Source organism: Amedibacillus dolichus DSM 3991 (genome assembly GCF_000154285.1).
In the GTDB taxonomy this organism is placed as follows: domain Bacteria; phylum Bacillota_I; class Bacilli_A; order Erysipelotrichales; family Erysipelotrichaceae; genus Amedibacillus; species Amedibacillus dolichus.
In genome coordinates this window covers 1-57,671 of record NZ_DS483476.1, presented here as the reverse complement: position 1 = coordinate 57,671, position 57,671 = coordinate 1, and the positions used below count along the sequence as shown (strand labels likewise).

Sequence of the window (57,671 nt, the reverse complement as noted above, 5' to 3'; positions counted from 1 at the left end):
AACATTAAATTTCTTTTAAGATACAACAGCTATGTAGACAGCGATTTATCCCTTTCCAATTACTACCATTATTATAAGCTGTTTAAAGGAAAAAAAATAAAGCTGACATATTTTTATGTAAATCAAATTCAACTAGACGATCTCACCCTTCCCATGGAGGCAACATTTCAACCGTTAAAGCATAAGTAACATTTCTCTTTTGGGTAAAAGAAAAGCTTAATGGAAAATCCACTAAGCAATTTCATTACATGGATAAAACAATACTTGTAACATAAGAAGCTAAAATCAACACACTGCACAATAACACAATGCCACGTTTCTTTTTAAAATAGATAACTCCCAAGGTTGCCAGCATAGAGAATACACCGAAGCCTAACAGATTTAAAACCTGTGGCTCATTGATATAAATACCACCCTTGGTAAACAACACATCGGCAAAGCATAAAATAATGAAATTAAAGAGATTGCTGCCGACGATATTTCCCCAAGAAGCATTGAAGTTACCGATTCGTACCAAATTGATAGAGGCACTTAATTCCGGCAAGCTAGTAGCTACCCCTAAGAAAATCGCTCCGGCTACCGTAGCTCCAAGCTGTAGCTCATCGGCAATCTTATCCGTTACGGTCGTAAGCAGAATACTAACCGCAACAAGTGCTACACTATATGCTAAAAAACGTAATACGATCTGCTTTACAGACAATGCGATATACACATCATTCTCATCACTTTGCAAAGAATCATCATTGCCCATAAACTTCACATTGATCGCATAGACCACCAAAATAAGAATTGACATCAAATTCACCTTAAGGAAGCCAAAGCCGACTTCGATGGGAAACATAATTGCCGCAAATACCAATCCATACATGACGATACCATACCAAAGCGTTGAAGCATGAGATTTGGAAAGGGGTGCCGATACATAGCGCTTGCTTGTAAACAACAACAGACCGGCAATAACACATAGATTAAAAATGTTGCTGCCAAGTACATTTCCCTGTACAAGATTTGGCTGATTCAAAGCTAATACCGCCGTTAAGGACGTAAACAGCTCCGGCAGGGAAGTAACCGCAGCCAGCATGACACCACCGATAAAGGCCCCGGATAAATTTGTCTTTTTATCAAGACAATCAACATAATAGGACAGACGTACGGAAAAGAAAACTACCATTGCTGCCAATACTATGTATTCTAAATACAACATAACATCATTCCTTTTCTTTAACAAACCCCATAATCATAACGATTTCTCTTATTGCTGTCAATATCCAAGGACTTAACAACCGCAACAAAACGTTCCATGGCTTCCATCAAAAAGGCTCTTGGACAAGCTACATTGATACGCTCAAAGCCACTTCCTGCTATTCCAAACAAATAGCCCTCATCAAGAATCAGACCGGCTTGAAGCATTGCCTTCTCCAATCTTTCTTGATCCTTACAATAGCCACGTACATCTACCCATAACAAATACGTTCCCTCACAGGGAGAAACAATCGCCTTAGGAAGCTGTTTCTTCAAATAGGAGGTTACCTCAACAATCGTCGTATCTAAATACGCATTGAGCTGATTCAGCCATTCCTCACCTTGAGTATAGGCTGCCATCGTAGCACTTAAAGCAAAGCTATTTGGTCCGCTTAAGGATAAGCGTTGCAATACATACTTTTTCCAGCGTTGTTGATATTCTTTGTTTGAAATAATGATATTGCTGTTTTGTAAACCCGCCAAATTAAAGCTTTTACTAGGTGCCGTACATGTAATGATCTGATCACACATATCCGCTCCCAACTTAGCAAGTGGAAGCTGTCGATGATGATGGCGAATCAAATCCCCATGAATTTCATCGGAAATGATCCATTTTTGATGCTTCTTGATGAGCTTTAAAACCATGCTTAGCTCTTCCTGTTTCCAAACCCGACCTACCGGATTATGTGGAGAACATAAAATCATACCCTTCACATCATCTCTTCCTAACAAATGATCCAATTCCTCAAAATTCATCGTATAATAGCCGTTTTCATTTTGTAAGGGATTCTCCACAACCTTTCGTTTCGTTGCTTCGATCTTCTTACGAAACGGATAATAGACCGGTGTTTGAATGACAATACCATCACCCTCGACACTTAAAATTTCAATTAAATAGGCAATTGCCGGTACCACTCCGCCAGCATAGAAAATATCGCTAGGATTGATTTTCCAATCAAAGCGACGTGCAAACCAATCGCAAACCACTTGACGATATTGTGCATCAAAGCCGGTGTTATAACCATAAATTTGCTGCTCCACACGCTTTTTCAAAGCCTCGACAATCGCATCACAGCATGCAAAATCCATATCCGCAACCCACAGTGGATATTGTGTATCCACTGTGCTTTCAAAGCTTTGATCCCATTTGATACATTGTGTATTTTTGCGGTTGATAGGCGTATCGAAATCGTATATTTTCATAGGACCCACCTACTTTGCCATCTTTTCAAATGCGTCCTTCGCCGCCATTTGCTCTGCTCGTTTCTTAGAATTACCGACCCCCTTGCCCATGATGATATCCTCTAGTTTAACAATTACCTCAAAAATCGGAGCATTGCTTGGTCCACTCGTACTCACCAATTCATAATGTACATTTTTTCGTGTATCGGCTTGGATATATTCCTGTAATTTGGTCTTATAATCTATGACACTCTCACTTTTCGGCTGTGTAATAGCCGGTGTCAGCACACTCTCTAAAATGATATCCACAGCCTCCATTCCCTGATCAAGATAAATGGCTCCCAATACAGCTTCAAACATATCCGCCAAAAGAGAATCCCGATTACGTCCACCGGTTTTCTCCTCTCCAACACCAAGCAGCAAATACTTTCCCCAGCCAAGTGTACGATTGTATGCAGCCAAAGCTTCCTCGCAAACTAACTGAGCACGTAAAGTCGTCATTTGTCCCTCACTCAAAGCAGGGGTTAAATGAAATAGTTTTCTTGTAGACCAAAGCTGTAACACCGCATCACCCATAAATTCCAAACGCTCATTATCATGCTTACTGGCTTTATGTTCATTGACATAAGATGAATGTGTCAATGCCTCTACCATACGCTCCTTATTCTCAATTTGTATTCCTCTTTGTTTCAGCCATTCAAATATTGTATCCATAAAAAAGCTCCTTTCCGCTAATCCAGCCTTGTCGCTGTTTTCAATTCTTGTATATATGCTCGTATTGGTGCATATTCCTCACATTCGATATTCTTTAAAATAGCACAGGCATCTTCTCTGGCAACCTCTAAAATATTAGCATCTTGTATCACATCTCCTAAGATAAAGCCAGGTACACCACTTTGTCTGGTTCCTAAAATATCTCCCGGACCGCGCAATTCCAAATCAATGCGCGCAAGCTCAAACCCATCATTTGTCTTTTCACATGCCTGCAAGCGCTTCTTGCTTTCCATATCTTTCGTATCACTTAATAGATAACAATAGCCCGCTTTATCTCCTCTGCCCACACGTCCACGAAGCTGATGAATCTGCGATAGGCCGAAGCGATGCGCATCGTAAATAATCATGATATTGGCATTTTTCACATCAACTCCAACCTCAATAACCGTTGTTGTTACTAAGATCTGAAGCGTTCCTGCAACAAATTCGCGCATGACCTGATCCTTTTCCTGTGCACTCATACGCCCATGCAAAAGACCAATACGATATTTTCTTCCTATTGAGGCCTGCATTCCCTTATAAATATCCATTACATTACGCATTTTATAATCTTCATTATTTTCAATTGCCGGACAAACCACATAACACTGATTACCTTCATCAATATACATCAATACTTCCTCTAAAATAGGAGCCATGGACTTGGAAGCAACCAGCTTGGTCGTAATCGGCATTCTCCCCTTAGGCAGCTGATGAATGCTTGAAACCTCCATATCTCCATACAAAGATAAAGCAAGCGTTCTTGGAATCGGAGTAGCACTCATCAAAAGAAAATCTACCTTATCTCCCTTTGCCAGTAGTCTTCTTCGCTGTTCTACTCCAAAGCGATGCTGCTCATCGGCAACAACCATTCCCAAATCATAAAAATCCACCTGCTCTTGAAACAATGTATGCGTACCTACCAAAAGATCAATTTCATTCGTTTTCAAACGCTCCAATATGCTTGCCTTATCCTGTGCAGGCAAACTGCCATACAAACCCTCCACTACAATATCCATATCCTTAAACATCGCACGTAGATTATCCGTATGCTGCTTTGCCAAAATCTCGGTTGGTGCCATCAAAGCTGCCTGCTTATGAGCTAAGATACACGCATACATACCAAACGCTGCCACAACCGTTTTTCCACAGCCGACATCGCCCTGCAACAAACGATACATGATCTTCTCACTTGCCAAGTCGTCCATGATTTCCTCAATGACCTTTTCCTGATCCTCGCTTAGCTCAAAGGCAAGCGTATGCTTCAAGCGCATGACCTCTTCACGTTCAAACTGCTTTCCCTGCCCTTTAACAAGCTTGCTTTCTTGATCCTTGATACAGCGCATCGCAAGCTGAAACTTTAAAAATTCTTCATATTTCAAATGCCGCAAACTTTGCTTCAAACTGTTTTCATCATAGGGGTGATGGATATAAAGCAATGCCTGAGAGCGTTCTATCAAACGATATTTTTGGCGTAGGGAAGGAGGAATAAAATCCGTTATTGCTTCCTTCATCAAAGCATACGCTTTGTCGATGTATTTTTCCAATTCTTTTTGTGTAATACCTTCCTTTAAATTATACACAGGGTGAATACCCAACTGCTCCTGAAGAGGCTTTTGGTTATATTGCATAGCGGTGATACGACAAGAACCGTCATAGCGTCCAATCAATGTAATCCTTTTTTCCAACGGGAAAGGCACTTACCCACGGCCGATTGAAAACAGATACCTGAAGCTCCTCATCTTGATATACAACCTTGAAATTTGTAACGCTTTGCTTCCCCTTAAAAACGAATCACACGGGCCTTTGTTACAATCGTAGCTTCGATTACAATTTTCATATCCTTCTGCCATTGCTCACGTGGTACGACAGTAAGCGTTTCATAGCGAAAGGGATAGTAGGTCAAAAGATCCTCCACACAATGGACATTCATCGTATGCAAGACTGCCTGCTTCTTTTCCGATATACGTAAGCGTGAAAGTTCCATAATCTATCCCTACTTTCCGTAAATATTATTATACCACACTATGATAAACGATAGAAACGTAAGCGATAGCTGCAATGCCGACAAAGCTCTTCTTCGATATGGAAACGCTGAAACCCATCAACGATTGCTTTGGCACGAGGAGAAGATAAGATTTCTTCCATATCGCTTTCAAAAAGATTTCCGAGTACACATTCTCCCTTACTATCCAAGCAACATGGAACAACATCACCATTGCTTAAAACCGCACACATATCCTTCATTCCCAAGCATCTGCCTTTATCATTTACAAAAGGTTGTGCTAAGCTCGGCCAGCTAAAAACTTCTTCAAAATGCAGCGAAATATGCTCTGCCAAAGGAATCCGCTGCAATCTTTTTGCTTCCTCTTGCAATGTTTTATCATAATGTAGCAATACCTGCTTCAACACCTGCAAATTCGAAGAATCCATTCCCTGCTTTCCTAAGCTCCAAAGACGATAGTTAATATACACATTCTGTACAGCCAACTTCTCACAGACTTGAAAAACATCTTGCAGATAATGCGTTTGGCGATGCTGAGGAAAGCTATGTAAGGAAACATTCAGCTGACGAATCGAATGCCTTGTTAAGATTTCCGCTTTTTCCTTTAATAAAGTTCCATTGGTCGTAAGATTCACATAGAGCCCATATTGCTCACACACACTTAAAAAAGCATCTAGCAAAGGGTGGGATAAGGGTTCTCCTAAAACATGCAAATAAACATAACGAGTATAGCCGGCAATCTGCTGAATTACATGGGTAAACTGCTCCATGCTCATAGCCTGCGGTGTCCTTTGATTTTGAATACAAAAGGAGCATTGCAGATTACAGGTATTGGTTATTTCTACATAGACTCGTTTAAAACGCATACAATCACCTTGTATATCTTACCATATCCGTTCCTGCTTGGATAGAAAAAATCACATGATGCAAGCACCATGTGATTCCTAGGTCTAGTTTTCTTTCGGCAAAATAAGATTTAAAACAACACCAACCAATGCAGACAAAGCAGTTCCGCTTAAGGTCATGAAATTTCCAATCGGTAAAATAGCACCGCCAAGTCCGATTACCAACATTGCACTGGCAATAACCAAATTACGCTGCTTACCGAAATCAATATGATTATCTACCAAGACACGCAATCCATTGCTGGCAATAACGCCATACAGCAGAATACTCATACCACCCAATACACAGGTTGGGATAGTAGAAATAAAGGCAGAAATCTTTCCGATACAGGATAGCGCAATCGCAAAGCAGGCTGCACCAGTAGTAACATATACACTGGCAATCTTTGTCATACCGATAACTCCGGTATTTTCCCCATAGGTCGTATTGGCAGGTCCGCCCATGAAGGCAGAAACCGCCGTTGCGATACCATCACCCATTAACGTACGATCAAGTCCCGGATCCTTCAAAAAATTCTTTCCGCATATTTTTCCAAGTACGGTGTGATCTCCGATATGCTCGGCAATCGTAACGAAGGCAACCGGTAAAATCGCCCATGTCTCCGGACCGAAGTACAAATCATAGGTTGCAAAATTACCAAGCTTAAATGGCAAGATAAATTCCGGCAGGGAGAACCATTTTGCTTCCATGACCGGAGTGAAATCTACCAATCCAAAGCAAATAGATACCACATAGCCGCAAAGAATAGCAATCAAGAAAGGAATGATCTTGAAGAAACCCTTCGCTTTGGTGGAAATAAAGGCAGCAATCAAAAAGGTAATGACCGCAACTGCCATGGCACGCAAATCGCCGCCTTCCACAAATCCCGCATTGCTAACGGCATTTGCTGCTAATCCAAGTCCGATAACCGCAATCATCGGTCCGATGACAATCGGAGGAAGCAGTTTATCGATCCACCCCTTACCGATAAATTTCACAAGAATGGCTACGATCACATAAATAAGACCAATCAGCATCAATCCTGTCTGGGCTGCCGAAATATCACCACCCATAGCTTCTACGGCAATCAAGACCGCACCGATATAAGCAAATGAGCTACCTAAATATACAGGCACTTTGCGTTTGGTAATAAAGGTATAGATCAAGGTACCGATACCACTGGCAAATAAAGCTACCGATACCGGAAAGCCGGTCATTGTCGGTACAAGAATCGTTGCCCCAAACATCGCAAATACATGCTGAAAGGACAGAAACAGCCACTGCAGCGGCTTTGGTCGCTCGGAAATACCGATGATCATTTGATTGTTCTCAGGCTGTGAAAATTCAGCTTCATCGAGAACCAATTCCATATCATCGGCACGTTCATCAACTATTTTTTTCATATTTTTCTCCTAACCGTACGCTAAAAACAGAGCATTTCCCCATTTTCAGCAATACCGTTAGTATTTTACACGAAACGACTTTAAAATTCAATGTTCTTTCGCAATCCATTTGCTCATTTCATTGATGACGATTACACTGATGGATAGTCCCAGAACAAGCAGCCAATCAATAAGGCTCAAGGAAACCGTCTTTAACAGCACTTGCAGAAACGGTAATTCACAAACCGCAACCTGCAATAAAATACCGAAAACCAGTGTAAAAACAAGCCATTTATTACGCAAAACGCCTACCTCCCATAACGAATGTGTACGTGAGCGTAAATTTAAGGCATGAAACAGCTGAGCAATGGATAACACCATAAATGCCATGCTTTGTGCCTTTTGTGCACTATCATTTAATCCATAGCGAAAAGCAACCAAGGTAATTGTTCCGATATACAAGCCATTTAAAATAACAAATGCCATACCTCCATGAGCAAACAGACTTTCCTTACGACTGCGTGGTGCCTCCTTCATCAAAAAGGGATCGACAACATCTATCCCTAAAGATAAAGCCGGAAAAGCATCGGTAACCAGATTGACCCATAGAATTTGAATTGCCGATAGGGTTGATACCACATGCGGCATACATACAATCGCCAAAAACAATGCCATGATTTCTCCTAAATTACAGCTCAACAAATACAATACCGCCTTTTGAATATTCAAATAAATGCTTCTTCCCTGCTCAACCGCACGTACAATGGTCGCAAAATTATCATCGGTTAAAATCATATCACTTGCCTGCTTACACACATCAGTCCCCTGCTTTCCCATCGCAATACCGATATCTGCCTGCTTTAAGCTCGGTGCATCGTTCACTCCATCACCGGACATGGCTACAACCTCCATATTTCGCTTATACGCCTTAACAATACGCACCTTATGTTCCGGTGTAACACGAGCAAAGACATGATATTGCTTCACCACATCAGCAAGCTTATCATCGCTAAGAAGCTCCAACTGCTTACCACTCATCACTTCTCCCTCATGCTTAGCAATTCCTAAGCTTTTCGCAATCGCAAGAGCGGTTAATGGGTGATCTCCGGTAATCATGGCTACTTGAATATGGGCTTCATGACAAATGCGAATCGCCTCATACGCTTCCTTACGCGGCGGGTCGATCAAGCCGACAAAGCCTAGAAAGGTCATATTGCTTTCGATTCCACTATCCAAGGCACTGTGCAAATGCTTTCGTGCAACTCCAAGCACGCGCTGAGCATCGCTGCTGATTTTACGGCTTGCTTCCAAAATACGTTTATATTCATAATCGCTCATACGCTGCAACTTACCATCAATTTCCACACTTGTGCACATTTCCAAAACCTTTTCCATTGCGCCTTTGGTATAAGCAATAAAGTGATGATCGATTTGATGAATTGTTGTCATGCACTTACGCTTGGAATCAAAGCTTATTTCATTTAAGCGCAAATAGCTTAACTCCGCTTCCTCCTTATGCACACCCTGTTCCTCACAAAATTGCAGCAAGGCTGCTTCCGTAGGTTCACCGAATATTTCATTGTTTTGCAGCTTTGCATTGTTACAAAGCGCTAAGCCTAACAGCATCTCCTTGGTGGTAGTCTTCATTTTTCCATTCGCATAACTACTAACAACACGCATTTTGTTTTGGGTCAGAGTTCCGGTTTTATCCGAACAAATCACACTGACACTGCCTAATGTCTCCACTGCATGAAGCCTACGCACGATGGCATGCTGCTTGCTCATAGCCTGAACACCAAGTGCCAATACGATTGTTACAACCGCCGGTAAGCCTTCCGGTATCGCTGCCACAGCTAAAGAAATAGATACTAATAACATATCCAATAAATCACGCTCTTGGAATAAGGAAATCACAAACATTGCGATACAAATACCGACACAAAGCAATCCTAACAGTTTGGATAGCTGCGCCAATCGCTGCTGCAGCGGTGTCATATCCTCCTTTGTTTCATCAAGCATACGAGCGATTCTTCCCACTTCACTTTGCATACCCGTGGCTACTACGATTCCACGTGCTTTTCCGTATGTAACAAACGTAGACATAAATACCATATTGCGCTGATCTCCAAGCCCCTGCACTTCATTATATACCTGTGTTGCATCTTTCAACACTGCCTCACTCTCACCGGTCAAGGTACTTTCCTCTACCTTAAGATTACTTGCACTAAGCAATCGCATATCTGCCGGTATATAACGTCCTGCCTCCAACTCCACCACATCACCGATAACCAATTCCTCCGAAGGAATTTCTCTTAAATATCCTTCACGAATGACATAAGCTTTCGGCTCTGATAGTTTTTTTAAAGTTTCAATCGCCTTCTCCGCCTTGTATTCCTGAAAAACACCGATAATCGCATTCAGCAGGATTACGCTCACTATGATTCCGGCATCTACATACTCCTTCAGCAATATCGAAATACCGGTACCAAACATCAAAATCATTACCATCGGGTCTTTTAGCTGTGCAAAAAACATCGCTATTACGGTAATATTTTCTTTTTTCTGCAAGGTGTTTTTCCCATATTCCCTTTGTCTTTGTACAACTTTTTCCTGCGTTAAACCCTTATCCATATCACTATCTAAATTTGCAACAACCTGCATGATCGTTTCTCGATACGGCATATCCACTCCACCTTTCCACTTCATTTTATGAATATGCAATATCAATATGACTGTTTCGACAAAATCCGTCGGTTTACGAAAAAAAGCGAACGATACCTTTTGATACCATTCGCTTTATTTCTCAACTTTAATGCAGCCACTGCTTATGCTTTCCAATAGCAAGCTGTTCATCAAGCATTTCCAGCATCTGCTTCATAACATCAATATCCGACTGTGTATGATGAATAAACATCTCTAAATAAATTCGTTTACAACACATCGTTTCCGTATCATATTCTACAAATGAACCACTATACGTCTGCATTGGCGCAAAGCCCTCTAAGGATAAAAAAGTAGAATGCAGATTTCCACGTACTCCTTCCATGTCAAAAAGGGCAGGGCTTGTCAGAATGATGCCTTCATCGTATTGACGGATATATTCCTGCATCACCGCATTTTCTTGTTTTGCGGCACTGATAAGAATTGGTCCGTTGCCATGAAGCAATTTATAATTTTCAAACCGGTGCAAGATCTCTCTTGCAAAATCTGTGGTTTGAAAGAACGAGTCATCAATATAATATACCTTCATATCTTAACGACGGGCAAAGAAAGAAGGAATAACTTCCTGTTCTTCATCGTCAGCAGTATCTTCAACAGTATTTACCGTTTGCTTAGGAGCGGTAAAAGACGTAGCTTTCGCTGCAGCCGGCTGTTCCTCTTGCGTATCTTCAAAACCGGTTGCAATTACCGTAACAATGATGGAATCTCCTAGCTTTTCGTTAATCGCCACACCGAAGATTGCATCTACTTCATTACCGGCAGCCTCACGAATCAATCCCATAGCATCTTCTGCATCAAATAAAGTAATAGATTCTCCACCGGTAATATTTACGATTGCATTGCGAGCACCTTGAATCTGTGCCTCCAATAACGGTGATTGGATTGCTTTTTCAGCAGCAGCACGCGCCTTGTCCTCACCCTCGGCCATACCGATACCAATCAATGCGGCACCACGATTTTGCATAATGCTGCGTACATCGGCAAAGTCCAAGTTAATAAGCGCAGGCACTGCGATCAAATCGGTAATCGTCTGTACCCCTTGACGAAGAACATTGTCTGCGGCTTGGAAAGCTTCGGAAATCGGACGGCGACCGATAACCTCGATCAGATTATTATTGGAAACAATAATAAGAGAATCTACATATTGCTTCAATTCCACTAAACCAGCTTCCGCTGCTCTTTTACGCTTAGGACCTTCAAAGGTAAACGGCTTTGTAACAATACCAACCGTTAGTGCTCCTTCTTCTTTAGCGATCTTTGCAAAAACAGGTGCTGCTCCGGTACCTGTCCCACCACCTAAACCGGTTGTAACAAATACCATATCACTGCCTTTGATTGCCTCACGAATTTCCTGCTCGCTTTCCTGTGCGGCACGTTTTCCCATTTCCGGATCCCCACCGGCACCCAAGCCTTTAGTAATTTCACGACCCAGTACCAGTTTATTTTCCACCGGTGAAATATTTAAAATCTGCAAATCGGTATTGGCAACATAAAACTCAACACCCTTAACACCTTCGCTCACCATGCGGTTTACAGCATTACAGCCACCGCCGCCAACACCGAAAACCTTAATATTCGCTACTTGGTTAAAACTTAAATCATTCATTCTTATTTCCTCGCTCTCTTCTTATTTATCATTTAGCAATATACTTTTCAATCGTTTTGTAAACCCGCCTTCATCAACGGTATTTTTACGCGGTGAAATATGCAATGCCTCATTCACCTCATCGCTTTCACAGCTTGTACGCTCATCATGGCGAATAGCTTGCTGCTCCTTCCAACAATAAAACAAACCTAAACAAGCAACATAGGCAGGATTTCTTGCCCCGATGGTTTGCGGTACATACATCTGCGCCGGTGCATTGAAAGCAGAAAGCACTTGTGAAAGGGAAGCAATCTCACAGCCTTCTCCGCTGATCAAATAGCGAACATCTCCGTTTTCAACAATACTCTCACAAGCCTCATTCACCGTTTTTATCCAAGCTAGGATACTTGGCATAACACGCTTACAAACCGCTTTTTCCGTCAGCTGTTTTTGCTCGTTTCCAACCGACCAAATATAAATCACATTATCCTTTGCCCTTGCTTCATCAAATGTGCAAGTATTTTGCAAAAGTCGATAGCTGATCTTCGCAGATAACCCACATTCCTCATGAAAAGGTTTTAGCCATTCTCCATAGCCTTGATGTAAGATTTCACTGTTTACCAATTTTCCATGAGAGAACAATGACAAGGTCGTATCCTGTCGTGCGAGATTTACCAAAATGACATATTTATCCACTGTTTGTTCAAACACCGCCGCTTCATTGGCAATCGCATACGAATCCAAACAAACATCTAGAATTTCCAAACCGGCTTTTTCAATACAACGAGCATAGGAATAAACAATTTCTTTATCGGCATAAAGCAAATCCACGCTCATCGTCAAAAGCTCACTCACCTCATCAAGCGGCATTTTTCGTGATGTGATGCCTCCTGTTATGTATTTGATACAACCGACATTCACCAATTCCAAATCATCACTCGGTTTATAAGCGATTGCCTGATTTAAACCACCTTGAATATCGCTTAAACGAATGCGCTTGCTGCTTGCCTGCGGAACTACCTGCACACGCTTGGTATGACGTTCGACATGCATGCTCGGCAATGCCAACAATACACGATGTAATGGAAAGCCCAATACTTCTTCCACTTTATGAACTGCTTTGCGAATAGCCGCTACAACTGCTTGCTCATCTACGATAAGCTTATGCTCAATACCTTGCAGCTCACATCGTTCAACACGCAATATATGAAATCGCGTTTCATAGAATTCACCGGCAACCAAACGTACTTCATGATCACCGATTTCTATGGACGCGTATATTTCCTTTTGTTCATTCATAAGGCTATAACCCCCTTATCCATATTTTCGTACAATTTCACTGCATATATCATACCATAAATAATTGCGTTTAAAAACATTTTCATCATTTTTATCTATATTTTTCCATGCTTTTTCATTTCTCTCTTTCCGCATCGTTTTCAACTCTTACACACCACCCTATAAAGAGTGCCTCATTCTTATCAAAAGGACTTTAACAATATGAAAAAAAGATGCTTAATCGCATCTTTCAATCAACATTATTTGCAAGTCATGCCACTTTCTTCCATGCCCTCTACAAATGCTTCAAGATTCATTTCATCAGTTGCTTCCGCACCTAATGCCTTAGCCAACAAATCAACATCAAAGGTTGCATGCAGTTCATATCCATTATCTGTAAATTCGTTTTTTACGAAAGTTACGCCGTCGCTTTCATCAATTCCCATAGAGGTTAAAATAGTAGTTTTCATTTGATCGGTAAGCTCTTGTTTTTGCTCATCGCTAACTTCCTTAAAGGCATCTGCCGATACTCCTAAATCCTCAAAATTAATATTGGTTTTCATGTGGATAACATCAACCTTTGATTTTTCATCTGCCGCTTCGCCGACAACATCGACAACAATTCCTTCACCGGCACTTAGCTGACATGTTTTCGTAACTTTTTCCGGAGCTTTTTCTCCTCCTCCGCCGCCACAGCCGGTAAGCACTAATGCAAGCGCTAAACAACTTAGTAGTTTTTTCATAATTTCCTCCTGATCACTTAGTGATTCTGTATAGCTATAATTTAACAAAATTACATGGTATTTGCAATACACAATGCAAAAATAACCGAATTATGGAAAAATCGGTCGTCTTTTGCCGATAAATCCTCATCTTTCTTTAAAATTTTATTCAATTTTCTTCATTTTCTATCAACATTTCAGCTGAAATATGATACAATCATCTTGCACATCTACGAATGTATAAAAAATGGAGTTTTTCAGCTTGCATTTTTTTGTAAGAAATGCTATACTATTTTAGCAAATCGTGTTTTAAACGAATGTGTATTGTACGGAAGGAGGAAACGATATGTCAAAGGTCTGTGCAATTACAGGTAAAGGTCCATTATCTGGAAACAAACGCTCTCACTCTATGCGTGCTACTCGCCGTAACTGGAACGTAAATTTACAGAAAGTTAAAGTTATCGTTGATGGGAAACCTCAAACGATCCGTATCAGTGCTCGTGCGTTGAAAACATTAAAAAATAAGAACGCTATCTAAGAGAGTAAACGAAACCCTGTCGATGACAGGGTTTTATTTTTATAAGTCGAAGATGCTGTTTCCGATAAATTCCGCTAAAATTGAATGACGTGGAATCGCAGCCTCATCACCATCTGCAAAATATTCCAATAGCTTACTTAAACGATTCGCTTCTAAATAAGCAGCGCTCTCTTTGGGGATTGCTTCTAAAAGCGGAATAACAAGCTTTTTCAAAATTGACAGTTCATAGATCATAGAGGAATTGAAAAAGACATCGGCTTCTTCTTGATATGGATAAATGTACGTATCTTCACCATCTCGTACGCTTTTCCAAGAGGCAATCGTTTCTTCGGCACTCCAACCTCGAAATTGATAATCTCTGGCAATTCTGCGAATCAGACGATAATCACTTGTTGGAATACGATTATGATCATCTAAATTTAAATGCGTAAACGCATTGATATAAATTTTAAAAATAGCGGTTGGTGGCAAATGCTCACTCGTTTTCGGATTTAAGCCATGAATCCCTTCAATGATCAAAATATCATCACGCTTTAATCGAATCCCCTTTGTATGCCACGTTCGTACTCCTTTTTGAAAATCATAGCGTGGAAGCACAACCTCTTCTCCCTTTAATAAAGCGTTAATGCTATGTTGGAAAAGTATTAGATCCACCGCCTCTAAAGCTTCAAAATTGTAAGAGCCATCAGCGTTTTTCGGTGTATCAGTGCGATTCACATAAAAATCGTCCATGGAAATTGCAACCGGCTGCTTTCCCAATAATTGCAAATGAATGGACAAACGCTTGGAGAAGGTCGTTTTTCCGGCTGAACTTGGTCCGGCAATCAAAACACAGCGAACGGGCGCTGCTCGATGTACGATTTGATCTGCAAGCTGTGCTAGTTTTTTTTCTACCATTGTTTCACTCATCAGCACCAAATCGTTCATATCACCATTCAAAATCCGTTTATTCAGCTGTGCTACATTGGAGATTCCAACCAATCTGCCCCAAGCCTCATATTCCTGAAAAACCTGAAACAGCTTCGTTTGGGCAGTAAACTGCCCTTGAGCAGAAAGCCAAATACCTTGCTTGTAAAAGCAAATCGAAAACTCCTTGAGATAGGAGGTATCCGGTAACATGATACCGTAAAAATAATCATCTACTCCACACAGCGTATAAATACTGCTCTTTTTACTTTTCCGTTGGGCTAACATATCAGCTTTATAAAGCATGCCCTTAGCTTCAAAATAAGCCGCAGCTTCCTTAGTGCTTACTACCTTACGATAAATACTTTCCTTACGTGCAATGATCGCTTTCATTTTTTTCTCGATTTCCACTACATCTAAGGGTGTGAATGTATTGGTGCATCGCACATCACAATATACTCCCTCCGATAAAGAATGCTGTGCAATGATATGCAGATCCCTTCGATATTCATGGGCTGCCGCAATCAACAAAAACAATAAGGTCCGCTCATAAATCAAACGTCCGGTTTCACTTTTTGCATATACAAAACGAAGGCTTCCTCCCTCTTGTACGCAATAGCGTAAATCATGTAGCTTTCCATTGATGATAACAGCATAAATATGTTCTTTATCAGCCTGCTTTTCCACTAGCTCATAAATACTCTTTCCTTTTTCAATTAACAGTTCTCCTTGAGCGGTTTGCATTTTCAGCATAACATCGCCTCCTTACTACTATTATTATACTCAAATAAAAAGAAAACGCATCATGCGTTTTCATCATCACTTTGAATCATCAACACTTTTCCCTCATGAACAATAATTTCTGCTTCTTGTTGAGATATTTCATTGGATACTGCAAAAATATCTCGTGGACGTAAGTGCTTTTCACACAACGGATAAGCCACTCCGCTCTCACTAATAACACTCTCTTCGATTGCGAAAAACGATAGATAGCGATATTGTTTCTGAATCGTATAACTGCCCGGCAAAAGCACCTTCATCACATTATGTTCATTCATCAAGGTTAATGGCAGATCACGATACAGCAACAAGTGCAAATTTGCTAATTCATGATCCAAGCGTCCACCTAAGCCACCGTATAAGATGATTTCATCATAACCAAGCTCTATTGCACAGCGTATCGCTTCTTCACTATCGGTTTCATTTTTCTGTATGGGTAATTGATGCACCTTACAGTTTTTTTTCAATGCGTCCAATTCCTCTTTGGTTGTGCTGTCAAAATCCCCTACCGCTAAAACCAATGGAAGCTTTTGGTGCAAACAACAAACAGCCCCATAATCAACACCGATATAATCCATACCTTCTATAATCGGTATATGCTTTGCAAGACCTGCTACCAGCATTACTTTTGCCATAACAAACGATCAACTCTTTCGTGAATATCCCCTTTAAAAACATAGCTTCCGGCAACCAAAACATCACAGCCCGCTTCCACAGCCAGTTTACCAGTTTCCTCATTGATGCCGCCATCAATTTGAATACGTGTAGCATAGCCTTTCGCATCAATTTCCTTACGCAGCAAGCGTACCTTATCAAGCATTGCCTCCATGAAGGACTGTCCACCAAACCCGGGCTCTACGGACATCACAAGTACCATATCCATTTCCTGCAAATACGGAAGCAGAACTTCCGGCGATGTTTTCGGTTTAACCGAAACACCGACCTTAACTCCCAAAGAGCGAATATGGCGACATAGTCGAATACAAGCATCAATATCCTCTACCGCCTCCAAATGAAAGGTGATGATATCGGCACCCGCTTTAGCGAATACATCTGCAAAAAATACCGGATCGCTTACCATGATATGAACGTCCATGACCATATCCACTGCTTTTTTAAATCCCTTCAAAATATCCGGTCCAAACGTCAGATTCGGTACAAAATGACCGTCCATGACGTCAAAGTGCAGCCATTTCGCATGTCTGCTGTTCAATTCCTTCAGCTGTTCCTCCACACGTGCAAAGTCCAATGATAAAATTGATGGTGCTATAACCAATTCCTTCATATCCTAATCCTCCTAATACTTTATTTTACGCTGCTTGATCACAGCCACAATATCCACATAATTTTGATAACGAATTCGTGATATTTTCCCTTCCTCGACCATCTTCATAATATAGCAATCCGGTTCCTTTTCATGAATACAGTCTTTGAAGCGACACATTCCTAAATAATCTTTAAAATCCGGTATCCGCGCTGCCAGCTTAGCGATATCCATATATTGAAAATCCATGGACGAAAAGCCCGGAGTATCGCCAACCCAACCACCGGCCACCGCATGCAGCTCACAATGTCTTGTCGTATGCTTACCACGCCCTAAGGCTTTGGAAATCTCTTGTGTTTGTAGCTGAAAACTTGGCTCAATACGATTCAACAAGGAACTTTTCCCCGCACCGCTTTGTCCACACAAAACACTGATTTTGCCCTGTAAAGCACACACGAGCTTATCATCGTCATAACCCTTTCCGGATAGATATAGCGCATAGCCGCTTTTACGATAATCCTCGATTTGAGCATAAATAGGATCATCTTTTTCAACCAGATCCATCTTTGTGAAACATAGGATCGGCTGAATGTTTGCATATACAACTTGAAAAATCAAGCGATCGACTAATGTCGTAGAAAAATCGGGATCTTTGGCAGACATCACAATGATCGCTTGATCTACATTCGCAATGGAAGGGCGTATAAGCTCGTTTTTACGTGCCAATACCCGTTCAATTGCCCAACGATCATCATAATGCTCGATTTCCACCATATCTCCAACCACCGGAGATTTTGCTTTGCGCAGCTTCCCCATAGCCACACAGATAAAGCGTTGTTTATCTTCGTCCAATACCTCATAGCGATTGGATACAATTTTTATAATACGTGCCTTTTTCATATCAATAAAACCGTATCGTTATGACGCTTTCTCCGTCTTGCGTATATGCTGTCCCTTCTTTAGGATCAACCTCAACGACAACCCCCGGCTTGATCTTAGCTTTTTCCTCCTCGCTAAGATCACTGGCATCTAATTGTTCCAGCACCGGCTTTACTCCGGTTTTTTCTTCAATCAAAGCAACCGCTTCTTGATAAGGAAGTCCGATGATTCCCTCAATCACATACTGCATATGTTCGGAAACCGTTACGTTTAAGGTATATTCCTTTTCCGGATCAAGCTTTTCGCCAATATCAATACCACTCTGTGCCAAAATTCTTCCCGGCAAAATGCCTGAGCGCTGTTCCTTTGTTACATGAAGCTTCAGCTTCGGCATCGCTGCTTTTAGCTCTGCCTCCACTTGCGCAAGCTCTTCATTGCGATAATCCTTCATCACAAAATAGGTTCCACGGGAAATACTTAGTGTGATGGTTTGCGATACCCTTGCCTTTTCTCCCACCTTCGGAGATACCTTGATTACATATCCCTTTTCAATATTGTCGGATAATTCTTCCTTAATTTCGATATTTTCTTCCTCAAATCCACTTTCTGTCAAAGTCTTAATAGCTTCCTGCTTAGTTTGAGCAGTTGTAATATTAGGAATCATGATACTTTTTTCATGTCCGAAGGCAAACCACAGCAGCACTGCGGCAATAACAACACAAATCAAGCTAACTGCAATCACGATCGTTTTATTCAGCCGTTTTGTTTTTTCCTCTTCTAAAGAGGAGCTTTCCGCTGTTTCCTTATGCATAATACGTGTCGGATCATCTTCAGCGGTAAATTTCAGCTTATCCACATGGGCATATTCCGGCTTTAAGCAGCACTCCAAATCATATAGCATTTCCTTCGCACTGTGATAGCGCTGCTCACGATTTTTTACCGTAGCACGTAGGATAATATTTTCTACTGCCTGCGGTAATGTCGGATTAAATTCACATACACTTGGAATCTCCTCACGTAAATGCTTCATTGCGATTTGTACCGGATTATCACCCTTAAACGGCACACTGCCGGTTAATAGTTCATAAAAAACAATTCCCAATGCATAAATATCCACCTGTACTGTCGGAGCCTCACCTCGTGTTGTCTCCGGAGCTAAATAATGAGCACTTCCAAGCACTGCATCATTTTGTGTCAGCTGTACGGCATCATGTGCCAACGCAATTCCAAAATCGGTAATCTTGATTGTTCCATCATCTTTTACCAAAATATTTTGCGGTTTAATATCCCGATGGATAATATGATTTTCATGTGCATGTTCTACTGCACTGGTAAGCTGCTTCATGATATTTACAGCTTCCTCCTTATGCAAGGCACCACGCTGAGAAATCAACTGTTTCAATGTACGCCCGCGAATATATTCCATTACGATGTAATGCTTTCCTTCATATTCGCCTACATCATATACATCAACAACATTGGGGTGATTCAGCTTACTGACGGCACTTGCCTCTCTTTGAAAACGAAGCAGGGTAACCGGATCTTTGCTAAGCTCCCCACGTAAAATCTTAATCGCAACCTCACGGTTTAAAATGGTATCAATTGCCAAATAAACATCTGCCATGCCGCCTTCTCCAAGTAAGGATACCAGCATGTAGCGCTCTGCTATCATTTTATCCATGTATGCTGCCCTCTCTTTCCAATACAATAGCACTGATATTATCAAAGCCACCGGCATCGAGTGCTTTCTGAATTAGCAAATTAACCTTCTCCTCTGCACTTATCGATTGTGCTAAGATTTCACGAAGCACATCTTCATGTACATAGCCATGCAGCCCATCGCTGCAAATCAACAAGGCCTGATAATCGTTTTTGATCTTATGAATATCAATACGCACCTGATCCCATATTCCCAACGCATTGGTCAATACGTTGCGATTGGGGTGCTTGGCAGCCTCCTCCATGGTAATTTGGCCATTTTTCAAAAGTGCGGCAATATAGGAATGATCCTCTGTTAAACAAAGAAAATCCTTTGCATATAAGCCATAGGTACGAGAATCTCCGACATTGAAGATATAGGTTCCCTGCTCACAAACAAGCACACCGACCAAGGTCGTACCCATACCTTTCAAGCTGCGCTTTTTCGCCGATTGCATAAAGATCAAATCATTGGCCTCGCGAATGGTCGTTTCCAGCCAACGCTTTACATCAACATCTTGCAAGCACTTCGGCATGCTTTTAAAACGATCCTTCACATGCGCACATGCCATTTGACTGGCTACCTCACCGCCATTGCCTCCACCAATTCCATCGCACACGATTGCCAATAACACTCCATCTCTTTCCTCCAAAAGAAAAGTATCTTGGTTCAATGCACGCTTATATCCGATATGTGTTTTCCCGAAACTATGCAACGTCATCACGCATCTTCCTTCCTTAAATGCTTTACACGCAGCTGTCCACATGCCGCATCAATATCGGCACCATGCTCCTTACGAATCGTACAGCGTATACCGCGCTTCATCAAAGCATCGTAAAATACCATTGCTTCCTCGTATTTTACACCTAAAAAGCCATTTTCATCTACCGCATTATAAGGTATTAAATTTACATAAGCATTTAAGCCCTTCAACAATTTTGCCAACTCATTGACTTGCTTCATGCCATCATTTACACCCTTTAACAGAATATATTCAAAGGTCAAACGACGATTGTTTTCGCTTGTATAATAACGAATTGCCTGCATCAATTCCTCCAAAGGATACGCCTTGTTGATCGGCATCAGCTGATTTCTTAATTCATTGCTTGGCGCATGCAAAGAAATTGCCAAATTATATTGTGTATGTTCCTTTGAAAAATCATAAATACGCGGTACTACACCACATGTTGAAATCGTAATATGACGCGCTCCGATACCTAAGCCTCGATCATGATTCACCGTTCGTAAAAAATTCATTACATGATCATAATTATCAAACGGTTCTCCGGTTCCCATGACCACGATATGACTTAAGCGCTCCTTTTGTGCATCTAAATCACGCTGCACATACAGCACCTGTGAAACCATCTCTCCGCTTGTTAAGTCTCTTTTTTTCTTGGTCAGACCACTGGCACAAAAGGCACAGGCCATATTACAGCCAACCTGTGAAGTTACACATATACTTTTTCCATAATCAAACTGCATCAAAACACTTTCGATCAAAGAACCGTCCTTTAAAGCAAATAAATATTTGGTTGTCCCATCACTTGATACCTGCTTATCCCGCAATTCAAGATCGGTCAATTCATAATTTTCTGACAAAACTCTTCTTGTTTCCAAGGAAAGATCACTCATTTCATCAATTGATGCGACACGCTTACGATACAGCCATTGAAAAATCTGATGACCGCGAAACTTCTTCCAACCATGTGCAAGTGCCATCTCTCCCATTTCATCGTAATTAAAATCATATAAACTTTTCATGCTATCACCGTTTTCTATTTTACCACATTTACATATAGAAAAGCACTACTTTCCCATTGGAAATAAGCAAGTATTACACGCATGATGTATGAAACTATAAAATAACTAAAAAGTATACAAAATTGATAGAAATACACAATTCGCACCAAGCATGAAAATCAATAAAAGCTATTCAATACTAAAAAAATACATTTACATCAAACTGCTCTTAAACACAAAGCCTTGCTCCAACTTCTAACGTTCGACATTCATGAAAAAAACACCCTTACCGCAGTAAGAGTGCTCATTGCTTAATCGTTTCGATCGCCTAAAAATTGTAAGACATATAAGAAGATATTTATGAAATCAAGATATAGGTCAAAGGCTGAATAAATGGATAGACGCTTCAACATGACCTCATCACCTTGGTATTGCGTATATAAGACCTTCATTTTCTGTGCATCATACGCAGTAATACCGGTAAACAACAGTAGACCAAGTGCCGCAAATACCATCGTATTTGTGTTTGCCCCAAACAGCATCAGCAATAGCTCACAAACGATCAATGCAAACAATCCGATCATCAAAATCGGTCCGAAGCGCAAAAGGTTGATTTTCGTTGTTAAACCGATAAATGCCAAGCACCCAAAGTAAACCGCAGTAATTAGGAATGCAGCACCGATGGTTCCCAAATCATAGGCAAAGCCCAATGTTGAAAAGGTAACACCGGTAAGTATCGCATAAGCAAGAAATAAAATTCTTGCCATAGACGGCTTCATGCTAGTAATACGTGCTGCCAATGCGATAACGACACCAAATTGAGCAATCAATAAAATCCATGGTGTCCATGAAGAAGAATAAATTACCCAAACCAGATCCGTTAAGGATACCAGCAAAGCCACCAAGGCACTTGTAAGCAGACCGATGGTCATCCATAAAAAGGTATGTGCCACATGGCGACGCAAACCACTTTCATAGCTGACAGAAACATAATTTTCTTCTTGATACATAAAGAAAACCTCCTTTATTTTACTATTAGTATATACGAAAGCCTTACATTTTTCCACCGTTTCGCTGTAAAAAATCCGCTAAGACATGCGCAAAGCTTTTATCATTTTCACGTGTGCGCTTCCTTGTATGACGATATTTCCCACTTTATTTGGCACTCGCTCTAACAAAAAGCAGTTCATCTATTGTTTATTCTGTATAAAAGTTGCCATTTGCCTATAAGATAAACGCCTTTTTCGCAAACACCAAAACTGCTAAGCCATAATCCTGTGCAATGACTAAAGCATTGCCTGCGAACATACTTCAGCAGCAAAAAAATCACTTTGCTTCCTTCCTTTATCAGCTCACAAAACAAACACATCGAGATAAGAATAATCATGTGAACTATCGCAAACATCTTGGCGATTTGCAAAGTCTGCTCAACAACCGAATAGCTGTTTTGCATCAATTAAAATTTTCATCACCATCAACCAAATTTGCCATATAGCCGTTTTCCTTCAGACTGGTAATGACCCCCTTGATGTGCGCATGATTATTGGTTTCAATCACCACTCCCACACGACATTGGTGGAATAAAATTCCGTTTTGAATACGATTGTGATTAACGGAAATGATATTTGCGCCGGTTCTTGAAATCAGCTCGAGCATACGTGTTAAATTTCCCGGCTTATCAACAACATTCATATTGATTACTGCCTTTCTGCCGGTTTTCATCAATCCCAAATCAATAATTTTAGAAAGCAAATTGACATCAATATTTCCACCGGATAAAACCGCCACGCACTTATGCTTTTCTAAATCAACCTTATGAAACATTGCTGCCGCTACGGAAGTTGCTCCCGCACCCTCAGCTACCATTTTCATTTTTTCTAACAAAAACAATATAGCAGCGGCAATCTCTTCCTCCGAAACGCTAACCACCTCATCAACATATTGACGGCAAAGCTCATAGGTTAGCTTACCCGGTGTTTTAACCGCAATTCCATCGGCAATCGTCGAAACACTGTCTAAAGTAATGATCTTCTTTTGTTCCAAAGAATTTTTCATGCTCGCTGCATTTTCCGATTGTACACCGATCACACGACAATCCGGCTTCAAGGTTTTGATTGCCAATGCAATGCCGCTAATCAAGCCTCCTCCGCCAATCGGTACGATTACCGTATCCACATCAGACATACGCTCAATAATTTCCAAACCAATCGTTCCCTGTCCGGCAATTACCGCTTCATCATCAAAGGGCTCGATAAACACTGCACCGGTAATCTCCTGCAAATTCTTCGCATACGCATACGCATCATTAAAGGTATCCCCTTGCAGCTCTACCTCAACCCCATAGCTGCGTGTTGCTTCGATTTTGGACAACGGAGCAGTTTTTGGCATAACGATCGTCCCCTTGATATTCATAGCCGCACACGCATAAGCAACGCCCTGTGCATGATTTCCGGCACTTGCCGCAATCACTCCTTTTGCCTTTTCCTCCCAGCTTAACTGCGAAATTTTATGATAGGCACCACGCAGCTTAAACGCTCCGGTACCTTGCAAATTCTCGGCTTTGATCCACAGATTTTTATGAATTTTATCTGCATGCACCAACGGTGTCTTCGATACCACATGCTGAAGCGTACTATTCGCTTCTAATATTTTTTGAAATTCCATCATATTCCTCCCATATTCTACTATGTATTGTAACGCGTTTTCGAACGCATGAAAAGCAAAATTTCTACATTTTATAAACACTTTTTAGTGTTTGTTATTATTTTATGAACAAATGTATAAAATATTTAACATATATGCATTCCTTTGCTTTTTTCAGCACCGACTTCTTTTTTCGCCCAATACATAATAAAGGATATCTTTAATTATCGAACTGCCACGATTTTTGATTCTTTTAAGTATTTGATTTCTCTTATATCTCTGTTTACAACTTAATCCTGTAAAAAAGGAAATCAAACAATTTCTGCTTGATTTCCTTCGTTGGTTAGTCCTTTTCAATAAATTCTAACAGCTCTTTAGCCGCAATGTTGATTCCCTCGCGATTTTCCTTATCCAAACCCAAATGAGTATAAATTTCACCGATAAATACTCCGTTGTCGCGCATAGCCTCAAACATCTGCATAATTAAAGGCTCACACACCTCCTGCTTTTGCATCGGCCCGAATGGATTTGCGAAATAGGTTGTGGAAATACCTACCTCCTGCGTTGTTCCCTTCGCCATTCGTTTTCCCTCTTTACAGGTAGCCATAGCTGCATCAATATCTAAGCGCTGTAACCCGTTCTTATCATCATAATTATTCGCATAGGCAAATAAATCTATACGATGATTTTCGGCTACTACCTCATAAGGTGCGGCAGGTGTGATAACACGTGCATTGTTGCTGGATTCCGGATTCATGAAGATGGATCGATCCATATCACGATAAGGAGTACCCGGATCCAAATCATCTAAACGGATAAATGCACCGATTTCCGTTCCCTGTCCATAAGGAACTCCGTCCTCTAAATGAATCGTTCCCATATCATCAAACACAACCTCGATATCTTTGATTACATCTTTTCCGGCATTTTTCAAAGCTTCAATCGATTCGGATTTTCCGGCACCGGAATCCCCCATCAGCATGATGCTTTTACGCTTACCGCTTTTTAAGGTAATATTAACAAAGGCTCCATGAATCGGCAGCCAACCCTGCTGCATCTTACGTAAATTATGCAAGGTTAATGACATTTTCTTCAAGTAACCGAAATATTCGATACGTTCATGATAGCTGACACTTCCTACCCAAATATCCTCTTGCTCATCATAATAGAAATCAGTCGCATCTAATCCATCTTTATTACCAAACAAACAAATCAGATCCGGCTTCTTACGACATTCATCGGCATTGGCTAGTTCAAAAAGATTTGCCAAGGATACCGCCGAAGAAATAAAATCACGATGAAAATAAATAAATGCCAACAGAGAACCGATTTTACATGGGTAACAAAACCATTCATCACTGTTTCCACTAAAGCGTTCAATCGGATTATGGTCTGTTTCTTCAAACATTCCGGTACGCTTATTGCTTTTTGGATGCAGGATCATCGGTGTACGCAACATTACCCCTTCAATAAAAGGGATTGCTTTTAATTTAGCATACGTATCGGATAGCTTGATATGGCTATTTACACGCACTGCAATACTCGCATTCGTACCGGCTTGCAGCTGACGATACACACGATTTTTACGTCCTTGAATCTGCTCCTCTAGTGAACGATAAACCGATAAGATCATCGTATTAAAGTTGGAATCCGCAGCTACGAAGTTAAAATCCTGTAAGGTACTGCCCTCGGCATTGAATAATACCGAAAAGCGCTGATGACGCTTCCAAAAGTTATAGCCCTCCTCAACAAATTCCAAAAGGCAGGCTTTATCATTTAAATAGTCTGATTGCAACTCCTCTACACGAAATACGCGCAATAAGCGAAACAGCTTTAAAATCTCAAACGTTGCCTCTCTTGCCGTCTTTCCATTTAAGGCATAATTGTATAAATCCTCATTATGCGCTTGCAAATATTCCAAATAGTTTTGAACATAATTGCTGAAGGTAGAAGAATTTAACAGCTGTTCCAACGAATGTGCATACGCACGACTATAATTTACAATGGCCAATTCTCCATTCAAATACAAAGCTTCTTTCATATATTCAAGCTCCTTTCACAGTCTATACTATCTTTTAGTATACTATAAAACAAAAAAATAAGAAAGATGTTTATGTAAAACTTTCACAAAATGTAAATTTTTTCAACATCTTTCTTATCCTTATTTATTGTAATTTATTTTGAAGATAAGTTACAACGTTTTCTATCGCAACCTCTTCATTCTCATGAGCTCCTCTTGCACGCAGCTCTACATTCCCTTGCGCAATCCCACGTCCTACGGTAATACGATAAGGAATACCGATTAGCTCCATATCCTTGAATTTAACACCCGGACGTTCCTTTCGATCATCTAACAGCACATCATAGCCTTCTGCCTTCAATGTTTCATACAACTCATTTGCAATACGTACCTGTTCCTCATCTTTCATGGAAACGATCACGATTGCCACTTGATAAGGCGCAACTGATAAAGGCCATATAATACCGTCATCGTCATGATGCTGTTCCACGATACTTGCCAACGTCCTCTCTAATCCTAAGCCATAGCAGCCCATTTCAACCGGGTGCAAAGTATTGTTAGCATCAAGATATTCCAAGCCAAGTGCCTTTGCATATTTATTTCCTAGCTTAAAGGTATTACCTACCTCGATACCTTTACAGAAGGATAAAGGTGCCCCGCATACCGGACAAACATCACCCTCATGTACTTGGGCAATGTCCGCACACATTTCCACTTCAAAATCCTGCAAATTCACATTTACGATATGATGATCGCTTTTATTCGCTCCCACAATAAAGTTCTTCATATAGGAAACCTCGCGATCCATGATGATTGGACAATCAATTCCAATCGGTCCGGCAAAGCCTACCTTCGCATGAGTTATGCGTTCTACCTCTTCAAAGCTTGCCAATTCCATCTCATTTGCCTGTAAGAGTTTCAATACTTTGGTTTCATTTAATTCACGTGTCCCCTTCAATAAAAAGGCATATATTTTTCCATCGACATTATAGATCAGTGTTTTTACGAAATCATCACAAGATTTGTCAAAGAATTTCGCAACTTCCTCTATCGTTTTCGCATTTGGTGTTTCTACGATTTCCATAGTCTTTAAGGCTTCCCTGCACTCTTCTGCACGATCGACAACCTCCGTAATCTCTAAATTACTGGAGAACCCACAATGCTCACACGTAACCACAACGTCCTCTCCGACATCGCAAATCGCCTGAAATTCTTCGGATAAAGAGCCTCCCATCGCACCCGTATCGGCTTTTACGATCTTATAATTCAGATCGCAGCGATCGAAGATTTTTTTATAAGCATCAAACATTTTCATATAAGATTCATGTAGATGCTCATTATCAATATCAAAGGAATAAGCATCTTTCATAATAAATTCGCGCGTACGAATCAAGCCATAACGCGGTCTTGTTTCATCACGAAATTTCGTTTGAATCTGATATAAATTATAAGGAAAATCTTTATATGAGCGTCCCTTCATCATCGCCGCTAACGTAAACAGCTCCTCATGGGTCGGACCAAGCACATAGTTTTTCTGATAACGATCCTTTAACGCAAACATATTGGAACCGAAAGCATCACGACGACCGGAAATCTCATAAACCTCTTCCGGAATCAATGCCGGCATCAAAAGTTCCTGTGCTCCGGCAGCGTCCATTTCCTCACGGACGATATCTTCGATTTTTTTCAATACGCGCTTGCCCATCGGCATGATCATATAAATACCGGCAGAGCTTTTTTTAATCATTCCCGCACGGACTAGCAAATTGCCGCTGACACTATCCTCGTCCTTGGCATTCTCTCTCATCGTATAAAAATAACTATTGCTTAATTTCATAACAATCTCTCCCTATCTGCGAACTTTCACATAACAATATTTTATAGCTTTTTATTGGCTAGCCTAAATTTTAGCATATCCATTTATAAAAGTAAATTTCATCAAACTTCTTTCTGTCATTTTTCATTCATAACTTGTCAATGCATACCACCTACATTATAAAAATCAAACCTTCTTTTCCCCTTTTACGTTTGTAACTTTTTGTTGCTATGCAAGCTTTTTCTCTAATGCTATAATAAACGTGTATCACATGATGATGAAAGGAAGAAAAACTATGATTGAGATTAACAATGTAACTAAGATTTACGGAGGTAAGCATAAAGCGGTGGATCACATTTCCTTGCATATTCCAACCGGTGAAATCGTCGGTTTCATCGGACCAAATGGTGCCGGGAAAACAACGACCATCAAAATGATTACCGGTGTATTAAATCCCGATGAAGGAAGCATTTCCATCAATGGCAAAGATATCGTAAAAAATCCGATAGAAGCCAAAAAAGAATTCGGTATCGTTCCCGATAGTGCCGATATGTTTCTGCGGTTAAAGGGAATTGAATATTTGAATTTCATGGGAGATATTTATGAAGTAGACAGTGATCTTCGCCGCCAACGGATTGACGAGCTGGCAGAAGCCTTTGAGATGAGCAATGCCTTAAATGATAAGATTTTATCTTATTCTCATGGTATGCGTCAAAAAATCATTATTATGGGTGTATTATTATCCGATCCAAACGTATGGATCTTAGATGAACCGATGACCGGGCTTGATCCGCAATCCGCCTTTAAGTTAAAAGAAATGATGAAGGAGCATGCCGCTAAAGGCAATACCGTATTCTTTTCCACCCATGTTTTAGAGGTGGCCGAAAAGCTTTGCGATAAGGTGGTTATCATTAACAAGGGTACGATTTTATTTTTCGGAACACTGGAGGAACTGGAAGCAGCCTATCCACAATGCGAATCCCTAGAAGCCTTGTTCCTGGAGGTTATTAACCATGCATAAATTTTTATCACTGACACGTGTTACCTTAAAAAACTCGATGGGCATGTTAAGTGATGGAAACAGCAAAAAGCTTACAACCATTTTATTGTATGGCTTTTTAGGAATCTGCATGCTGCCACTGATGTTTGCACTTTATTTCTTTGTTGATACGATGCTGACAAACTTCCATTTTTTAGACCAAGATGCAACCATTCTTGCGCTAACCTTCTATATTTGTTGCTTTATAACTTTCTTCTTCGCCATCTTTTTAGTACCAAGCATCTTCTTTTTCAGCAATGACGGAGAAACACTGCTGGCACTACCGCTGAAGCCGGAAGTCATCTTAGGAAGCAAGTTTATCACCGTACTCATTTACGAATATTCCTTTGTTTTCATGGTGCTATTGCCCTCCGTTGCGGCTATCATCAAGCATGGCGATTTGGGTATTGTAAGCATTCTTGCTATTCTTCTTGTTTTCCTATTGTTACCGATTTACCCCTTGGTGCTATCCAGTATTATTTCTTTATTGGTTATGTGCTTTGTACCGTTTTTTAAAAACCGAGATCGTTTCAATCTGATATCCAGTGGCTGTACGATCGGTTTGGCATTGGGATTTGCTATTTACGTAAATTCCGCAAGCTTTACACAAAGCAATCCGCAAGAGCTTATGGAGCTGTTGCTAAGTGGAAATAACTCTTTGATCGCCGTCTTAGGTTATTTATTTCCAAATGCCATTTTTGCCGCAAAAGCCATCGTAGAGAACGATATCTTACAGCTTATCTTCTTTTTGTTGATTTCTTTTGTTTCACTGCTCCTTTGTTTATTATTAGCCAAAGCAATTTATTTTAAAGGCTTGATTGGCTTCAGTGAAACCAATTCCAATCGCAAAAAGCTTTCTCATCAAGAATTAGGAAAAGCAGCCCATCAAAAAAATCGAATCATTACCTATACGAAAAAGGAATTAAAACTGTTGTTTCGTACACCGGCATATATGATGAATTGTGTTGCTACAACCTTCATTGTTCCGATTCTCATGCTCCTGATTCCTCTTGTGCAGGGAGTAACCATTGATGCTTCTCTATTGCCGCAGGAAATCATGGCAATGATGAACGATTATTGGTATTACTTTCTGATTGGCGGTATAGTGATTGGTCTGTTTATCGGCAATATGGGTCTTGTCAGCTCTACCTCCATTTCTCGAGAGGGAACCAATCTCATGTTCATGAAATACATTCCTATGCCTTTAAAAGATCAATTATTTGCCAAGGTACTAAGCGGTATCTTCCTTGCAGTCATTACCGATATTTTAACCATAGTTCTTTTCGGATTTCTATTTCCTATTTTTCCACTTCCGATGCTAATTTTGACACTGGCAGCCAGTCTTGTAAGCACCGTACTTGCTAACTATATCGGTATTTACCTTGATTTATCGCACCCAAAGCTAGTTTGGGAACAAGAGGCAACGGCTGTAAAAAATAGTATCTCCGGTATCATCGCTATGTTTGGAGGTTGGGGCTGTGCAGCACTTGTTGGAATCGCAGCATATATGCTCCCTAATGAAATCATAAAGTACGCAAGCATTGCCTTACTTATCGCTATGCTTATTCTTAGCTGTATCCTGCATCATAAAATGGATAGCTTTGCATTTAAACAATTTAAAAAATATTAGAGGTTATATATGACAAAACATGTTCTTGTATATTTAGGTGATCACACCTATAAAGAAGGAGCTGTTACACGTGTTTTAGGGGATCTAAAACTTCCCTATACCCTACTAAAGGACAGCGACCTATCACAGAAAATCGGCTATTTATTTTCCTTAGACGGATTTGATAAGGAGGAAAAAGACGAAAGCTTACATATAGCTTATGATCTATTGTTATTTCGAGACTTACAGGATCAAGATATTCTTGCTATCAACGCTTTGCTTGATGCCTTAGATCGCAAAATCCAACGAAAAGCCATGCTAACAGAGCATAATAAGAATTGGACATTCTATGAGCTATGCTTGGAAATCGACAAGGAACATCAATACTTCGACCTTATGGAACAAATCAAACAGATCCTGATGTCCAGCAAAGAGCTTATCAAAGAAGATTATACTGCTTCCTCATGGGAAATATATGAAAAAGCTTTTTATCATGCTTATGACTGTTTAAAAAAGGAAAGTGATTTTAACACTCTCCGCCTTGCCCATCAAGCCTTAGTAGATGCTCAGCAGGGATTAACAAAACGATAAAGAAAGGTCGTAACAGTTGTGAATTTAAAATGTTCACTTAGACTGTACGACCTTTTTCTTTTCTATCGCTTCATTAATCATTGTATTTTCATGATTCTTTATTCTCAAATATTTAACTTTATTTTATAATTATTAGACCAAAATCCAATCAGTTTCCCATCTTTCTTTAGACTCATTAAATAATCTTTTATATAATCTTCCGTTAATAATCTTATATTTCCATACCATAATATCTTTTTTAGGTTGTAAAGTTTCATAATTTATTAAATTCTTTCCATTAGCTTCAATCATTATAAGATTGGTATTAAACATAAATGTAGTTCCTAATGCCAATGTAAATATTAAAATCTTCTTCATAAAATATTCTCCTCTATTTTTCTTTAATAACTCTTATTCCATCGAATGATTCATCATGAATATCACTAATTTCAACGAATTGATTATCAATCATCAATGAATAACTTCCGTCTTTGTGCTGAATGATATATTCGAAATCGTTTTTTTCAAAAGTGCCTTCCACAAGTGATGAATTAGGATAACACGGCTCCAATATAATAGAATTAGATAGAATCGGAACCATGAGCAACATCAATAGCATTAGTTTCCCGGTTCTTTTTTGAAAATTTCCTTCTATTAGATAGTTAATTCGATAGGATAACACTTTTTTATTCTCACTCAGCAAACAAGTAGAAAATAATTTTGACGGCAAAGCTTCTGCCGAAATTTTTCGTCGTACAGAAATCAATGTATTTGCATAGTTTAAGCTTTCATAATAGTTTAGCTGTTTTGTAACTCTCGAATCTGCCCTTAATTCTAAGAATAGATCAATTTCTCTTTGTAGTAAATATATCGGAGGAAACCACCAATATATAATAGTAATGAATTTAATCAATTGCTTTACGTATATATCATGTGCTTCAATATGATATATTTCATGTAATACTATATTGCTTATTTCTTCCTCAGAAAACAACGTCTTGGGTAATAAAATTACTTTTTTGAAGCCTAAAACCATCGGCGCAGATATATAGGGTGAAATATAGACTGGATAATCATAGCCACTATATGACTTCAAGAAATCAGAAACTTTACCATATTTACAATTATTCAATATAATCCTATATAACTCTTTCAGCTTAAACAGCCTTTTAACATAAAAAGCAACTTCGAATATACAACCGAATCCCCAAATAAAAAGCAATAAATAGGTAATCTTCATACCCTCGATAAATTCATAATCAAAAAAAACAGCCACAGGATTCATGATTATTGGTGCAGGAACAGTAACCGTAAATGGTAATTCTATCGGAACAAGCAATCTTAATAAAATCAGTATAATAAGAATTGTCAAAAAATCAATCCGAAAAAATTTTGATTTGATTCTTGCAGTAATTATAAAATAAAATAATAAGATTAATATGCATTCAACCATTAAAGTAATAAATAAAGACGATAAAGTGATTTGCATATTTTAACCCTTAAGTTCCTCTTTTTTTGCTTTGATTAATTCTTCTAGTTCATCTAACAATGACAAATCATCGCTTGTCTTTATATAATTTGATGCTAATTGATAACTTGTTTGAATATTAACACAATTAGAAATGTACTCTGCTTGTGAAACAGTCGGTCGATATTTTCGAGCGATAGATTTTTTATTATGTCCTATTCCCGACACTTCGATATACTCCATCTTTAACAACCTTTGTAAAACCTGTTGAATAGTGTAAATACTAACATTGTCCGCATGTAAAAAAATATCATTGGCAGACAAGTCCGTCTTACTATTCCACAATATATCCATAACTAGCTGTTCTCTTTTGGTTAATTGTTTTATTTTCATTCATTCATCACCTTCATTATATTATAACAAAAATACAGTTGTTCTAGCAAAATAAATAGTTAATTTTCAAGAACCGTTTTGTAATAAAAAGTAAGGAATGCCCTTACTTTTTATCTGCCGAAAAATCCATTGTTACATCATTATTGTTTCCCCATTCGATTGTATTGCTTTTCACAGCTGAATAATACGTAGTACCTTTCTTACAACCTCTTTCAAGCGCATAATTAACTTTTCCACTTGAAAGAGCTACCCAATCAGAAGCTAAATTCTGACTTTTGGTTATAAGTCTTGCTGAATTTCCTAAAAGAGCTGTCATTTTAGTAGGCACAAAAGAAGCATAAATATCAGTTGAGGTTTTCTTATTCCCCTTAGATAAATTCACTTTTTGATTTCCACCACCCGGAATATTGACAAAAGTTACGCCTTCGGTCCATGTCGAGGCATTCACTGCTCCCATGGTTCCAAAACAAACAGCAGCACAGAATAATAAACTAAATACTTTTTTTCTCATTTCAACACCTCCAATAAGTTTACTGTTCCGCTACCATTATAGCACTATTATTGATACGTTCAATATTTTTTAATAATTTTTGTTATTTTTAACAATATTTGTTATTTTATGATATAATCTAAATTAGGTTAGAACAACCAAATAAAATTATGGAATATTTCCATTATCTGTAAAAGATAGCATCGAAAATCATTATTCCATTACTGTCAAATGACAATATGATAAGAAAGGCTAGGTGGTTCATACCATGATTTACAGTTATCTTAAAAATCTTCAAAAAAATAAAGTAATTTTCATTATCTTCTCTGTTATTTTTATCGCTTTATCTGTTATCCATATTTTTTATTCGGAAGGTTATGCTGACTTAATCAAATCATTAGATCCAAGTGAAATCCATTTCATTCCTATATCGATTTATTATTATGTTCAATCCAGTATGACTTCAATACAATTAACCTTGTTATTATTCATCGCTTCCTCTAATATTTTTGCCGTAGATAAATTGATTGACAAGCAGTCTCACTTTTCGATTTTAACTAAGCTTCGAGTCAATCCTAATAAATACTATAAAAATATGCTCTTAATTAACTCCGTTTATTCATTTGTTTATTATTTAATAATACAAATAACAATCATTTTTACTCTTTTTATTTTAATTGGTACATTCGATTTTTCCCAGTTAGAACAGAACGATATCCAAACATATTACAATTTATTTTCTAACTCATATCAAAATAGTTTTTTTATCTATCTTATTTTTTCCTCTTTAGGCTTTGTGATTTATTCAGATTTTATCTACTCTTTGTCTACATGGATAAAAAACATATATGTATACAGAGGTAGCGGACTTATTATCGGCATTCTTTTAACTGCTTTACCGGCTATAATATGCGGATCTATTTTTAATCTAACAAATAGTGATTTGTTCTTGTATATCGGTAGTTTATTTTTTCTACCTAACTTAATTAACCCTGGACTTCAACCTTTTGTGAATCATACAATATTTCAATCCCCTTATTTAACATATCTAACAACCCTATTGTTTTATTGCATAATGCTTCTTATATTGAGCCTTCTATCAAAGAGAAAGGAAAGAAACTATGAGTAAAATCTTTTTAAACTACTTTACTCCTAAACGAATCTTACTTGTATGCTTTCTATTTTTTCTTACCCCTTTTGCAACCTATAATATAACCAACCTTGTATCATTATTCTTAACTTCGAACTACATTCCAACAGTTTTAAATGTAGCATATATTATTTTTGCATACACGCGAACTTCCATGGTTGAAGATATCTCAGTATTTATCATTCAACGAATAGGTATTAAAAACTATCATAATCTACATTTTAAGCTTTCTTTTACCTCTCTGCTGATTTTTTGCTTATTATTATATGGGACAAGCTTTATCTTTTTTGAAATGCCGATAGGTTATGAAAAATTAGTTTTTACTTTCTTAATATTTAACACGTTAATATACATTATTGAAGAATTAGTAATACTTTTACAAGTAAATAACGAAAAAAATATGGTATATATTATGATTCCTTTAGCTATCAACTTTATATTCCGATATATCATCGTAATGCCCATTGTAAATCATATATTTAACTAACTATCAGGAGGATATTAAAATGAATGCGACTTTATCAATCAGAAATTTATACAAAAGCTTTAAAAAGAATGATGTGCTTAAAAATTTAAATATGACAGTAAACAAAGGAGAACTTATCTATATTCATGGAATAAACGGCTGTGGTAAATCTACTTTATTTAAACTAATCACCGATATAATAAAGCCTACATCAGGGGAAATAGTATTTTCAGCAGATGTACGCATCGGTGCCTTAATTGAAAATCCCGGCTTTTTAGAAAATCAAACTTTAAAATTCAATTTAAAATTTTTAGCTGACTTTAACAAAGCCTATGACAAAAATAGAATCATAGCTTTATGCAATCTATTTCAATTAGATTTTGACAACAAAGAAAAAATCGGAAAATATTCTGTGGGCATGCGACAAAAAGCAGGTATCATTCAGGCATTTATGGAAAATCAAGATTTTATCTTACTTGATGAGCCAACAAGAGGATTAGATACTGCCAGCATACAGGCTTTTAACGAATTGATTAAAAAAAGCATTCAAGCAAACAAAACTATCATAATCGCCGCACACGACACTTTTGACGAATTACAATTTGACAGAAAATACGAATTGAAAGATGGTTATCTCCATGAACATAATTAAAAGCAAAAAACTGATTCTTGATATTCTATTCTCAATATCACTAATTTTATCAACTTCCCTACTATTATATATATATTCTTCAAAAAATATAGAAATTTACAATTTAATAAATTATTATCTTGCTGAAAGGAGCTTTTATCAATTCCTTTCTTTATTGATTATAGTTGCACACGTATATATAATTTTGCGAACAATTTTAGATTATATGCAGATGAAACAATTTATTATTTTCAGAATAAAAGAAAAGTATTATCTTTTAATTGTCAGACAATTTTTAATTTGCTTGTCTATATTTCTTATCTTACATTTTTCGATGGATTTTATCCTATTTCAAGAAATTGACTATGTCGGTATCCTGCTTAACACAGCTTTTGAATTTTCTGTTATTCCTTTCCTTGCTAGTAAAAAATTGAGCAAATACAATTTTGTTATAGGAATTTTCTTTCTGATTTTATCTCGAACATTTATAACAATTTTGGTTCTGTATTGATAATTTTTGCGATAAAACGTAAAACAAACAAATCCTTTATGCTTTATATTTTTAAAATCAATAAATGCCTGCTTTAGCTATACGATCTTTTTCTTTTCTATCGCTTTGATTTGTTATGTTGATATATTCATTAGAATCATAATTTACTTATTAGATACCTTCGGACTAGAAAAGGTATTTCAGTCATTGAAAAAGGCAGCTTATGCAATATTTATTGCAAAGTTGCCTGTTTTTTTATATAACGATTATAACAAAGGCGCTTTTGTTGCAGGAGGGTTATATGAAGGTAGAAATTGATGAAAATATAGAATATACAGAAGAAATTGCTAGGCTTCAATGCAGGTATAAAACTACTCGGATTCGTAAGCTTGCATATATGATTCAACAATTCGGTATGCAAATCGAGGCATCGAAAGAAGAAAAAACAATACAGGTAGATGTAGATGATATCTTATATGCGGAAACGGTTGATCGCAGAACATTTTTATACAGCGATAATGAAATTTATTATTATAAGGGAACATTAACAAAGCTTGAAGAAGAATTAAAAGTAACAAGTTTTTTACGAATATCAAAAACAACCTTGTTAAATGTACGCTATTTGAATTATGTAAAACCCTATGTGAATCATCGTTTAAAAGCTACTTTGACAAATGGAGAATATTTGATTATTTCCAGAAATTATATTCAAAATTTAAAAGATTACCTAAAGAATAGTGAGGTGTAAATTATGAAAAATACAATTTATAAATATATTTCTTCCACATGTGTCCTATATACAGCTGTTATGCTTTTTAATTCCTTATTCAATTGTTTTCTAACGGATTCACAAAGCGAAAACAACATATTTTGGCAATCAACTTTATTATTTCTGTTTGCAATATGCATCATACAGCTCATTAGTTTTGGGATTAACAGATGGGACTTTAAGTCAAATCTAACGTATCACATAGTAAATTATTTAAGCACATTTATATCAAGTTTTCTTATTTTTTATTTCACCGGTATTATCATTTCTTTTTCTATGGCTTCTTTAATATCCTATACGATCAGTTATACGATTATATACTTATTGTTATATTACTATTTTCGTCAAAACTATCAATTGCAGGCAGATGAAATAAATGAAATGCTGAAACAGTATAAAGAACATCTGTAATCTTATTTCGAAAAATACTATGAAAAATGAAACGAACTCCATTTCAACATCATGGAGTTCGTTTCATTTAAGCAGTTCTGCTCTTTTCTTTCTTTCAATATTATTTTTGTTTGTTTTATTCCTCGATACCCTCGTCAAACTGAGAATTATACAATTGAGTATAGAAACCGTTTTTCTTCATCAGTTCCTCATGATCACCGACCTCAACGATATCGCCATCTTTCATAACAAGAATTAAATCCGCATCACGAATCGTTGATAATCTATGTGCAATCACGAAGCAGGTACGTCCCTTCATTAAGTTATCCATTCCCTTTTGAATCAATACCTCCGTACGGGTATCAACAGAAGATGTTGCCTCATCTAAAATCAAAATCTTAGGGTCAGCCAAGAAAGCTCTGGCAATCGTTAAAAGCTGCTTCTGTCCTTGTGAAATATTATTGCTTTCCTCATTGATTTCTGTTTGATAGCCATGATCCAAGGTACGAATAAAGTGATCAACATAGGCTGCATCTGCTGCCTTGATAACCTCCTCATCACTTGCATCAAGCTTGCCATAGCGAAGATTATCCATAATCGTTCCTTCAAATAACCAAGCATCTTGCAACACCATACCGAACAAAGAACGTAAATCACTGCGAGAATATTCTTTTATATCCGTTCCATCAATATAAATCGTACCGCTGTTCAATTCATAAAAACGCATCAACAGTTTTACGATCGTTGTTTTACCCGCACCGGTCGGTCCGACAATAGCCACACGTTTTCCGGCATTGATATACATTGAGAAATCATTGATAATGATTTTATCAGGTGTATATCCGAAATGCACATTTTCAAAGGTTACAGTTCCTTTAATCAAATCATTGCCTTGCGCATCTACAATCGGTTTTGGTGTCGTGGTTTCCGCAACTTCTTCCTCTTCTTCTAAAAATTCGAAAATACGTTCGGCACCGGCTGCGGCGGATTGTAAAACATTCATAATCTGTGCCAATTGGGAAATCGGTTGATTGAAGCTTCTTACATACGAAATAAATGCTTGAATATCTCCAATCGTTACTGCTCCTCCAACTGCAAGCCAACCACCTAGCAAACACACACCGACATAACCAAGATTACCGACAAAAGCGGTAATCGGCATCATCAAGCCGGATAAAAACTGCGATTTCCATGCGGTATGATACAGGTTTTCGTTATGCTTATTGAATTCCTCAATGGAGCGTTCCTCCCCATTAAAAGCCTTCATAACCAAATGCCCGCCATACATTTCTTCAACATGTCCGTTTACATCGGCAAGATATTGTTGCTGACGTTTAAAGTAGCCTTGTGTTTTCTTTACGATCATTGAAACAAATACTAAGGACAGCGGCACAACGCATAATGCCATCAAAGTCATTTGCCAACTAATCGTAAGCATGATGATCGGATAGCCTATTAGCTGAATGATTGCTTGTACCGCCGTTGAAAGCGATTGGTTCAAAGACATTTGTAAGGTATCCACATCATTGGTAACACGCGACATTACATCACCATGTGAAACACGATCAAAATAAGCAATCGGCATGCGGTTGATTTTTTCTGAAATTTGTTTACGCATACGATAAGCAACCTTTTGTGTGATCGTTGCCATCAAGATGCTCATTAAATACTGCATGATACTGCTAAACAAATAAATTCCCAACAGCCAAAGAATAATCTTTAAAATATAATCAAAATCAATTCCACCGGTATTTTGTACCAAGCGTGTAAATCCGGCAATCAGCTCATCAGTTGCCTTTGCTAAGATTTTCGGCCCCATGATCATCAAAATGACCGAAGCTGCCGATAAGGTAATCGCAATACAAATGCTTGCATAATACGGACGCATATAAGCAATCAGCTTTTTCATCGTACCGCCGAAGTCTTTACTTTTTTCTCCCATACGGGCACCCATTGGCCCATGACCGCCATGAGGACCCATAGGACGTGCAGTTTTTTCTCTACTCATTTCCTAGTTCCTCCTTTGATAGCTGTGAATAAGCAATTTCCTGATACACCTCACAGCTTTCCATCAATTCCTCATGTGTTCCAATACCTGCCACACGTCCCTTATCTAAAACAACGATACGATCGGCATGCATGATACTGGAGATACGCTGAGCAACAAGCAATACCGTTGCCTGTGTTTCACGTATCATCTTATTTAATTCCGTACGTAGCTTTGCATCGGTTTTAAAATCCAATGCACTGAAGGAATCATCGAAAATATAAATCTCGGCACGTTTAACGAGCGCACGGGCAATGGATAAACGCTGTTTTTGCCCTCCGGATACATTGGTTCCGCCCTGAGAAATAGGAGTTGCGTATTTTTCCGGCTTCGCTTCGATAATTTCGTTTGCCTGTGCAATGCGTGCTGCCTCCGCAATCTCTTGTGCAGTTGCATCTTCCTTCGCATAGCGCAAATTGCTTTCAATATCGCCGCTAAACAAAATTCCCTTTTGCGGAACATAGCCGATTTTCTCACGCAAATCATGCTGCTTCACATCGCGAATGTCGATACCGTCAATGTAGATAGCACCCTCGCTGACATCATAAAAGCGAGGCACAAGATTAACAACCGTTGATTTTCCACTGCCGGTGCTGCCGATAAAGGCTGTTGTTTCTCCCGGCTTAGCGGTAAAGCTGATATCATGTAAGACATCTTCCTCTGCTCCCGGATAACGGAAAGAAACATTGCGAAATTCAATATAGCCCTTTTGCTTAGGATCATAAGCCTTTGCTTTTTTCGGATCCTTTATTTTTACCTCACTGTCCAACACCTCAACGATACGTGCAGCCGAAACACTGGCATTCGGCCAAATAACCGCAACCATTGCAATCATCAAGAAAGCCATGATAATCTGCATTGCATATTGGATAAAAGCCATCATTGCACCAACCTGAATGCTGCCGCTTTCAATCAAATGTCCGCCGACCCAAATGATCAATAAAGAAGATGCATTCATTACTAACATCATAGCCGGCATCATCAAGGACATCATACGGTTGATAAACAGCTGATTTTTCATAATTCTTGTATTTGTGGCATCGAAACTTTTTTCTTCATAATCCTGCGTATTGAAGGCACGAATGACCGGCATTCCCTCTAAGAAGCCTCGGGTAATGGAATTGATACGATCATTAAGTTTCTTGGTAATCTTAAACTTCGGCATGGTTACTCCCATCAATACGCCGATCAAAGATAAAAGAATTACCACACATAAAGCAATGATCCAAGTCATATCCGCACCGTTATCCAACACGTGCATGACAGCTCCAAAGCCGATGATTGGTGCATAGATTACAACACGCAAGAACATGATAATAACCATCTGCACACTTTGCACATCGTTTGTGGTACGCGTAATCAAGCTTGAGGTTGAAAAACGGTTAAACTCTTCATTTGAAAAGCTTTCTACCTTTTCGAAAATTCCCTTACGTAGATTTCTTGATAAGCCGGCACCGATACGTGAAGCAAACAAACCAACAAGAATCGCACTCACCGCACTTCCCAATGCAACCAAAAGCATCTTACCGCCGGCATGTAGGATATAATCGTTTTGGATATCCTCTAACTCCATACCCACGGCTTCATATTCGCTTTTCGCATACGCAGAGCCACTTGCCTGTGCAATCGTATCTCCCATGGCTTCCATTTGCTTGTCGATTTCACTCATCATCGTTGCCAGCTGTTCTTTCGGCATAAAGCTCAGCATCACAAAAGGGTCTTTCATTCCCTGTGCCTGCATCAGTTTGGAAAGCTCACTTGTTTTATCATTTGCCTGCATACGAACAGCACTTACTGCCATTTCCGCTTTTACAAGTGCGGCATTTAGATCCTCTCTTGCTTTTTCATCAATAGAATTTAATTCATATACATTTTCTTTCTTAAGTACAGGATAGTTCTCCTTTTGTTCACTGCTTGCTTCCTGTGCTTTGATCAATGTATAGTTATCCGAAAACAATGCTTGCTGTTTCTCACTCATAAACAGTGTTAGATGCTGATATTCGCTTTCACGAATCACTTGCACAACACCATCTTGAATTCCACCCTTAGTAATACCGGTATCCACGATTTCAGACATATAATCCGGTAGTGCCAACTCACACTGTGCCTGTGCGAATAATAGCGCTACTGTAATTAACAGCGGAAACCAAAACGGCTTCAAATACTTTATTAGCTTTGACATTTCCTATCTCCTTTCTTTTCCACATAGACAGCTGCTTTTTCCATAATCCGAATCAGTGCCTGTGCGTCTTCCTCTCCGATCCATTCAATGAAGCCAAGCAGATTTTGTATCATGTGCTGTTCATTTTCTTCCAGTGCTTCCTTCCCTTTTTCACTGACACGAATATACACACTGCGACGGTCATCTTCGAAAATCACTCTTTCGATCCATTCCTTTTTTTCCAAATGCTTCATGACCTGTGAAACGGCTGCCGGCGTAATATTAAAATGTGTGCTGATATCATTCATTTTCATCGGCTTTTGATTTTGTTCAATCGCATCTAAAATCATGATTTCTCTAGCTGCTACCGGGTGGGGTGTCTTTTTCTCCTGCACCCGCTGTAAACCTTGCTTACGCATACGATTTACCACATGATAAAGCCTCCGTACAATTTCCATTTCTTCCACTTGCTTCACCTCATCTCCATATAGTTAAGTTACTTAACAATTAACTATGTTAATTATTATATTCATTCCCTTTTAATAGTCAATCCTAATCATCATACTTCACACAATTTCCCATCTTGTAACCGGTTATAAAAAAATACGCCTTGCATTGACGTATTCCTTCCTATTCTCATTCCTTCTTTTTTTGGGTTAGACGATGCTCAAGTTCAATATACAAAAGCATCGAAACACTCCGCTTTTCCTTCCTTTGCATGCTCTAATAAGCTTTTTCAAAATACGCGCTTCCATCTTCACAACCCACAAAGGAAAGGTGCTGATGCCAACACATAATTATTTTAGGCTCCTTATTCAAATGATGAAATCAATTCCACGCGAAAGTGATCGCCATCTTTTAAAACAACCTCGTCCATTGCCGGACACATACCTGCCTCTAAGCAAGATGCATTGTTATCGGAATCATAGACAAGCCATGGTCCCTTCTCCATATCCTGCTTCAAACCGTAAATCTCAGTAAGCAGGGAACCGTATTCTCCCTGTTCGACAACTGCTTTTACATCTTTTTCTTCCTTCATAAACTCACTTAATGTTTTGGCATCGGTATCCTCATGTAAGGTAACGATTGCCTTATTAGCTTTTTGTGCATCGGTTTTATCATAAATATCAATGGTAATGCTTTTCTCACCAGCACTTGCCTCCTGATGCGGTAAAAGTGCACCGATTCCCCATACACCTAAAGCAATCAACAAAACAGCGCCAAGTACATACCAAACTTTCTTTTTCATAACATTCAGCTCCTTATTATTCTTTTTAATTTATTTTTTAATGGTTCATATAAAAACAAAAATACCACAAAACTCAATCCCGCTTGTAACAAAGAGGTTTTTAACCCCATTAGAAGATATACCCACGTAATCGTTTTACCAACTAACAGAAAAGGCAATTCGACCAACTGCCCGATGAGAAAAGATGCCAGTGCACCGACAAAGGGAACGATCGAAAGATGCTTTTCAAACCAATTTCGTCCTAGTGAAAACAAGCATGCATAGCTTGGAAAAATAAGCAGATAAGCGATATTCCAAAGCATAATGCCATGCAATAACAGCTGTAATAGGGCACATAACCCCGCAGCTGCAACAACCTCCCTACGTGGCAATACCTGTGCAAATACAAATAACAGAAAGGTAATCATTTCTAAATATAAAATATCCGCAAACATACGAAAGCCCACATAGAAAATCGCAGCCACAAAAGCGATACGAGTCAGCCTTTGAGTACTGCTCATCGCTTATGCGCACCCTTCCTATGAACAAATGAATCCCTTGGCTTTTTCGCCGGTATCAGACATTTTGAAGAGCTGCCAATCAGATCTTCACGATGTGCTTTCTTTAATGCACGATAAACAATATCATAATTTTTAGGATAGCTGAATTGCATCAAGGCTCTTTGTTCCAGCTTTTCCTCATACGTTTTGGCAACATATACCGGCTTCATATTACGTGGATCTATACCGGTGTAATACATACAGGTCGCCAAAGTTCCCGGAGTGGGATAAAAATCCTGTACCTGTTTCGGTGTATGATGAATCTTTTTTAAGTAACATGCCAATTCGATTGCGCTGTTCAAATCACAGCCCGGGTGAGAGCTCATAAGATAGGGTACCAAATATTGATTTTTCCCAAACTGCTTATTCTTTTCGTAATATTTATCCACAAATTTTAAATACAATTCCTTACGTGGTTTTCCCATCTTGTCCAACGCATTGGCACTGATATGCTCCGGAGCTACCTTCAACTGTCCGCTGATGTGATGCTTCACAAGCTGATCAAAGAATGTTTCATCTTTATCATACATAAGATAATCATAACGAATCCCGGAACGAATAAAAACCTTTTTAATCCCCGGCAAAGCACGTACTGCATTTAGCATATCCACATAATGCGTATGATCGACCTTAAGATTTGAACAAGGCTTAGGCCATAAGCATTGCTTCTTTGGACAAGCACCATGTGTTGTCTGCTTATCGCAAGCAGGACGTGAAAAGTTTGCACTTGGTCCGCCGACATCATGAATATAGCCTTTAAAATTAGGCATCTGCGTAATGGTCTTTGCCTCCTCTACCACACTTTCCACACTACGTGTAGAAATCACACGTCCTTGATGTGAGGTAATGGCACAGAAGGTACAGGCACCAAAGCAGCCTCGATTGCTGGTGATAGAAAACTGCACCTCTTCGATCGCCGGAACATAGTGATATTTGGGGTGAAACGTACGCTCATACGGAAGCGAGTAAGTAAAATCCATTTGTTCCTGCGTTAAAGGAAGCGGAGGTTGATTGCATACGACATACCAACCCTCATAAGGCTCAATCAGCATTTTTGCATTGATTGCATCTTGATTTTCATATTGAGTTAAAAAGCTTTTTGCATAGGTCTTTTTATCCTTGCATATTTCTTCATACGATGGCAGCATGATGTACTCATCGACAATCATATCCAAGGATTTGGTTTTCCAAACCGTACCGCGAATATAACAAATATCCTTAACTGCCATACCACTTGCCAAGGCATCGGCAACCTCAACAATCGTATTTTCCCCCATTCCGAACATTAACAGATCCGCTTGAGAATCCATTAAAATCGAACGTCGTACCTTATCGTCCCAATAATCATAATGGGCAAGACGACGAAGGCTTGCTTCAACACCGCCGACCAAAACCGGAACATCGGGAAACAAGCGTTTTAAAATCTGCGTGTATACAATCGTTGGACGATCGGGACGCTTCCCCATCACTCCATCATCTGTATAGTAATCCTTATCTCTGCGGCGCTTATTTACCGAATAATGATTAACCATGGAATCAATATTGCCCGCCGATACCAAAAATCCCAAACGTGGCAAACCGAATTGCAGAAATTCCTCATCTTTATGCCAATCCGGCTGGGAAAGGATCGCACAACTATAGCCAAAGGCCTGCAAGGTTCTTGTGATGATTGCAGCACCGAAGGAAGGGTGATCGACATACGCATCACCCAATACATAAACAAAATCCACCTGTTCATATCCCTGTGCTAACATTTCTTCTCTTGTTGTCGGTAAAAACGCCATATTACTACCTCTTTCTTTTCTTTGTATTATTGTACCATGACTGAATTTAAAAAGGAAATATCCATACAACAAAATTATTCACAGCTATGATATACTTATAAACGAGGTGAAATTATGCAAAATTGGATTCAAGAAGCCGTTTTTTATCATATTTATCCTTTGGGCTTTTGCGGTGCACAGCAGTATCGGCAAGCACATACTACACATACCATCTTAAAGCTGATCGACTGGATTGAACATTTAAAAAGTATGAATATTACCGCCATATATTTAGGTCCGGTATTTGAAAGCTATGAACATGGCTATGATACAAGTGATTATCGTCAGATCGATCATCGCTTAGGTAGCAATGAGGACTTTCAAAAGGTATGTGAAGCCCTTCATAAGGCAGGCATACGAATTGTCTTAGATGGTGTATTCAATCATGTCGGACGCAGCTTTTGGGCTTTTTTAGACGTGAAAGAGCATCGTGAGCAATCACGTTACTGCTCTTGGTTTTCCAACCTTCGCTTCGATGAAAACAATGATCAAAACGATGGTTTTTCGTATGATACTTGGGAAGGACATACCAACCTGATAAAACTAAATTTAAAAAATCCCGAAGTTGTAGACTATCTGCTTGATTCTGTGAACATGTGGATTGATGAATTTCAAATTGATGGCTTACGCTTAGATGCTGCCGATGTAATGGATCGTGATTTCTTCTGTCGTTTAAAAGCCTTCTGCAAAACAAAAAAAGCTGATTTTTGGCTCATGGGCGAAATCATTCATGGAAATTATAATGTATGGGCAAACGAGCGTATGTTGGATTCGGTAACCAATTATGAATGCTACAAGGGCTTATATAGCTCGCATAACGATCACAATTATTTCGAAATTGCTCATTCCCTTGTACGTCAATTTGCCAAAGGTGGAATCTATGAGCATTTAAAGCTATATAACTTTGTAGATAATCATGATGTCAATCGTTTGGCAAGTATGCTGAAGGAGCAACAAGACTTATTTAATGTCTATACCCTACTTTATACCATGCCCGGTATTCCAAGCATTTATTATGGAAGTGAATGGGCTATCAAGGGAACAAAACAATACGGCAGTGATGCCCAATTGCGTCCTTGTTTAAAGCTGCAAGAGGATAGCGCATTAACCAAACATATCGCAACGCTCGGCTTACTGCGCAAAAAGCTTCCGGTTTTATTTAACGGAAGCTATGAACAGATTCTATTACGTAATGAACAACTGGTATTTAAACGACAAAATCAAAACGAGGAGGTTTGGGTTGCACTGAACTGCGCCCAAGAGGCTTATACATTATCCTTAGAAACCAATGAGGATCTACGTGATTTGTTGAATAACACTGTATATCTCAGTAAAGATCAACAGACCCGCATGACCATACCGGCGAAAAGTGCCTGTATTTTACAGTCGATTCCTCATCAAGCACAAGAAACAGAAGCACCTTCTTTTGAAAGTCTTGATGAAAAGAAAAATGAAGACTTACCAATGGATATCCCACTTGGACGTTATCAGCACTTTAAAGGAAATCATTATAGTGTCCTTTATGTTTCGACCCACAGTGAAACCTTAGAAAAATATGTTGTGTATCGTGCTCTGTATGGAGAATGCAAAGTTTGGGTACGCCCACTTTCCATGTTTTGTGAAATGGTGGAGCATGGAGGAAAAAAGGTTCCTCGCTTTCAATATCTTGGTAAATAGGCATAAGCACCTGTACGGGTGCTTTTCTTTTTAAGCCGTAAGAAAAAGGACCTCACATAAGGTCCGTATTTCACTATTTTGCTTTTTCGATCATGTTTTTCATTGCCTGCAATGGCTGAAATCCCATCATCGTAGCAACAGCTTCCCCATTCTTAAACACAAATAAGGTAGGAATTGACATAACATTATAACGTCTTGCCAATTCCGGTTCTTCATCTACATCAACCTTTACAACCGGAACCTGTCCGACATATTCATCAGCCAGCTTTTCAATTTCCGGTGCCAGCATCTTACAAGGTCCACACCAAGTCGCAAAGAAATCCACAAACACAATTTCATTTTCCTTTAATAAGGCTTCCCAAGAAGCCGTTGTTGCATGTACTACATTTGACATATATATTTCCTCCTAACAGTTCTCTTATGTTAGTTATACCTTATCATGACATTTCTATTCTGTAAAGTAGCTTGCTCAATCCTTTATGGATACTTCTAAGTTCCCCAATTCATTTTTAATCAAGATATGATTGCTTGCTTCTGTGCTTCCTACACTTGTATCCATACTGCCTTGATATTCTTTATCAAAAATCTCACTGTTTCCCAAGGCGTTTACAGCCTGTATAAAGTAATCACGTACATTGCCTTGTAAGGTAATTTCTGTATTCCCCACAGCATTGGAAATCGTCGTCTTGTTCATAAAGCTTCCTTCCATTTCGATATTTCCACATTCCTGCTCGATATTGCTTTGCTCACTATAAATATCCTCTAAGTCAATATTTCCCGCATCTGTATGGATTTGCAGCTTTTTGGTGCGAACCCCATCAATAGAAATATTCCCTGCTTTATTATATACATCTAATATATTAAGCAAATCTGTGGTAAGACTTAGATACATAATGGTATTTTCATTGTGATTTCCATGATGTTGCATGCGGATATGCAGTACACCGTCCTTTACCTCATACTGAATTGCCTCTTCATGTTTAGCATGATAGCGCAGTTGATTTTTTGAACCGCTTGTTATATGAACCTCTCCCACATTCGCTTCAATCACAATTCCAGAGAACTTTTCTAAATCTTGCTTATATTCCGTATTATTTCTTATATATTCATCGGAATCATCGTCCCATTCACTCAACGTATCATGGTCATCACCTATCCATATTCCGATATTACCGTGCTTCCAAGGCCACCAAGAAACCGTATCATTGGATACACTTAAATAACGCAGGCTTCCTCCCTTAGCTAATCCTATTCCAAGCAGTGAAAAGCCTCCCAAAATACAAACGATTGCCACAATGAGAGAAATCTTTAATCCCTTATGCTTTTTCATGCGCTTTCCCCTCCTTTGCTTTATGATATAAATTGGTAATCAATCGCGTAAACGCCGGAATAATTATCTTGATAAGCCAAACAAACACTACACAAAGTAGGATACCTGAGCCAATGCATAACAAACCGCCACCAAAAGCTATCAAGCTATTTTCCATAACGGCAAAGTTCGTAAAGCCCGATAACAGCAATGGAATACCGGAAAATAAGATAGCTCCTATACTGATAATTGCCGCAAATAATAATGTTGCAAGTACAAACAAGAAGCAAACAAAGAGTATCACAGCCACGATGATCAAAGGAAGTGCAATCGGCAAAGCACATAAGCCCAAGAAAATCGCAATCACATTTTTCATTGATGTTTTCGGATTTTTCGCCTGTTCCTTCTTTGGTGCTTCCCCTTGGCGAATAACCGCCTCCGCTTTGATTTGTGCCGCAAATTTCGATGGAGACCCAAGTTCCTCAACTACCTGTTCCTCATTTCCCTCTCCTGCCTCATCAAAATATTCCTCACAATAACGAATGGCATCTTCATAATCTTCTTCGCAAAGTCCTTCCAGTTTTTTGCGTAGTTCCTCAATATATTCAGCTTTCTTCATTGTGTATCTCTCCCTTCAAAATTTTATCAATCTTCAAAGAAAATATTTTCCATTCCTCCACATATTCTTCATACTTTATCTTGCCGCTTTCCGTCAAACGATAATAGCGACGATTACGTCCTAGATGTTGTTCATCATAGGTTTCTAAATAACCCTCTTTCATCAAACGTCGCAGAACCGGATAAAGTGTCGATTCACTTACATTCATAACAACCTTAACCTCCTGTGTCAGCTTATATCCGTAAGCATCTTCTTTATGAAGCGTAGCCAACACACAGGCATCTAACAACGCAGATCCCAATTGAAATGTCATACTATCACCTTTCTTCACATATATTATATGACGTATAGTATTATAATGTCAATTATATTGTTTGTAAAAATATAAAAGCGACATTTGTTTAAACCTTAAGTTTAATCCAAATGTCGCTATAACTTGTTTTTTTCTAATCTGATTCTTCTTCTAAACATAAAAAACGAACTAATAAGTAGTTCGTTCTAGTTCAATATGGTGACGCGTACGGGATTCGAACCCGTGAATGCATGCGTGAAAGGCATGTGAGTTAACCGTTTCTCCAACGCGCCATTAAGCTGTTGCCTAAACAGTATATCAAATCATTCAATATACGTCAATAAAAAAATTAATTTTTTTAAAATCAGCACCGTATAACAAAACGGTGCTGATACTGACCCTATTTATTTATGATTTCCGCAAGCTGTGGATAGTATGTATATCGCTCATCTACATACTGCATAGATCCATACGCAATCTCTTTGGCACGATTGATATCAATGCTTTCATAAACACTTGCATAACGATAATAAATATAATCTTTAATCTGATTATCTCTCAAAATATAGCCATAGCAAGCATCACCCTGTCCGAAATCACCATGCTTGATATACAAATCCGCTACATCTAATTGAATACGTAATTGATGAAGCTCATACAAATCCTCAAACTGAGATAAAATTGCATAAGCAAAATCCTCATAAAACTTCACATCAGAATATTGCCAACTTGGCAATAAATCATAAGCAGTTTGGAAGAAATGCTCCATAAACACAGCTACATCACTTCCTAATAGCTTACTGACATCAGCAGCAAGCGCAATCTGTTTGCGCTGAGCGATCATCAAAATTTTTTCCGCTGTCTTAAAAGCATCTAAGTAAAGTTGTGCATTTGCTTCATCGTCATCGCCCAGTTTTCCTTTTTCAAAAGCAGCCATCGCTTTCTTGATCTGTGCAAAATCAGCTGCCTTGATATCCATGGTTTGACTAATTTTTTCAACCACAGCCTGAAGCAATGTCAAAGCAGTAGCATCACTTAGCTGCTTATCCTCGGCAATACCCTTCACTACCTTTTTCATATCTTTTTCATCTAGCAGCATTGCTGCTACCATTTCATAACTTACATCAGCGCCTTTTTCATTCAGCCTCCACATACAATCGTCAAGACTAACATTTTTCAAGTCTAATTTAGGCTCTTCAACCGTTTTCTTAACACTCGCTTTTGATGCTTTCTTTACTGCCTTTTTCGGTGTTGCAGTCTCCTCTTTCACACGCTTAGCCGTACGCTTTGCTTTTTCACTGCTTTTTGTTGTCTTTTCCTTTGCCGCTGTTTTCTTAACTACTTTCTTTTCTTCTTTTGGCTCCGCTTTCGGCTTTGCTTCTTTTTCAGTTTCTGCCTTTACTGCCAGCTTTTTAGGCTCCGGCTGGGTTGAAAGCTTTTTCGGTTCTGGCTGTGCGGCGATTTTTTCTGGCTCCTTACTTGCAGCGATTTTCTTTGGTTCCTTCGCAGTTGTAATTTTCTTCGGCTCTTTCGCTGCTGTTATTTTCTTCACTTCCTCTTTTACGGTAGACTGCTTATCCTTTGTTTCTTCCGCTTTCACAGGCTTACCTTCTTTTTTTGCTTTCATTGCCTTATTCAAAGCTTTTTTATTTTTAGCTGTCATATTTGCTCCTCCCATCTATTCATTTTTTGATTCTATGAGCTTTCTATCTTTATTATACCACGTTCCTCTCGACACTGAGCACTTTCCGATCGTTTCTTATTTTTTATGACAATTATTTTATCATTTTCACATAATTTTGCATGAAATGATTGAAAAATGATATAACTTCACATATTTTCGGACAATTTCTATGATAATTTAGACGTATAATAGAAGCATAAACCAAGGAGGAATACTTATGGAAGATAAACAAGTAAACAATAATGAGACAAATGAAACAATTATTCTAGGTGAATATACAAACACAAATGACGAAAACAAAGAGCCGAAACCAAAAAGAGACAGTTTTTTCAAGACGCATAAAAATGCTGTTTTGATCAGCACCTGCGTAGCCTTGTCAGCACTAGGTGCATTCGGCGGTACCATGTTGGCAATTCAACTCAATGGTGGCATGGGAAAAGCTGTCTTATACCAAAGCGTTGATACATCGAAAAACAAAAACAACAATGCTACCGCAACCAATGTATCTATTACGGATATCGCCAATGAAACAATGGACAGTGTCGTAGAAATTAAAACCGAATCGGTTTCTACCCACAGCTTTTTCCAACAAGCGATCGTTTCCGGTGCCGGCAGTGGTGTTATCTTAAGTAAAGACGGGTATATCGTAACCAATCATCACGTCATTGACGGTGCCAGCAAAATTACGGTAACCACACGCAGCGGAAAATCCTTTGAAGCTAAACTGATTGGCTCTGACTCCGCAACCGATTTGGCTGTCTTAAAAATCGAAGCTGAGGATTTACAGCCGGCAGTTCTCGGCGATTCCTCTAAACTGAATGTCGGAGATACCGCTGTTGCGATTGGAAATCCATTAGGCTCCTTAGGCGGAACGGTTACAAGCGGTATTATTTCGGCTTTGGATCGTGAAGTAACGATTGATAATCAAAAAATGCAGCTGTTGCAGACAAATGCTGCCATCAATCCCGGCAATTCCGGTGGTGGTCTATTCAACGCAAACGGTGAGCTGATCGGAATCGTTAATGCCAAAAGCAGCGGAGACAGCATTGAAGGTCTAGGCTTTGCCATTCCTATCAATCGTGCTAAGGAAATCATTAACAACTTAATCGAAAACGGATATGTAAAAGGACGAGCAAGCTTAGGCGTAACACTCGTAAATGGCAGTGATTCCTTCTTTGAAGAAGATACTACGCAAGTTTATATTTATGAGGTCAGTAAAGGTGGTGCGGCAGATAAAGCAGGATTGAAGCGAGGCGATCAAATTCTAAAGATTGATGATACCTCCATTAAGGATATTAGCGATGTAACAACCATCATTTCTAACCATTCTGCCGGCGATACTATTAAAATGACCGTATTGCGTGATACTCAAACCAAAACTATAACAGTTACTTTAGGAGAAGCCAGCAACACCAATAATGCAGATGCCGCACAGAACGCTCCACAAAACAACAACCGTCAATAAACAGGTATTTAAAAAATACACCTTTCCACTGTGAATCAGGTGTATTTTTTTACGTTTCCTAGGATTATATTGAAAGATAAGTCAATCGTTTTCGCATTTACTCAAAGTGCTGTCCATAAAATTTTAAAATCATACATACATCTATCTTCAAAAACAACCCGCTTTCTTTGTTATCCGCGTCCGCTATTTTTAATCCATTCGCCAAAGGTCGGCAACAAATCATACAGACCTTTTAAATTTTTTACCTTCCATTCCCAATTCGGTGAGCCTAACGTACTTGGTGTATTCAAGCGTCCTTCACTCTTTAAACCTAAAATATCTTGAGCAGGTATCATAACAATATCGGCAGGGCTATCTAAACAATAACGAATAGCCAAGTCATGAAATGAGCGATTTTCATAGCCTAAATTATGGAAATATCGGCGTAAAGCAATTTTTTGATTTTGTGATAGGGTAAGATAAAAGCCCTCCAATGTATCATTGTCATGTGTACCGGTATATAAGATAGTATGTTCATCTCGCTTCTTCTTTAACAGCTTTGGCTGCATTTCAAACTGCATTACATTCATACCATATAAATCATAATGCTCCTTCAATTTAATAACCTGTTTTCGTAAATCGCCTAAATCCTCTACTACAAGGTGAATATTCGGCAATTGACGATAAATTTCATCAAAAAAGTCGTATGCCGGACCAAGAACCCATTCTCCCTCTACCGCAGTCGGACAGGAGGCCGGAATTTTCCAATAGGTATCAAAAGCGCGGAAATGATCGATTCGTAAAATATCGAACTGTTCGGCATTCCATGCAAGCCGCTTTACCCAAAACTGATAACGATTTTGAGCCATTGCATTCCAATCGTAAATCGGATTTCCCCAACGCTGTCCAAATGCACTAAAATAATCCGGTGGTACCCCTGCGACAAAGCTTGGATATCCTTCTGTATCTAATAAAAATTCATCTTGGTACTGCCAAACATCAGCACTATCCAAACCGACATAAAACGGAATATCTCCCATGATTTGTACATGATGGGCATTGGCATACGCTTTAATTTCATTCCATTGCTTATAAAAAATAAATTGAATAAACTGTTCATAGCGAATATCATCTTCTATTTCGTGCAATAGAAGCTGTCGATTTTTAATCCATTCCTTTTGTTCCTTTGGCCATGTAGTCCATAGCTCCATGTGATTATGTTTTTTCAAAGCCATAAACACTGCATAAGGATACAACCAATCGGCTTTCTTCAAAAAAGCATGATATTCTTCTTCAAAACAAGCAAAATTTTTTAAAAAGGTTTTATAAGCCTTTAAAAGATACGGACGTTTAAAAGAGCGTACCGCATCATAATCAACACGTTCTTCAAACTTGTTGCAATTACGAACAGAGCTTTGTTTTACCAATCCATAATCAGCCAAAGTATCAATACTGATGTAAATTTCATCACCGGCAAAAGATGAAAACGGCTGATACGGAGAATTTCCATAGCCTAACGCATTTAACGGTAAAATTTGCCAAATTTTGACGTGAGCTTGTTCAAAAGCATTGATAAGTCGATACGTATGTTTTCCAAAATCACCGATTCCTTGATTCCCAGGCAATGATGAGATTGGCATTAGTACCCCGGCAACACGATTCATATAATCTCTCCTTCTCAATTTTTATACAATATTGCGCATAGCTTTATTGCTCAGTGAAGTAATAAATGTAAGCGCTTATCTATTGTTTATATTTTATCATAAATCGTATAAAAAAAACTATATTTTTTGCAGTTCTTTTTACCGATAGTTTTATAAAGCATTGAACCAGCCGCATATAATAAAAAAGCTATGATTTTCCTAAGCGAAAAACACAGCTTCCTATTTAACCAAGTGCTACGTCCATAACCATCATAACCAAAAAACCTAACATTACACCAAATGTTCCTGCATCGGGAGTTTAACAGCATATAATTAACACAAAGTATAGAAAAGCCTTTTATATAATGTTTTTTTTGTGCTTTTTTTGTCAATTTTCCCGTTTATAACTATCGTAATATATCGTAATATGTGATATAATATATACAGGTGATGATATATGCGTGTTACAACTAGCAAATCAAAAAATTCTGAATCTTTTTACATCAATTATGCATACATAGGAAAAAATGGAAAAAATACCTCAAAAGTTTTTAAAAAACTTGGTACACTCAAGGAACTTTCTGAAAAATTAAACACAGATCGAGATGGTGTTATGGCTTGGGCAAAAGAACAAGCTAGGATTGAAACTGAAAAGCACAAATTAGAAAGTGAGAATGTATCCGTTGATTTTCATCCGAATCGTTTAATCAATTCTAATGAGCAAAGATCATTTAATTGCGGATATTTATTTCTACAATCTATTTGTAAGAGTCTTCGTTTCGATAATATTTGTCGAAATATAAAAACAAGACATAATTATGAATATAATCTTCAATCCATTCTTCAAGATTTAATTTACGCTCGAATTTTGTCCCCTTCTAGTAAGAAATCCTCTTTTGAATTTGCGGAAAATTTATTAGAACAACCAAAATATGAGCTTCACGATGTTTATAGAGCGTTAAGCACATTATCTGTTGAATCTGACTTTATCCAAGCTGAACTATATAAAAATAGTCACTTTATTCATAATCGTAATACTAAAATACTTTACTATGACTGTACAAATTATTTTTTTGAAATTGAAGAAGCAGATGAACTAAGAAAATACGGAAAAAGTAAAGAACATAGACCAAATCCTATTATTGGCATGGGGTTATTCATGGATGCGGATGGTATCCCTTTATCTTTTGATATATATCCGGGAAATCAAAACGAACAACTCTCTTTAAAACCATTAGAAAGAAAAATTATATCCGACTTCGAATGTTCGGAATTTATTTACTGTTCGGATTCTGGATTAGCATCAAAAAGTAATAAAAAATTCAATAATACAAACGGTCGTCATTATGTAATTACTCAATCCTTAAAAAAATTAAACAAAGAGGATAGAGAAATAGCATTAAAACCTACACAATATAGAAAAATAGGAAGTACGAAATTCATAGATTTAACTACTTTAAATGAACAAGATGAGGAAGTCATAAGTTCTATTTATTATAAAGAAGTTCCTATTGAAAGAAATGGTATTTGTGAAACATTAATTGTTACATATTCTCCAAAATATAAAAGATATCAAAGAAATATTCGCAACGAACAAATTAAACGGGCAGAAAATATGATTTCTAACAATTCTAAATTTAAAAAGGAAAAAAGAAACCCAAACGATCCTGGAAGATTTATTAAAAAAACAGCTACAACAGAACATGGAGAGGCAGCAACTGAAACATATTATGAAATTGATGAAAGTGTAATTTCAAACGAAGAAATGTATGATGGATTTTACGCTGTAACAACCGATTTAGAAGGTGATATTTCAGAAATTATCAAAATAAACAAACAAAGATGGCAAATTGAAGAGTGCTTTAAAATCATGAAAACAGAATTTGAAGCTAGACCCGTTTATCTTCAACGAGAAGATCGAATTAAAGCTCACTTTCTCATTTGTTTTGTCTCTCTAATGATATATCGTTTACTAGAAATTAAGTTAGAGAAAAATTATACAACTAGGACCATTATCAATACATTAAGGAATATGAATGTATGTAAGATAGATGAATATGGTTATATCCCCACGTATACGAGAAACGATTTAACAGATAAATTACACGAATTATTTGGATTTAGAACAGATACAGAAATCATAAAAAAATCAAAAATGAGAAGCATCATCAAAGAAAGCAAGATATTACGATAGTTAGCTACATAAACAAAAAACCTCAAAAAAGGCTTATTTAAAGCTTTTTCTTGAGGTATTTTTTTCTCTAGCTGTCAAAGATGAGATTTTATCATAAATCGTATAAAAAAAACTATATTTTTTGCAGTTCTTTTTACCGATAGTTTTATAAAGCATTGAACCAGCCGCATATAATAAAAAAGCTATGATTTTCCTAAGCGAAAAACACAGCTTCCTATTTAACCAAGTGCTACGTCCATAACCATCATAACCAAAAAACCTAACATTACACCAAATGTTCCTGCATGTGAATGTTCATTCAAATGTGCTTCGGGAATTAAATCTTCAGCAACAACAAACATCATAGCACCAGCCGCAAAGGATAAAAGCCAAGGCAGTATATATACTGCTGTTCCTGCTATTGCGACAGTAGCTACTCCGGCAATCAGCTCCACGATTCCACTAAAGCTTCCATATAAAAATGCCTTGGATTTGCTGACACCCTCTTTATGCAAAGGAAGAGAAATCGCAGCACCCTCCGGAAAATTTTGTAAACCGATGCCTATGGCAAGAGCAATAGCACTGGCAAGTGGAACGCTTGCTCCTGCTTGAGCGGACAATGCAAAAGAAACACCAACTGCCATACCCTCGGGAATATTATGCAAAGTAACCGCAAGTACGAGCATGGTTGTTCTTTTTAAGCTAGAGGAAGGACCTTCGGGGTGTTCACTGCCTGGGTGGAGATGTGGCAACAAATGATCCAACAATAAAAGGAATTCCGCTCCAAGCACAAAGCCTCCGGCAGCTTGCAGCCATGCCACCATGCCCAACGCCTGCGCTTGTTCCATGGCCGGAATTAAAAGACTCCAAACCGATGCCGCAATCATCACCCCTGCCGCAAACCCTAAAAATACTGACTGTAAATCTTGTTTAATATCCTTACGAATAAAAAAGATAGTCGCAGCTCCTAAAGAGGTCATTAAAAAGGTAAACCCACACCCAAGTGCTGCTAATAAATAGGGATTTGAAATACTCATAAACGCATTACTCCTTGTCTGTTATTATCATGTTTATTATAGATTAATTTTCTATGCATGGCTATTCAAATACATAAAAAAGGGAAGTACCTGCTATCAGGTAACTACCCTTATGTGTAACTATTGATTTATTTCACACTTTTTACGATACACACCAATAACACTAATACCACAAATGATGGATAGCATTGTCCAAAAGACTCCATTTGTTTTATCGCCTGTTCCAACGCTTCCATTATCTTCCGGTTTGTTCGTATCCGGCTTACTTGGTTTATCTGGTTCATTTGGTATTATCGGTATATTCTTTTCTATAACAGTAACTTTAATCGTTTTAATACTTGAAGCACCTTTGCTATCCGTTACTTTATAAGTAACTTCATATACTCCTGCTTTACTTGTATTAATTTCATTCTTCAAGATTTCGATTTCCTTTGTTAGATCTCCATCTTCTTTATCTGTTGCTGTT

Annotated in this window: 52 protein-coding genes and 1 tRNA gene (1 of these 53 running past the window's edge); 11 read left to right on the top strand and 42 right to left on the bottom strand. The window is 38.4% G+C overall.

The annotated features are described in order from the left end of the window. Positions 1–189, top strand: the 3' portion of a protein-coding gene (locus tag EUBDOL_RS06685) for a hypothetical protein (RefSeq protein WP_148495284.1). The gene continues 417 nt to the left of window position 1, outside the view; the window shows 189 of its 606 coding nt (coding positions 418–606); its start codon lies off the left edge, out of view; it ends in the stop codon at positions 187–189. Positions 190–244: 55 nt separating this feature from the next. On the opposite strand, the gene EUBDOL_RS06680 is transcribed toward EUBDOL_RS06685, so the two are convergent. From EUBDOL_RS06680 to EUBDOL_RS06630, 12 genes are all read right to left on the bottom strand, one after another. After that, on the bottom strand, positions 245–1,204 hold the full coding sequence (locus tag EUBDOL_RS06680; protein ID WP_040463442.1) for a sodium:calcium antiporter: 960 nt from the start codon (positions 1,202–1,204) through the stop codon (positions 245–247). A 17-nt stretch (positions 1,205–1,221) separates the two neighbouring features. After that, positions 1,222–2,445, bottom strand: coding sequence for a MalY/PatB family protein (locus tag EUBDOL_RS06675; RefSeq protein ID WP_040463439.1), 1,224 nt, complete (start codon positions 2,443–2,445; stop codon positions 1,222–1,224). A gap of 9 nt (positions 2,446–2,454) precedes the next feature. Further along, complete coding sequence (rnc, locus tag EUBDOL_RS06670) at positions 2,455–3,138, bottom strand: ribonuclease III (protein WP_004799889.1); 684 nt, start codon at positions 3,136–3,138, stop codon at positions 2,455–2,457. Between the two features lie 17 nt (positions 3,139–3,155). Further along, a complete protein-coding gene (gene recG, locus EUBDOL_RS06665) occupies positions 3,156–4,865 on the bottom strand; it encodes an ATP-dependent DNA helicase RecG (protein ID WP_235713703.1) in 1,710 nt (569 codons plus the stop codon). Positions 4,866–4,960: 95 nt separating this feature from the next. Next, complete coding sequence (locus EUBDOL_RS11725) at positions 4,961–5,164, bottom strand: hypothetical protein (protein WP_004799884.1); 204 nt, start codon at positions 5,162–5,164, stop codon at positions 4,961–4,963. A gap of 38 nt (positions 5,165–5,202) precedes the next feature. After that, positions 5,203–6,048 (bottom strand): radical SAM/SPASM domain-containing protein, encoded by an 846-nt coding sequence (locus EUBDOL_RS06660; RefSeq protein WP_040463436.1) that lies wholly within the window; start codon positions 6,046–6,048, stop codon positions 5,203–5,205. 84 nt (positions 6,049–6,132) lie between these two features. Further along, positions 6,133–7,470 (bottom strand): solute carrier family 23 protein, encoded by a 1,338-nt coding sequence (locus EUBDOL_RS06655; RefSeq protein WP_004799879.1) that lies wholly within the window; start codon positions 7,468–7,470, stop codon positions 6,133–6,135. An 87-nt stretch (positions 7,471–7,557) separates the two neighbouring features. Then, positions 7,558–10,131, bottom strand: a complete 2,574-nt coding sequence (locus EUBDOL_RS06650) for a cation-translocating P-type ATPase (RefSeq protein WP_040463433.1) — start codon at positions 10,129–10,131, stop codon at positions 7,558–7,560. A 127-nt stretch (positions 10,132–10,258) separates the two neighbouring features. Further along, positions 10,259–10,639: a hypothetical protein gene (locus tag EUBDOL_RS06645; RefSeq protein ID WP_154645857.1), complete on the bottom strand. Its 381-nt coding sequence runs from the start codon at positions 10,637–10,639 to the stop codon at positions 10,259–10,261. A gap of 63 nt (positions 10,640–10,702) precedes the next feature. Continuing rightward, on the bottom strand, positions 10,703–11,776 hold the full coding sequence (ftsZ, locus tag EUBDOL_RS06640; protein ID WP_004799876.1) for a cell division protein FtsZ: 1,074 nt from the start codon (positions 11,774–11,776) through the stop codon (positions 10,703–10,705). Positions 11,777–11,797: 21 nt separating this feature from the next. After that, on the bottom strand, positions 11,798–13,054 hold the full coding sequence (locus EUBDOL_RS06635) for a cell division protein FtsA (protein WP_004799875.1): 1,257 nt from the start codon (positions 13,052–13,054) through the stop codon (positions 11,798–11,800). Positions 13,055–13,293: 239 nt separating this feature from the next. Then, entirely contained in the window at positions 13,294–13,776 is a 483-nt protein-coding gene (locus EUBDOL_RS06630; RefSeq protein ID WP_004799870.1) for a hypothetical protein, read from the bottom strand. A gap of 325 nt (positions 13,777–14,101) precedes the next feature. On the opposite strand from EUBDOL_RS06630, the gene rpmB reads away from it, so the two are divergent. Then, complete coding sequence (gene rpmB, locus EUBDOL_RS06625) at positions 14,102–14,293, top strand: 50S ribosomal protein L28 (RefSeq protein WP_004799868.1); 192 nt, start codon at positions 14,102–14,104, stop codon at positions 14,291–14,293. Between the two features lie 39 nt (positions 14,294–14,332). Here the strand turns inward: rpmB and EUBDOL_RS06620 are convergent, their stop codons facing one another. The 11 genes from EUBDOL_RS06620 to EUBDOL_RS06570 form a co-directional block, all read right to left on the bottom strand. Beyond that, positions 14,333–15,952: a nucleoside kinase gene (locus EUBDOL_RS06620; protein ID WP_004799866.1), complete on the bottom strand. Its 1,620-nt coding sequence runs from the start codon at positions 15,950–15,952 to the stop codon at positions 14,333–14,335. Between the two features lie 50 nt (positions 15,953–16,002). Continuing rightward, positions 16,003–16,614, bottom strand: a complete 612-nt coding sequence (locus EUBDOL_RS06615; RefSeq protein WP_004799864.1) for a thiamine diphosphokinase — start codon at positions 16,612–16,614, stop codon at positions 16,003–16,005. Continuing rightward, on the bottom strand, positions 16,602–17,264 hold the full coding sequence (gene rpe, locus EUBDOL_RS06610; protein ID WP_004799857.1) for a ribulose-phosphate 3-epimerase: 663 nt from the start codon (positions 17,262–17,264) through the stop codon (positions 16,602–16,604). The genes EUBDOL_RS06615 and rpe overlap by 13 nt, the downstream gene beginning before the upstream one ends. Positions 17,265–17,276: 12 nt before the next feature. Continuing rightward, positions 17,277–18,143: a ribosome small subunit-dependent GTPase A gene (gene rsgA / locus EUBDOL_RS06605; RefSeq protein ID WP_004799856.1), complete on the bottom strand. Its 867-nt coding sequence runs from the start codon at positions 18,141–18,143 to the stop codon at positions 17,277–17,279. A 1-nt stretch (position 18,144) separates the two neighbouring features. Continuing rightward, a complete protein-coding gene (pknB, locus tag EUBDOL_RS06600) occupies positions 18,145–19,803 on the bottom strand; it encodes a Stk1 family PASTA domain-containing Ser/Thr kinase (protein ID WP_004799855.1) in 1,659 nt (552 codons plus the stop codon). Then, positions 19,796–20,542 (bottom strand): Stp1/IreP family PP2C-type Ser/Thr phosphatase, encoded by a 747-nt coding sequence (locus EUBDOL_RS06595; RefSeq protein WP_004799854.1) that lies wholly within the window; start codon positions 20,540–20,542, stop codon positions 19,796–19,798. The genes pknB and EUBDOL_RS06595 overlap by 8 nt, the downstream gene beginning before the upstream one ends. Next, positions 20,542–21,585, bottom strand: a complete 1,044-nt coding sequence (rlmN, locus tag EUBDOL_RS06590) for a 23S rRNA (adenine(2503)-C(2))-methyltransferase RlmN (RefSeq protein ID WP_004799853.1) — start codon at positions 21,583–21,585, stop codon at positions 20,542–20,544. Before rlmN ends, EUBDOL_RS06595 begins: the two co-directional genes overlap by 1 nt. 290 nt (positions 21,586–21,875) lie before the next feature. Further along, a complete protein-coding gene (locus EUBDOL_RS06585; protein ID WP_022420678.1) occupies positions 21,876–22,574 on the bottom strand; it encodes a Bax inhibitor-1/YccA family protein in 699 nt (232 codons plus the stop codon). 442 nt (positions 22,575–23,016) lie between these two features. Then, positions 23,017–24,228, bottom strand: a complete 1,212-nt coding sequence (ilvA, locus tag EUBDOL_RS06580) for a threonine ammonia-lyase (protein WP_040463429.1) — start codon at positions 24,226–24,228, stop codon at positions 23,017–23,019. 322 nt (positions 24,229–24,550) lie between these two features. Next, positions 24,551–26,248 carry a phosphoenolpyruvate carboxykinase (ATP) gene (locus tag EUBDOL_RS06575; RefSeq protein ID WP_004799849.1) on the bottom strand — a complete coding sequence of 566 codons (1,698 nt, stop codon included), beginning with the start codon at positions 26,246–26,248 and terminating at the stop codon, positions 24,551–24,553. 124 nt (positions 26,249–26,372) lie between these two features. Continuing rightward, positions 26,373–28,064 carry a proline--tRNA ligase gene (locus EUBDOL_RS06570; protein ID WP_040463426.1) on the bottom strand — a complete coding sequence of 564 codons (1,692 nt, stop codon included), beginning with the start codon at positions 28,062–28,064 and terminating at the stop codon, positions 26,373–26,375. Between the two features lie 274 nt (positions 28,065–28,338). Between EUBDOL_RS06570 and EUBDOL_RS06565 the strand changes: the two genes are divergently transcribed. From EUBDOL_RS06565 to EUBDOL_RS06555, 3 genes are read left to right on the top strand one after another with little or no spacing between them, the layout of a single operon-like run. Beyond that, the gene (locus EUBDOL_RS06565; RefSeq protein ID WP_022420683.1) at positions 28,339–29,064 is read left to right on the top strand and encodes an ABC transporter ATP-binding protein; all 726 of its coding nucleotides are present in this window, start codon (positions 28,339–28,341) and stop codon (positions 29,062–29,064) included. Then, positions 29,057–30,712, top strand: a complete 1,656-nt coding sequence (locus tag EUBDOL_RS06560; protein ID WP_004799845.1) for a hypothetical protein — start codon at positions 29,057–29,059, stop codon at positions 30,710–30,712. The genes EUBDOL_RS06565 and EUBDOL_RS06560 overlap by 8 nt, the downstream gene beginning before the upstream one ends. A gap of 9 nt (positions 30,713–30,721) precedes the next feature. Then, positions 30,722–31,282, top strand: coding sequence for a DUF3783 domain-containing protein (locus EUBDOL_RS06555; RefSeq protein WP_004799843.1), 561 nt, complete (start codon positions 30,722–30,724; stop codon positions 31,280–31,282). A 132-nt stretch (positions 31,283–31,414) separates the two neighbouring features. Here the strand turns inward: EUBDOL_RS06555 and EUBDOL_RS06550 are convergent, their stop codons facing one another. The 4 genes from EUBDOL_RS06550 to EUBDOL_RS10995 form a co-directional block, all read right to left on the bottom strand. After that, positions 31,415–31,639, bottom strand: a complete 225-nt coding sequence (locus tag EUBDOL_RS06550) for a hypothetical protein (RefSeq protein ID WP_004799837.1) — start codon at positions 31,637–31,639, stop codon at positions 31,415–31,417. 13 nt (positions 31,640–31,652) lie between these two features. Further along, positions 31,653–32,750 (bottom strand): M56 family metallopeptidase, encoded by a 1,098-nt coding sequence (locus EUBDOL_RS06545; RefSeq protein WP_040463422.1) that lies wholly within the window; start codon positions 32,748–32,750, stop codon positions 31,653–31,655. Positions 32,751–32,753: 3 nt separating this feature from the next. Then, on the bottom strand, positions 32,754–33,122 hold the full coding sequence (locus EUBDOL_RS06540; protein WP_004799833.1) for a BlaI/MecI/CopY family transcriptional regulator: 369 nt from the start codon (positions 33,120–33,122) through the stop codon (positions 32,754–32,756). A 103-nt stretch (positions 33,123–33,225) separates the two neighbouring features. Further along, the gene (locus EUBDOL_RS10995; RefSeq protein WP_004799831.1) at positions 33,226–33,633 is read right to left on the bottom strand and encodes a hypothetical protein; all 408 of its coding nucleotides are present in this window, start codon (positions 33,631–33,633) and stop codon (positions 33,226–33,228) included. A 247-nt stretch (positions 33,634–33,880) separates the two neighbouring features. Here EUBDOL_RS10995 and EUBDOL_RS06530 point away from each other — a divergent pair, with 247 nt between their 5' ends. The 3 genes from EUBDOL_RS06530 to EUBDOL_RS06510 all read left to right on the top strand — a co-directional run bounded on the left by EUBDOL_RS06530 (position 33,881) and on the right by EUBDOL_RS06510 (position 37,097). Beyond that, the gene (locus EUBDOL_RS06530) at positions 33,881–34,741 is read left to right on the top strand and encodes a hypothetical protein (RefSeq protein WP_004799829.1); all 861 of its coding nucleotides are present in this window, start codon (positions 33,881–33,883) and stop codon (positions 34,739–34,741) included. A 527-nt stretch (positions 34,742–35,268) separates the two neighbouring features. After that, on the top strand, positions 35,269–35,880 hold the full coding sequence (locus EUBDOL_RS06520; RefSeq protein WP_004799825.1) for an ATP-binding cassette domain-containing protein: 612 nt from the start codon (positions 35,269–35,271) through the stop codon (positions 35,878–35,880). 770 nt (positions 35,881–36,650) lie between these two features. Beyond that, on the top strand, positions 36,651–37,097 hold the full coding sequence (locus tag EUBDOL_RS06510) for a LytTR family DNA-binding domain-containing protein (RefSeq protein ID WP_004799820.1): 447 nt from the start codon (positions 36,651–36,653) through the stop codon (positions 37,095–37,097). Between the two features lie 547 nt (positions 37,098–37,644). Here the strand turns inward: EUBDOL_RS06510 and EUBDOL_RS06500 are convergent. The 6 genes from EUBDOL_RS06500 to EUBDOL_RS06475 form a co-directional block, all read right to left on the bottom strand. Then, positions 37,645–39,516 (bottom strand): ABC transporter ATP-binding protein, encoded by a 1,872-nt coding sequence (locus EUBDOL_RS06500; protein ID WP_004799815.1) that lies wholly within the window; start codon positions 39,514–39,516, stop codon positions 37,645–37,647. Further along, positions 39,509–41,737 carry an ABC transporter ATP-binding protein gene (locus tag EUBDOL_RS06495; protein WP_004799813.1) on the bottom strand — a complete coding sequence of 743 codons (2,229 nt, stop codon included), beginning with the start codon at positions 41,735–41,737 and terminating at the stop codon, positions 39,509–39,511. The genes EUBDOL_RS06500 and EUBDOL_RS06495 overlap by 8 nt, the downstream gene beginning before the upstream one ends. Then, positions 41,725–42,174, bottom strand: a complete 450-nt coding sequence (locus tag EUBDOL_RS06490) for a MarR family winged helix-turn-helix transcriptional regulator (RefSeq protein ID WP_235713705.1) — start codon at positions 42,172–42,174, stop codon at positions 41,725–41,727. The genes EUBDOL_RS06495 and EUBDOL_RS06490 overlap by 13 nt, the downstream gene beginning before the upstream one ends. Positions 42,175–42,527: 353 nt before the next feature. Beyond that, positions 42,528–42,965, bottom strand: coding sequence for a DUF4430 domain-containing protein (locus EUBDOL_RS10990; RefSeq protein WP_004799809.1), 438 nt, complete (start codon positions 42,963–42,965; stop codon positions 42,528–42,530). Positions 42,966–42,970: 5 nt separating this feature from the next. After that, positions 42,971–43,465, bottom strand: a complete 495-nt coding sequence (locus EUBDOL_RS06480) for a hypothetical protein (protein WP_004799808.1) — start codon at positions 43,463–43,465, stop codon at positions 42,971–42,973. Next, the gene (locus EUBDOL_RS06475; protein WP_004799807.1) at positions 43,462–45,288 is read right to left on the bottom strand and encodes a YgiQ family radical SAM protein; all 1,827 of its coding nucleotides are present in this window, start codon (positions 45,286–45,288) and stop codon (positions 43,462–43,464) included. Before EUBDOL_RS06475 ends, EUBDOL_RS06480 begins: the two co-directional genes overlap by 4 nt. Before the next feature lie 114 nt (positions 45,289–45,402). On the opposite strand from EUBDOL_RS06475, the gene EUBDOL_RS06470 reads away from it, so the two are divergent. After that, on the top strand, positions 45,403–47,004 hold the full coding sequence (locus tag EUBDOL_RS06470) for a DUF1653 domain-containing protein (protein ID WP_004799806.1): 1,602 nt from the start codon (positions 45,403–45,405) through the stop codon (positions 47,002–47,004). Positions 47,005–47,077: 73 nt separating this feature from the next. Here the strand turns inward: EUBDOL_RS06470 and trxA are convergent, their stop codons facing one another. From trxA to EUBDOL_RS06440, 6 genes are all read right to left on the bottom strand, one after another. Then, a complete protein-coding gene (gene trxA, locus EUBDOL_RS06465) occupies positions 47,078–47,398 on the bottom strand; it encodes a thioredoxin (protein ID WP_004799805.1) in 321 nt (106 codons plus the stop codon). A 75-nt stretch (positions 47,399–47,473) separates the two neighbouring features. Next, positions 47,474–48,334: a DUF4097 family beta strand repeat-containing protein gene (locus EUBDOL_RS06460; RefSeq protein ID WP_004799804.1), complete on the bottom strand. Its 861-nt coding sequence runs from the start codon at positions 48,332–48,334 to the stop codon at positions 47,474–47,476. Beyond that, on the bottom strand, positions 48,321–48,932 hold the full coding sequence (locus EUBDOL_RS06455; RefSeq protein WP_004799802.1) for a DUF1700 domain-containing protein: 612 nt from the start codon (positions 48,930–48,932) through the stop codon (positions 48,321–48,323). The genes EUBDOL_RS06460 and EUBDOL_RS06455 overlap by 14 nt, the downstream gene beginning before the upstream one ends. Further along, on the bottom strand, positions 48,919–49,245 hold the full coding sequence (locus tag EUBDOL_RS06450) for a PadR family transcriptional regulator (protein ID WP_022420694.1): 327 nt from the start codon (positions 49,243–49,245) through the stop codon (positions 48,919–48,921). Before EUBDOL_RS06450 ends, EUBDOL_RS06455 begins: the two co-directional genes overlap by 14 nt. Positions 49,246–49,441: 196 nt before the next feature. Continuing rightward, a tRNA-Glu gene (locus EUBDOL_RS06445) sits at positions 49,442–49,517 on the bottom strand. A gap of 107 nt (positions 49,518–49,624) precedes the next feature. Continuing rightward, positions 49,625–50,887, bottom strand: a complete 1,263-nt coding sequence (locus EUBDOL_RS06440; RefSeq protein WP_235713701.1) for a neurofilament protein — start codon at positions 50,885–50,887, stop codon at positions 49,625–49,627. A gap of 238 nt (positions 50,888–51,125) precedes the next feature. Here EUBDOL_RS06440 and EUBDOL_RS06435 point away from each other — a divergent pair, with 238 nt between their 5' ends. After that, the gene (locus EUBDOL_RS06435) at positions 51,126–52,373 is read left to right on the top strand and encodes a S1C family serine protease (RefSeq protein WP_004799796.1); all 1,248 of its coding nucleotides are present in this window, start codon (positions 51,126–51,128) and stop codon (positions 52,371–52,373) included. 170 nt (positions 52,374–52,543) lie between these two features. On the opposite strand, the gene malQ is transcribed toward EUBDOL_RS06435, so the two are convergent. Then, positions 52,544–54,016, bottom strand: a complete 1,473-nt coding sequence (gene malQ / locus EUBDOL_RS06430) for a 4-alpha-glucanotransferase (RefSeq protein ID WP_004799794.1) — start codon at positions 54,014–54,016, stop codon at positions 52,544–52,546. A gap of 436 nt (positions 54,017–54,452) precedes the next feature. On the opposite strand from malQ, the gene EUBDOL_RS06425 reads away from it, so the two are divergent. Continuing rightward, complete coding sequence (locus EUBDOL_RS06425) at positions 54,453–56,189, top strand: IS1634 family transposase (RefSeq protein WP_004799791.1); 1,737 nt, start codon at positions 54,453–54,455, stop codon at positions 56,187–56,189. 218 nt (positions 56,190–56,407) lie between these two features. Here EUBDOL_RS06425 and EUBDOL_RS06420 read toward each other — a convergent pair whose 3' ends face one another. Then, positions 56,408–57,205, bottom strand: a complete 798-nt coding sequence (locus tag EUBDOL_RS06420; RefSeq protein WP_004799786.1) for a ZIP family metal transporter — start codon at positions 57,203–57,205, stop codon at positions 56,408–56,410. Positions 57,206–57,325: 120 nt separating this feature from the next. Further along, positions 57,326–57,671: immunoglobulin-like domain-containing protein (locus EUBDOL_RS06415; RefSeq protein ID WP_040463411.1), on the bottom strand; the 346-nt coding region annotated here is incomplete at its 5' end.

Bases quoted from the DNA above. Each gene is read 5' to 3' on its own strand.
- EUBDOL_RS06680 (WP_040463442.1), bottom strand. From the start codon at position 1,204: ATGTTGTATTTAGAATACATAGTATTGGCAGCAATGGTAGTTTTCTTT.
- EUBDOL_RS06675 (WP_040463439.1), bottom strand. From the start codon at position 2,445: ATGAAAATATACGATTTCGATACGCCTATCAACCGCAAAAATACACAA.
- rnc (WP_004799889.1), bottom strand. From the start codon at position 3,138: ATGGATACAATATTTGAATGGCTGAAACAAAGAGGAATACAAATTGAG.
- EUBDOL_RS11725 (WP_004799884.1), bottom strand. From the start codon at position 5,164: ATGGAACTTTCACGCTTACGTATATCGGAAAAGAAGCAGGCAGTCTTG.
- EUBDOL_RS06660 (WP_040463436.1), bottom strand. From the start codon at position 6,048: ATGCGTTTTAAACGAGTCTATGTAGAAATAACCAATACCTGTAATCTG.
- EUBDOL_RS06655 (WP_004799879.1), bottom strand. From the start codon at position 7,470: ATGAAAAAAATAGTTGATGAACGTGCCGATGATATGGAATTGGTTCTC.
- EUBDOL_RS06650 (WP_040463433.1), bottom strand. From the start codon at position 10,131: ATGCCGTATCGAGAAACGATCATGCAGGTTGTTGCAAATTTAGATAGT.
- ftsZ (WP_004799876.1), bottom strand. From the start codon at position 11,776: ATGAATGATTTAAGTTTTAACCAAGTAGCGAATATTAAGGTTTTCGGT.
- EUBDOL_RS06635 (WP_004799875.1), bottom strand. From the start codon at position 13,054: ATGAATGAACAAAAGGAAATATACGCGTCCATAGAAATCGGTGATCAT.
- EUBDOL_RS06630 (WP_004799870.1), bottom strand. From the start codon at position 13,776: ATGAAAAAACTACTAAGTTGTTTAGCGCTTGCATTAGTGCTTACCGGC.
- rpmB (WP_004799868.1), top strand. From the start codon at position 14,102: ATGTCAAAGGTCTGTGCAATTACAGGTAAAGGTCCATTATCTGGAAAC.
- EUBDOL_RS06620 (WP_004799866.1), bottom strand. From the start codon at position 15,952: ATGCTGAAAATGCAAACCGCTCAAGGAGAACTGTTAATTGAAAAAGGA.
- EUBDOL_RS06615 (WP_004799864.1), bottom strand. From the start codon at position 16,614: ATGGCAAAAGTAATGCTGGTAGCAGGTCTTGCAAAGCATATACCGATT.
- rpe (WP_004799857.1), bottom strand. From the start codon at position 17,264: ATGAAGGAATTGGTTATAGCACCATCAATTTTATCATTGGACTTTGCA.
- rsgA (WP_004799856.1), bottom strand. From the start codon at position 18,143: ATGAAAAAGGCACGTATTATAAAAATTGTATCCAATCGCTATGAGGTA.
- pknB (WP_004799855.1), bottom strand. From the start codon at position 19,803: ATGGATAAAATGATAGCAGAGCGCTACATGCTGGTATCCTTACTTGGA.
- EUBDOL_RS06595 (WP_004799854.1), bottom strand. From the start codon at position 20,542: ATGACGTTGCATAGTTTCGGGAAAACACATATCGGATATAAGCGTGCA.
- rlmN (WP_004799853.1), bottom strand. From the start codon at position 21,585: ATGAAAAGTTTATATGATTTTAATTACGATGAAATGGGAGAGATGGCA.
- EUBDOL_RS06585 (WP_022420678.1), bottom strand. From the start codon at position 22,574: ATGTATCAAGAAGAAAATTATGTTTCTGTCAGCTATGAAAGTGGTTTG.
- ilvA (WP_040463429.1), bottom strand. From the start codon at position 24,228: ATGGAATTTCAAAAAATATTAGAAGCGAATAGTACGCTTCAGCATGTG.
- EUBDOL_RS06575 (WP_004799849.1), bottom strand. From the start codon at position 26,248: ATGAAAGAAGCTTTGTATTTGAATGGAGAATTGGCCATTGTAAATTAT.
- EUBDOL_RS06570 (WP_040463426.1), bottom strand. From the start codon at position 28,064: ATGAAATTAAGCAATAGTTATTTTTATACGATGAGAGAGAATGCCAAG.
- EUBDOL_RS06565 (WP_022420683.1), top strand. From the start codon at position 28,339: ATGATTGAGATTAACAATGTAACTAAGATTTACGGAGGTAAGCATAAA.
- EUBDOL_RS06560 (WP_004799845.1), top strand. From the start codon at position 29,057: ATGCATAAATTTTTATCACTGACACGTGTTACCTTAAAAAACTCGATG.
- EUBDOL_RS06555 (WP_004799843.1), top strand. From the start codon at position 30,722: ATGACAAAACATGTTCTTGTATATTTAGGTGATCACACCTATAAAGAA.
- EUBDOL_RS06550 (WP_004799837.1), bottom strand. From the start codon at position 31,639: ATGAAGAAGATTTTAATATTTACATTGGCATTAGGAACTACATTTATG.
- EUBDOL_RS06545 (WP_040463422.1), bottom strand. From the start codon at position 32,750: ATGCAAATCACTTTATCGTCTTTATTTATTACTTTAATGGTTGAATGC.
- EUBDOL_RS06540 (WP_004799833.1), bottom strand. From the start codon at position 33,122: ATGAAAATAAAACAATTAACCAAAAGAGAACAGCTAGTTATGGATATA.
- EUBDOL_RS10995 (WP_004799831.1), bottom strand. From the start codon at position 33,633: ATGAGAAAAAAAGTATTTAGTTTATTATTCTGTGCTGCTGTTTGTTTT.
- EUBDOL_RS06530 (WP_004799829.1), top strand. From the start codon at position 33,881: ATGATTTACAGTTATCTTAAAAATCTTCAAAAAAATAAAGTAATTTTC.
- EUBDOL_RS06520 (WP_004799825.1), top strand. From the start codon at position 35,269: ATGAATGCGACTTTATCAATCAGAAATTTATACAAAAGCTTTAAAAAG.
- EUBDOL_RS06510 (WP_004799820.1), top strand. From the start codon at position 36,651: ATGAAGGTAGAAATTGATGAAAATATAGAATATACAGAAGAAATTGCT.
- EUBDOL_RS06500 (WP_004799815.1), bottom strand. From the start codon at position 39,516: ATGAGTAGAGAAAAAACTGCACGTCCTATGGGTCCTCATGGCGGTCAT.
- EUBDOL_RS06495 (WP_004799813.1), bottom strand. From the start codon at position 41,737: ATGTCAAAGCTAATAAAGTATTTGAAGCCGTTTTGGTTTCCGCTGTTA.
- EUBDOL_RS06490 (WP_235713705.1), bottom strand. From the start codon at position 42,174: ATGGAAATTGTACGGAGGCTTTATCATGTGGTAAATCGTATGCGTAAG.
- EUBDOL_RS10990 (WP_004799809.1), bottom strand. From the start codon at position 42,965: ATGAAAAAGAAAGTTTGGTATGTACTTGGCGCTGTTTTGTTGATTGCT.
- EUBDOL_RS06480 (WP_004799808.1), bottom strand. From the start codon at position 43,465: ATGAGCAGTACTCAAAGGCTGACTCGTATCGCTTTTGTGGCTGCGATT.
- EUBDOL_RS06475 (WP_004799807.1), bottom strand. From the start codon at position 45,288: ATGGCGTTTTTACCGACAACAAGAGAAGAAATGTTAGCACAGGGATAT.
- EUBDOL_RS06470 (WP_004799806.1), top strand. From the start codon at position 45,403: ATGCAAAATTGGATTCAAGAAGCCGTTTTTTATCATATTTATCCTTTG.
- trxA (WP_004799805.1), bottom strand. From the start codon at position 47,398: ATGTCAAATGTAGTACATGCAACAACGGCTTCTTGGGAAGCCTTATTA.
- EUBDOL_RS06460 (WP_004799804.1), bottom strand. From the start codon at position 48,334: ATGAAAAAGCATAAGGGATTAAAGATTTCTCTCATTGTGGCAATCGTT.
- EUBDOL_RS06455 (WP_004799802.1), bottom strand. From the start codon at position 48,932: ATGAAGAAAGCTGAATATATTGAGGAACTACGCAAAAAACTGGAAGGA.
- EUBDOL_RS06450 (WP_022420694.1), bottom strand. From the start codon at position 49,245: ATGACATTTCAATTGGGATCTGCGTTGTTAGATGCCTGTGTGTTGGCT.
- EUBDOL_RS06440 (WP_235713701.1), bottom strand. From the start codon at position 50,887: ATGACAGCTAAAAATAAAAAAGCTTTGAATAAGGCAATGAAAGCAAAA.
- EUBDOL_RS06435 (WP_004799796.1), top strand. From the start codon at position 51,126: ATGGAAGATAAACAAGTAAACAATAATGAGACAAATGAAACAATTATT.
- malQ (WP_004799794.1), bottom strand. From the start codon at position 54,016: ATGAATCGTGTTGCCGGGGTACTAATGCCAATCTCATCATTGCCTGGG.
- EUBDOL_RS06425 (WP_004799791.1), top strand. From the start codon at position 54,453: ATGCGTGTTACAACTAGCAAATCAAAAAATTCTGAATCTTTTTACATC.
- EUBDOL_RS06420 (WP_004799786.1), bottom strand. From the start codon at position 57,205: ATGAGTATTTCAAATCCCTATTTATTAGCAGCACTTGGGTGTGGGTTT.